Origin of the sequence: Hyphomicrobium sp. CS1BSMeth3 (genome assembly GCF_900117415.1) — a bacterium.
Classification (GTDB): domain Bacteria; phylum Pseudomonadota; class Alphaproteobacteria; order Rhizobiales; family Hyphomicrobiaceae.
On sequence record NZ_FPEI01000006.1, the window covers coordinates 56,788 to 114,458 of the forward strand.

Here is a 57,671-nt window from a genome sequence, read left to right on the forward strand (position 1 = left end):
GGTTTACGGTCGGATTGAGCGGGCGCGGCAGAGTTGAGCTCAATCTCAACAGCATGCGGCACGCGCTCAAGTTCTTCCGCCTGTTTTTGATACGCAGGAAGGCGCTGACGCTGCGTCTCGGGCGATCTTACGCTTATAGTCCCGATGCAAACTTGACCTGGCGCCCGGACGAGATCTCGCCTTTCGAGCGCACGCGCGTATTCGATCCGCAACCCGATCCGAAACTTGTCGAAGAGGGGATGTTGCAATTGCGCCGGCAATTCCCGGAGCTGCGCCACGTGAAGGCGGCGGAGATTTGGGGAGGTTTCATCGATTCCTCGCCCGACACGCTGCCTGTGATCTCGCCAGTCGAGAAGCTTCCTGGGTTCTTCATCGCGGCGTGTTTCAGCGGCCATGGCTTCGGTACAGGACCAGCGGCGGGGCATCTCGCGGCCGATCTCGTGACGGGGACATCTACGATCGTGGATCCCCATCCATTTCGCTATTCGCGCATGACGGATGGAACCAAGCTTGACCCGAATTCCTGGGGCTAAGGTTCCGTTACTTGGCTGAACCGATCGCGCAGTGTGGCGATTGAGGGCGAGCGCCCTCGATCGCAGCTACTCAACAATAACGTAGATCTTCCGCACTGTCTTGATAGTGCGCCATGTTCCTATAAAGCCAGGCTTCATGATGAAGCTATCTCCGGCGCGGTACTGGATCGGCTCTTTGCCATCCTCGGTGATCTCGACCACGCCTTCGAGGATGTGGCAGAACTCGAAGGTTTCGCCTTTGATCGACCGCGTCAGGCCAGGCGTCGCTTCCCAAATGCCTGTACGAACTTGGTCGCTCCGAGAATCGTCGATCGCGTAGGTTCGGAAGGTCGGATCACCGGAGATCAATCGATCCGGGGTCGCCTTGCTCACCTCGGCTTCGTCGAAGTTGGTAGCTTTGATCGTTTTCAGAAAGCTCATGCGTGGTACTCCAGTGCGTTTGGACTAGTAGCCGCGGTCAGGCTTGACCTCACCAATCATGGGACGACCCGCTTGATGGCGGCGGATGTTCTCTATGAGCATCATGGCGGCGGTGTCCGCGCGTGTTGTCGAAGCTATGTGCGGTGTGAGGATGATCCTTGGATCCTTCCAGATGGGATCATCAGGGGGAAGCGGTTCGGGATGCACGACGTCCAGGAAGGCACTCTGCAGGTGACCTGAATCGAGCAACTTGATGAGAGCCGACGGATCGAGATGCTGACCGCGACCAACATGGATGAGGCTCGCGCCTGGCCGCAATTTGCCGAGTAGATTCTCAGAGAGGATGCCGTGTGTCTCGTTGGTTAGCGGCAGAAGGCAGACGAGAATGTCGGTTTGCGCGAGAAAGCGATCGAGCTCATCGCGTCCATAGAAGCAGTTCACGCCCGCGATGGTTCGCGCGGACCGGCTCCATCCGGCGAGGCGGAAGCCGAACGGTGCGAGGGCTCGAAGCGAGGCTTGCCCTAGCTCTCCAAGCCCCATGATGCCGACGCAAATCTCGGACGTCGGGCGGATTGGATACGTGATCCATTTGGCATGGGATTTGTGAGCCACGTATCGTGGCAGATCGCGATGCACTGCCAGAGTGGCCATTGTCACGTATTCTTGCATCGTTGCGGTGATACCCGGCTCGATCATGCGCACGAGCTTTGCGCCGGCCGGTATGTCGTCGAAGGAGAACTGCTCGACACCTGCTCCGAGCGAGAAAAGAACCTCAAGTCGAGGATAGGCTGCTCGTAGATGTGGAATGGCCTTCCAGGTGAAGAGATATCGAACCTCTTTGGCATCGCAGGCTTCGCCGACTGCAATGAAGGGTAGGCCCGGAATAGCCTTCATGAATGCGGATCGAATGATCTCGCTGCGAGCCTTGTCGGTATTGTAGTAGAAGGTCATTGCGATTGGGATGGCGGCCGATCGACAGTCCAACTCAAGATCGTGCTACCGCGACGAGCGGCACTCACACGGCCTACGCGGGGGATGGCGTTGCACGGCATTTTATCGGCATCTCGGGGCGAGGAACATTTTGAATTCACGGCGCCATGCAGCATAAAATTTTGCAACGTCGAGCCTACTGCGCCCTCTCCAGCAGCGATGCCAAGGGGTAGTGCCTTTTGATAAAGGGCGACTTTATGACGACGTAGCTGAAGTACTTTTCGATGCCGATATTGCGCTGGAGAAGGGCCTCCATCGTCTCTTGGTAGTGCGCAATGCCGCGTGTGATGAACTTCAATAGGTAGTCGTAGCCGCCGCTGACCAAGTGGCATTCAATGACTTCATCGATATCGCGAACGGCTGCCTCGAAACGCGAGAAGTCGCCATGTCCATGGTCTGCCAGCGTGACCTCGGCAAAGACCGAGATCACTTCTCCAAGTTTGGATATGTCAATTTCAGCTCCATAGCCGGAGATGTACATGGCCTCCTCAAGTCGCCTCACGCGCATCAAGCACGGACTGGGCGACAGACCGACCTTTTCAGCGAGATCGACATTGGTGATCCGCCCGTTCTTCTGAAGCTCGGAGAGGATCTTGAGATCGATGCGATCGAGTTTTGGAAGACTCATGGGTTACCCTTCCCGGAGCACAATCCTCCGGCGAGGTCGGAGATGCAAAGCGATCCGCGTCAGGCAGATCGAGCGTGATATGAGCCAGAAGTTTCTGCTGGCTTGGCTCTGCAGTGGCGTGCCGCCTATCCTACGTTTCCGATCAAGCTTCGTCGCTTGGTGCGGGGCCGCTTAGTGGGTGCTGGAAATTCTACGCTCACGCAGATGGATCGAGGCCTCCGATGTGAAGGGTCTTGAGTTCCAGATACTCTTCCAATCCGTACTTCGATCCCTCGCGACCAATGCCCGATTGCTTGATGCCGCCAAATGGCGCGACTTCGATCGATACGGATCCCGTGTTAAGGCCGATCATTCCGAACTCGAGGCGCTCGGCCACGCGCCAGGAGCGCTTAAGATCGCGCGTGTAAAAATAGGACGCGAGGCCGTAAGGCGTGTCGTTCGCGATCGCGATCGCATCCTTCTCGTCCGAGAACTTGAAGATCGGAGCTACAGGCCCGAATGTCTCCTCGGACGCGAGGAGCATATCTGTCTTTGCCGATGTCAGAATGGTCGGCGCAAAGAACTGTGTGCCGGGCTCGACGCCGCCACCAAGCAGGAGCGTTGCGCCCTTGGCGCGCGCATCGTCGATATGGCGGGCGACCTTGTTCACCGCGGGCTGGTTGATGAGTGGCCCGATCGTTATGCCTGGATCGGCTCCATTGCCGACCTTGAGATTGGAAACCGCCGTCGACAGGCGCTCCACGAAGCGCTCATAGATGCCGTCCTGCACGAGAATGCGATTGGCGCAAACACATGTTTGTCCGGCATTGCGGAACTTGCTCGCCATGACGCCGGAGACGGCCAGATCGAGATCGGCATCATCGAATACGATGAATGGCGCATTGCCGCCGAGCTCGAAGCTCACGCGCTTCACTGTTTCCGCGCACTCCCGCATGAGAAGGCGACCGACGCGCGTAGAGCCGGTGAAAGAAAGCTTGCGCACTTTCTCACTCGATGTCAGCACCTGACCGATCTGCTCCGGGTAACCCGTGAGCACACTGAATACGCCCTTGGGAATGCCCGCGCGCTCCGCAAGAACCGCAAGCGCCAACGCTGAGAAGGGCGTGAGTTCGGAGGGCTTTGCGACGATCGGGCATCCGGCGGCGAGAGCGGGCGCGCACTTGCGCGTGATCATCGCGCTCGGGAAGTTCCAGGGAGTAATAGCTGCGGAAACGCCGATCGGCTCTCGAAACGCAAGAATGCGCCGATCGCTTGTGGGTGCTGGTATCGTGTCGCCGTAGACCCGCCGCGCTTCCTCGGCAAACCATTGTACGAAGCCCGCACTGTAGGTGATCTCGCCACGCGCTTCGGTGAGTGGCTTGCCCTGTTCGGCAGTCATGATCAGCGCCAGATCGCTCTGGTTTTCGATCATCAGTCGATGCCACGCCATCAAAATTGCAGAGCGATCTGCGGCCGGAAGTGCGCGCCAGGCAGCCGATGCATTCTCAGCAGCCATGATGGCTTCCTGCGTCTCGGATGCACCGAGGGCGGGCACATTGCCGATTGTGTCGCCTGTCGCCGGGTTGACCACGGCGAGCGTCCGCCCATCTTGAGCGCCGCGCCACTCGCCTCCCACGAATGCGCGTTCGATGAATAGAGAGGGGTCGCGAAGGCGAGACTTGAGGTCCATGTCAGTCAGTATCCATCACTCAGGCGAGCCTGGGGCGCACGACCATGCAGGGTTTGGGTGTTTTGGTTTTGTTGCTTTCACCGTCGATCGGCGGGCGCGATGCTCGATACACCGGGTTTCAGGGATCGGGCCTGCCGACTAGGGCGGCGATTTCAACTACTTGGCATCGGCTGGCGTTACGGCATCTGCCAGCGTGTAGAAGTTCGAGTACACCTCGATCTTCAGATCCTTCCGCGAAGCCAGAACGACAGGCTGTGTGTGCAAGGGGATAACGGCGGCATCTTCCATCGCCATGGTGACCGCGCGCGCTTGCATGGCGTGGCGCTTGGGTGCGTCGACGATGTTCAGGGCTTCCTGGATGATGCGATCGACTTCCGGGTTCGAATAGTGAGCGAGGTTCCACGTACCCAGCCGCTTCTCTCGATCGTACGTGTGGATCACCTGCTGGAGAACGTTGGCTTCGCCGGCGCTCGATGCGCCCCAACCGAAGAGGATGAAGCTGCCGCGTGGTCCCGTCCGATCTGTCATTCGAGAGAAGAAGACACTCCGCGGTATCATCTCAACGGTGGTTTTGATGCGCAGTCGTGCAAGCAGCTGTGCCGCCGTCTGGCAGATTTGCGCGGCATTGGGATAGCGTCCCTCAGGGCAATGCATAGTCATCACAAAGCCATCGCCCCATCCTGCCTCCTGCATCAGCTTTCGCGCCTGATCAACGTCGGGGACGATATCTGGCAGATTGTGAGCGTGGCCACCCAGCTTCTTGGGGACGATCTGGCTGTTCGGATATGACAAGCCTTCCATCACGCGATCACGAAACAGGTTGCGGTCGATCGCGAGGGACAGGGCTCGCCGAACGCGGACGTCCTTGAATGGATTGCTCTTGAGCGGATTGCCAGCGTTGTCGGTCAGGAAAGGAGTGACGTCGCGACCCAGATCCATGGAAAAGAAATTCACAGCATCCGACTCGCCGACGAAGACCGACGCTTTGCCGCTCTTCTTCAGCGTCGCAACCTCGCTCGGCGGAACGTCGTCGATCACGTCGACATCTCCAGCGAGGAGAGCAGCAACGCGCGCCGCACCGTTCGGCAGGAATCGGAAGGTGACCTTATCCCACTTCGCCTTGGGACCAGCGTAGGCTTCGTTGCGCTCGAGAACCAGCCGATTACCGGGCAGGAACTCGACAAACTTATAGGCCGCACTGCTGACGTTCGCCTTTGTCGTCCCGAAATCGGCGGGCGTTGCAGTCTTGGCAATTTCGGCGGGCACGATCACGAGCTGGGTGAGCGTGGTCGGCATGATCGGATAGGGATGCGACGTGATAATATGAAGAGTCAGATCGTCGATGATCTTGAACTCTTTCATGCCGGCGAAGATGCCCGCATACGTGCTCTTGGGAAGGTTGCGCACCCGCTCGTAGGTCGCCACGACGTCTGTCGTCGTTATGGGCTGGCCGTTGGCGAACTTCTGACCTGGCTTGAGCTTTATTTCCCAGATATTGTCGGAGAGCGCGGTGACCGACTCCGCGAGATTGGGTACGGCCTTGCCATCCTTGTCCAGAGACAGAGCCGGGGCAAGGTAGTGCACATAGAAGAAGAGTAGAGACGCCGACCACTGGGCGTGAGGATCTGCAACGAACTCACTGCGGGTGCCTATGCGAAGCTCTTTTGTATCTGCGTGTGCAATGGTGCTTGCGAGCGGAGCGACGGCCGACAGGACCGCGACGAGGCTACGCAACATTAATGCTCGGATGCTCATCAACTTGTCCCTCTAGCAACTCGTACGGTTTACATTTCTCTCGCATCGCCCAGAGCTAAGACGTTGCGAACCTGCTTCCGTTGGCGGGCGCAAGCAAACCCAGGTTCTCGCGCAGCGTCGTGCCCTCGTACTCCTTGCGGAACAGACCTCGCCGCTGCAGTTCGGGAATGAGCAGGCGCACGATGTCGTCGAGCGTCTCCGGGAGGAGGGCGGGCATCATGTTGAAACCGTCGGCGGCGCCATTGCGGAACCAGGCTTCGAGCTCGTCGGCGATATCTTCTGATGTCCCGATGAGCTGCCAGTGTCCTCGAGCGCCCGCGATTCTCATCGCAAGTTGCCGGACGGTGAGGCCCTCCTGCCGCGCCATGCGCACGAGCATCTCCGAACGGCTCTTCAGGCCTTCGACCGAGGGAATCTCGGGTACGATCGCGTCCGGATCGAACTGCGCGAAATCGTAGCTTGTCATGCGCGACAGCAGAGCAATGCTGACGTCCGAGTGAATGAGCTCCTGCAACTGTGTATATTTATCTTGCGCTTCCTGCCGCGTCCTGCCGACAATTGGCGAGACGCCGGGCATGATCTTCATGCCCTCTGGATTGCGGTTCCGCTGGGCGGCGCGGCTCTTCACGTCGGCGTAGAAAGCCTGCGCGCTTTCGATCTTTTGATGGGCCGTGAAAACCACTTCAGCGGTATCGGCCGCCAGACTCTTGCCGTCGTCCGACGAGCCTGCCTGTACCAGAACCGGTGCGCCTTGCGGGGAGCGCGGCACATTGAGTGGCCCGCGAACGCTGAAATGCTTGCCTGAGTGATTGAGCGTCCGCATCTTGCCGGGATCGAAGAACAGGCCGCCTTCCTTGTCACGGAGAAAGGCGTCGTCATCCCAGCTATCCCAGAGACCGAGAACAATCTCAGCAAACTCACGCGCTCGTTCGTAACGCTCGGCATGTTGATGATAGGGCTCGAGCCCGAAGTTGTAGGCTTCGTCCGCATTGGAGGAGGTCACGAGATTCCAGCCCGAGCGACCGCCGCTGATGTGATCGAGCGAAGCGAACTTCCGGGCGACATGATAGGGCTCGTTGTAGGACGTCGTGACAGTGGCGACGAGGCCGATATTGCTCGTCACCGCTGCGAGCCCGGAGAGCAGCGTCAGCGGCTCGAAGTTGCCGACGTAGTGTGCAATGCGTGAGGCGCTCGCCATCGACTCGCCCGTGCGCGGGATCGTTGCGAGCACATCAGCGAGAAAGAAGATGTCGAAGCGGCCGTGTTCGAGCGTGCGTACCAGCTCGACGTAGTGCTTGAAGTTCACGCCAGCATCGGCCTGAGCAGTGGGGTGCCGCCATGCGGCGAGGTGCTGTCCCGTCGGATTGATGAATGCTCCAAGCTTCATCTGGCGCGCCGGTCTGCCCATCGTTTTCCTCAGATGCGCGTTGCGGGGTGCCTCAGGCCGTGCGGTTCGGCGAGAAGCATGGACGTGAAGTTGCCCCGCAGGGAGCCGTTTTGATACCCGTAAACAGGGATGAGCATTAAGCCCAACCAAAATGAAAAAAGTCAACGTAAAATTTCAATATGAATGGAGTTCGGCGCCGCCTTGTTAGGCAGCGCCGAAGAGTTATGAGCCAAATCGGGGGGGCGTCGCGATGGTGTCAGCGGGCGCGCTTGAGGGCGTCTGCGAGCACCGAAACCATGGTGTCGATATGCTTGCGCTCGACGATCAGCGGCGGCGAGAGCGCAATGATGTCGCCGGTGATGCGAATGAGAAGCCCACGCTCAAAGCAATCCACGAAGACGTCGTAGGCGCGAGCGCCGGGCGCGTCAGGCCGTGGCGCCAACTCGATACCCGCGATGATGCCGATCGTCCGAATGTCGATGACGTGAGGCTGGCCGCTTAGCATGTGCATGGCGTCCTGCCAGTAGTCCGCAAGGGCTGCGCCTGCTGTCAGGAGGCCTTCTTCCTCATAGATCTCAAGCGTTGCAATACCTGCGGCGCAGGCTGCAGGATGGCCGGAGTAGGTATAGCCGTGGAAGAGTTCGATCTGGTTTTCCGGCCCCTGCATGAGTGCGTCATGGACTTTCCTGCTCGCGAAGACGGCTCCCATGGGCAGTGAGCCGTTCGTCAGCCCTTTGGCCGTGGTCATCAGGTCGGGCTTCACACCGAAATAGGAGCTCGCAAAGGGCGTGCCGAGGCGGCCGAAACCGGTGATGACCTCGTCGAAGATGAGAAGGATGCCATAGCGGTCGCAGATGGCGCGCAGCCTCTCCAGATAGCCCTTCGGCGGGATGAGGACGCCGGTCGATCCAGCAACGGGCTCTACGATAACGGCGGCGATGGTCTCGGCGCCGTGCAGTGCAACCAGGCGCTCGAGATCATCCGCAAGGTCGGCACCGTGCTGTGGCTGGCCACGTGTGAACGCGTTGCGCGCGAGATCGTGCGTGTGACGTAGATGATCCACTCCAGGAAGCTGGGGGAAGACGCGGCGATTGCTGACAATGCCGCCAACCGAGATCCCGCCGAATCCGACGCCGTGGTAGCCGCGCTCGCGGCCGATGAGGCGCGTGCGCGTGCCCTGGCCAATGGCGCGCTGATAGGCGAGCGCGATCTTGAGTGCGGTATCGACTGACTCAGATCCCGAATTGGTGAAGAAGACGCGGTCCAGATCTTTCGGGGCGAGGGCAGCCAGACGCTCCGCAAGGTCGAACGCCAAGGGATGTCCGAGCTGGAACGACGGCGCATAGTCGAGTGTGGAGAGCTGCTTGCCAACGGCATCAGAAATACGCTGGCGGCCGTGTCCGGCATTCACGCACCACAGGCCAGCCGTGCCATCGAGAACCGGACGTCCATCCTGGCTCGTGTAGTGCATTCCTTCGGCTGCAACGAGGAGACGGGGCGCCGCCTTGAACTGCCGGTTGGCCGTGAAGGGCATCCAGAAGCTGTCGAGCCTCGGAGCATTGATCTGGTGTCGCGCGGTCATGTATCACCTCCGTTTGCGCCAGAGGGACATGATCGGGAAAGGGCAACAAGTCCTTTTCTTCCTGCACATAAGCCATTGATATTTTGAGATTCCATGCTCCTGTTTTGCGATATAGGAAACATGCGAAACGGCCCTCGGGTTGGCGGAAAGGACCAGTGGCATGAGCTTGGATATCGGGGGGCGTCTTCGCTATGTGCGGCTGCTGCGCAACCTTTCGCAGCGCGAACTTGCAAAGCGCGCAGGGGTGACCAACTCGACGATCTCTCTGATCGAGGCCAATCGCGCAAACCCATCGATCGGCGCGTTGAAGCGCATCCTCGATGGCCTGCCGATCGGACTTGCGGAGTTCTTCGCGCTCGAACCGGAGCGGCCAAAAAAGGCCTTCTATAGCGCTGACGAGTTGGTGGAGATCGGCAAGGGACGCATTTCGTATCTACAGGTTGGCGACCGGCTGTTTGGTCGTGCTTTGCAGATTCTCAAGGAGCGCTACGAACCGGGCGCCGATACCGGACGCGTGCCCCTCGTGCACGACGGTGAGGAAGGCGGCATCATTCTGAGTGGACGCCTCGAGGTGACCGTCGACGACGAACGGCGTGTGCTCGGCCCCGGTGATGCGTACTATTTCGAAAGTCGCCGCCCGCATCGCTTCCGCTGCGTGGGGCCGGCGCCCTGCGAATTGGTCAGCGCGTGCACGCCGCCAACATTCTGACGGCTTGCGCTGGTGGATCGCTCACCAGGGCAGCTCAGTGCCGTCATAATTGAAGAAGCGACCACTCTCCGCCATCGTGAGGCCGGCAATTTGCTTGCGGAGGCCGGCGACGCTCTCTTCCGGAGAGATCTCGCCATTCGGGCCGCCCATATCGGTACGCACCCAACCTGGATGGAAAACAGTGCAGATCAAGCCATCGCCGCGCGTGTCGATCGACAGGGTTCGCCAGACGGCATTCAGCGCAGCCTTCGAAGAGCGATAGATATAGGTGCTGCCTGTTTCGTTGCACGCGATGCTGCCGAGGCGGCTCGACAGAGCAACGAGCTTGCGCTGCGAGCCGAGAAGCAAGTTCGGCCGAATGGCGCCAGCAACGGCGAGCGGTGCCATCGTGTTGATGGCGAGCACGTCTGCCCATGCCGTCCGGTCGATGGCCTCGGGAACCATGGTGCGCGGCCCCATTACGCCCGCACACAGCACGGCGACATCGATCGATTGGCCTTTGAGCGCGGCCGCAAGGGCATCGATGGAGGCCTGCTCGCGTACCTCGAGCGGATGCCATGTGATATTGCCGGCGGGCTGTTGATCGGATTTGCCTGCCCTGTTCGTGGCATGGACCGTCCAGCCTTCAGCGGCATACTGGCGGACAAATTCGAGGCCGATGCCTCTGCTTGCGCCCACAATCAAAACCGTTGGCATGTCGTTTCTTCCTTCATGAAGTGGTTCCGGTCGTGCCGGACGTTCGTTGGCGGAGCGCGTTGCGTGAGAGGGTAATCTGCGGCGTGTTTCAGTAGAGAGGTGGCGTGATGACCCACAGTGCGACGCACGGCACTGTGCCCGGATTTTCGAAGCGATGAGGCAGCGTGCTCGCAAAGCGGAAGGCATCGCCCGGCTGAAGCAAGGCGGACTCGCCTGCGACTTCGAGCTTCAGCGTGCCCTCGAGAATGGTGCCGGCGTCCTCTCCAGCGTGCGTGTAAGGCGCCTGGCCTGTCGAGCCGCCGGGCTGGATGGTGATGATGAGAAGCTCCAGTGCCCCCTCGCCGGGAGGGGACAGGAGTTCCTTGGTGATGCCTTGTCCCGCAAGCGAAAGAACGCGGCGGCTTGCCGGGCGAAGCAGCCATGAAGGCGTATTCGGCGGCGGCGTCGGCGAGTCGCTGAAGAACCAGCCGATAGGCACGGCGAACGTATCGGCGAGCCGCTGCAAGGTGCGAATGGAGGGCGACGAGAGGCCTCGCTCGATCTGGCTAAGCATGCCAACCGATGTGTTGGTCCGCTCGGAAAGGTCCGAGAGCGTCCATTTGCGCCTTTGCCTCATGAGGCGCAGCCGCTGCCCAACCTCCGGGACCGCCGCAGCGCGGACGGTTGGCTTGGCGTCTTGGGGCATCTCCTGCTTGATCATCTCATCGGACATCGGCGCTCTCCCCTCGAATCACGCTCATCTGTAGTGAATATTATAGACGTAATTTTTCAAAATGGTTGCATCAAGTCTGGTTCATGTTACTGTGCAGCATAGGTTGATTGTCCAGCGGAAGGTTTGATGATGGCGGATCGGAGCGGTCCTGCGGCAGATGCGCCCAAAGCCGGTTCGGCCTCTATTGCTACACCTCAATCCGCGGAGTTTCAGCACACTAACGAGGGCACGCTGGCGTCTGCGACGGTGCCCGCGAGTGGGGCCTACCCTGGCGAGGCGCCCCGAGCAAGTGCCGTGACTCGCGCGCAGGCCGCCAGTGAAGAGGAAACACCGCTTCAGCTCTTCTGGATCAACTTTTCGCAATCGTGGCTGGCCGTGTTCGGCTTGGCAGTCTTCTGCCTGATCATCCTCGCGGCTATTTTTGCGCCATGGCTATCGCCTCAGAATCCTTACGATCTAGCCCAGCTCAACATCCTCGATAGCCGCCTCCCGCCCGGTTCGCTGTCCAGCGAGGGGCATGTGCATTGGCTTGGGACCGATGACCAGGGGCGGGATCTCTACTCGGCCATTCTCTACGGACTGCGGATCAGTCTGGGCGTCGGCGTTGGCTCGGCGTTCATCGCTCTCATCATCGGCTGTACGCTCGGTCTCATTGCCGCCTATGCAGGTGGTCGAACGGACAGCGCCGTTATGCGCATCGTCGACCTGCAGCTCTCGTTCCCCTCGATTCTTGTCGCGCTGATGATCCTCGCCTTTCTCGGCAAAGGCGTCATGAACGTGTTGCTCGCTCTCGTGATCGTGGAGTGGGCGTACTATGCCCGCGTCGTGCGGGCGACGGCGCTCGTCGAGCGCGATCGTGAATACATGGAGGCTGCTGCCTCGCTGGCACTGCCGCGCTGGCGCATCATCTTCCGACATCTGCTGCCGAATTGCGTGCCACCCATGATTGTCATCGCGACGCAGCAGGTCGCGCGAGCCATCGCGCTCGAGGCGACGCTGAGCTATCTCGGTCTTGGCGTGCCCATCACCGAACCCTCGCTCGGCCTGCTCATCGCAAATGGCTACCAATACATGCTCTCGGGCCGATATTGGGTGAGCGTCTATCCTGGCGTTGCATTGCTGGTCACGATTATCGCGCTCAATCTCGTTGGTGATCAGCTCCGCGATGTCCTCAATCCGCGGCACCTCAAATGAAGCAACCTGTTCTCGAGGTCCGGGATCTCAAAACTCATTTCTTCAGCAGAGCCGGCGTGGTGCCGGCCGTCGATGGCGTATCGTTCAGCGTCAACGCCGGCGAGGTGTTGGGTCTCGTCGGCGAATCTGGTTCAGGTAAATCGGTCACGGGCTATTCCATCATGGGGCTCGTCGATCCGCCGGGCCGCATTCTCGGCGGAAGCGTGCTCTTCGAAGGCAAGGACATCACGAAGCTGCCCGAGGCGGATTGGCGTCAGCTTCGCGGTAATCGGATCGCCATGGTTTTTCAGGATCCGATGATGACGCTCAACCCGGTGTTACGCGTCGGCACGCAGATGGTCGAGACGATTGTGGCGCACAAGAAAATGCCGGGTCGCCAAGCACAGCAGCGCGCGCGGGATGTGCTCGGCATGGTTGGGATTCCGAGTCCGGAGGAGCGCTTATCTGCCTATCCTCATCAGTTTTCCGGCGGCATGCGCCAGCGCGTAGCGATCGCGATTGCTTTGCTGCTCGAGCCCGCGCTGATCATCGCCGACGAGCCGACGACCGCGCTCGACGTCACCATTCAGGCGCAGATTCTCTCTGAGATCCAGAAGCTGATCGGTGAGCATGGCACATCGCTCATTTGGATCACGCATGATCTGTCCGTGATCGCGGGGCTCGCGCACAGACTCGCTGTCATGTACGCAGGCCGGATCGTTGAGACGGGCGATGTGGACGATGTGCTGCGTGCGCCGCTGCACCCTTATACGCGTGGCCTCATTGGATGTGTTCCGAGCTCAAACCGGCGTGGACAGTTGCTCCAGCAGATTCCGGGCATGACGCCTAACCTGCTCAATCTTCCGAGCGGTTGCGCCTTCCAGGCCCGGTGCTCACGCGCCGACGGTGCTTGTACGGCGCCGCCGCCACTGTTTACGCGTGCGTCAGCTGGAGGCGCTTACTGTTTCCATCCGCACACGGGCGACGGCGCATGAAGTCAAACAATCCTTCTGCGATCAGCCTGCGCGGCGTCTCACGGCGCTTCGGTCAGCCCGCCAATATTTTCAAGCGGGCGCAGCGGAGCTTGAAACGCTTGCGCGGCGTGCCGGTCAGAAATGACGTCGTCTTCGCCGTCAACAACGTCGACTTCGACGTAATGCAGGGTGAAGTGGTAGGGCTCGTCGGGGAGTCTGGTTGCGGCAAGTCTACGCTCGCACGCCTCGCCGCAGGCATCCTGCCGCCGTCCGAGGGAAAAGTTTTGTTTCGCGGTACCGATCTGCGGACGCTCGATCGTGCCGAGATGAAGGACGTGAAGCTTAAGATCCAGCTGATCTTCCAGAACCCTCACGCTTCGCTCAATCCGCGCCTGCGTGCTGCCGACATCGTCGGCGAGGCTCCGCTCTGCCATGGGCTGGTATCGCGCGCTGACTACGAAAGCTACGTCGATACCCAGTTCCTGCGGGCTGGTCTCGATCCCAAGCTCAAGCGCCGGTATCCGCATCAGTTCAGTGGCGGCCAACGTCAGCGTCTCGGCATTGCGCGTGCGCTCGCCGTCCAGCCCGAGGTGCTCGTGTGCGATGAGGCCGTCGCTGCGCTCGACGTCTCCATTCAAGCGCAGATCCTCAATCTGTTCATGGAGCTCAGGTCACAGTTCAGCCTGACCTATCTTTTCATCAGCCATGACTTGGGCGTGGTCGAGCATCTCGCCGATCGCGTGGCGGTGATGTACCTCGGGCGCATCATCGAGGAGGCGCCGGTCGAGGAGCTGTTCAGTCGTGCGCAGCATCCCTACACACAGGCCCTGTTGGCCGAACGTCCGAGCATCGAAGGACGGGGCCGCCGCTTTGTCGCTATCAAGGGCGAGCTGCCGAGCCCGCTCAACCCGCCGACCGGGTGCCACTTTCATCCGCGCTGCCCACTGGCCATGCCGCGCTGCGCGCAAGAAGCGCCGCAGCTTCGCGAGATCGCGCCGAACCACCGCTCGGCCTGCCACCTGAACGACACCGCCTGATCCTCGTGGGCCAGGGTAGAGTAATGCGCTGGTGAAATTATTCGGTGAATATTTTCAATTCTGTTGCATTCTGCTTAGGGGACGAGTAGCGTGATGATGAAAGAAGCTCAGGAGGACGACAGATGAGGGTCGGGATCGAGGTGGGGGGGACGTTCACCGATCTCGTTGCTGTCGACGGCGGGAAGCTGCGTGTGTTCAAGGTGCCGAGCACGCCACGCGCACCAGACGTCGGGGCTTTCAACGCGCTCTCGGCTGCGGGGATCGATCCAGCGCAGGTGACTGATCTCGTGCATGGCTCGACCGTCGCTACAAACGCCATTCTGGAGCGCCGGGGCTCGAGAATCGCGTTCGTCACGACCCGCGGGTTTCGTGACATCCTCTTCCTTCAGCGCCATGACCGGCGCAGCATTTATGATCTGCGCTATGCGAAACCCGAGCCGCCGGTGAAGCGGCGCGACTGTTTCGAAGTGCTCGAGCGCATCGACGAGAACGGCAACATCGTCGTGCCTCTCGACGAGGAGGCCGTGCGGAACGAGTTGCTCCCGGCCTTGACCAACGGAGATTACGAAGCGGTCGCGATCTGTCTGCTGTCATCTTACGCATCGTCGGCGCACGAAGCGCGATTGCGCGACTTGATCGTGCAGGCGATGCCCGGTCTGAGAGTGGCGTGTAGCCACGAGGTCGCCGGCGAGTTCCGCGAGTTCGAACGGGGGACGACCACTTCACTCTCCGCCTACGTGCAGCCGGTCATCGACGGCTATCTCGATCGCTTCGAGAAGAAGCTTGCGGAGGCGGGCTTTCGCGGTGATTTCAGCATTATGCAGTCGAACGGCGGCCGCATTCCGGCAATTGCCATGCGGCGCAACTCCATCGCGGCTCTGTTCAGTGGTCCTGCGGCGGGAGTGGTCGGTGCGATTCGTCAGGCGCAACGCTCCAACTGCCGCGATCTCATCACGTTCGATATGGGTGGAACTTCCACCGACGTCAGCCTCGTACAGGATGGTGAAGCGGCGCTCGCCCCTGAGACGGAGGTGGATGGCCTGCCTGTGCGCACGCCGGTGCTCGATATCGTTTCCGTCGGTGCGGGCGGCGGCAGTCTCGTCTGGGTTGATGATGGCGGCATGCTGCGCGTCGGACCGAAGAGCGCAGGGGCTCAGCCTGGCCCGGCCTGCTATGGGCGGGGCGGCACCGAACCGACCATCACAGATGCTCACGTCGTTCGCGGGACCATACGCGCCGAAGGCTTTCTTGGCGGCACGATGAAGCTCGACAAGGGCGCGGCGCATCGCGCGTTCGAAGGCATCGCGGCTCGCTTTGGCATGAGCGTGCCCGAGGCGGCAGCGGCGGCGATCCGGCTGGCGGTTGCGAATATTGTTCGAGCCATCCAGATCGTATCGACGGAGCGCGGGCGCGATCCGCGGGCCTACGCGCTCGTCCCATTTGGCGGTGCCGGTCCGCTGCTTGCTGCTGAGATCGCTGCGGAGCTCAGCATCCGGGAGGTTCTGGTGCCGCCTAATCCCGGCGTCATCTCGGCGCTCGGCCTGTTGTCGGCGGACTACGTCAAGGTCTACACCACGACGCGGCGCATGCGTCTCGGCGAGGATGTGCCCGACAAGCTGCGCGAGGAGCACGATCGCTTCCAGCGGCTCGCTGCCGAAGAGTATCGATCACACAATCTGGCCGGGACGCTCGATTGTTCGCTCGAGGCTGACATGCGCTATGTCGGTCAGGCGTTCGAGATCGCTGTGCCGATCGATCTGCGATCGATCGACCGCTTGAGCGTTGCCGAGCTCACCGCGAGCTTCAACGAGGTTCACCGCCGCGTCTATATGCACGGCGGCGAGCCCGGACGGACGATTGAAGTGGTGGGGTTGCGCTTCAGTGCCCGTCAGCGGCTGGAAGAGATGCCGGTCGCACAGGAGCGCGAGGTTGCCGAGCAGAGCGTGCGCGAAGTCGCCATCCGTGGTTCCGGCGGCGAGGATCTGAATGCGCGTATCGTTCCGGCATCGCGTCTGAAAGTTGGCGCGCAGATTGAGGGCCCAGCCCTGATCGAAGGCTACTCGTCAACCACTTGGGTTCCGCCGGGCTGGATCGCTGAGCGCGACGCCAGCAACAACACCTGGCTGAGGAAGAAGAGCTGATGTCGCTCGATCCCGTAGAATACGCCATCGTCAGCCAGTCGCTGCTCGCTGCGGCGCGCGAGATGGGCGTAAAGCTCATTCGCTCGGCCTATTCGACCATTCTGCGTGAAGCGCGAGACGGATCTGCAGCGATCCTTGACATCAACGGGCACACGGTCGCGCAGGCAGAGCTCATTCCGATGCAGCTTGGCACGATCGGGCAGATCTTCGCCCCGTGCGCCGCCCTGCATCCGCCGGAGACGCTCGAGGAAGACGACTTCCTGATCATCAACGATCCCTACTCGGGCGGACAGCATCTCCAGGATGTCTTCCTGTTTCACCCGATCTTCTTCAAAGGGCGCATTCTCGGCTTCGCGGCATCGGTTGCGCACCATCTGGACCTTGGGGGAGGCAGCGCCGGGCTCAACCCCAATGCGGGGGACGTCTATTCCGAAGGCCTGATCATTCCGCCGATGAAGCTCAACGCGAAGCGCGATTGGCACGGCGGCGGTTTCGAGCGACTGCTGCGCGCCAACGTGCGTGTGCCGCAGCAGACAATGGGTGATTTTGATGCCCAGATCGCAGCCAACCATGTCGGCGCGCTGCGCGTGCAGGAATTGGCCGAGCGGTACGGCGTTGAAACCTTGCTTGAGACCATGGGTGCGCTTCAAGACTATTCGGAAGCGCGCATGCGGGCTGCCATCCGCAACATTCCCGATGGCATCTATCTCGGCGAGGATGCCGTCGACGACGATGGCATCAGTGACACACCACTCGCGGTCCGTGCGACGGTCACGGTAAAGGGCGATTCGCTCGCCGTGGATTTCACAGGCACGGCGGCGCAGGTGCGGACCAATCTCAACGCCCCTTTCGCCTCGACGGTATCGGCAACTGTCTCGTGCGTGAAGGCGGCGCTCAGCGATCCCGACATTCCGTTCAATCACGGCGCGATGCGCCCCATCACCGTGACGGCGCCGAAAGGTTCCATTCTCAATCCGCATCATCCGGCGGCCGTGCGCGCGCGCATGGAAGCGTGCTCACGCGCGTGGGACGCGACCATGAAAGCGTTGTCCAAGGTCGCGCCGGAGCGCGTGGTGGCGACCGGCTATGACACCACCACGGCATTCTGCCTGTCGCACCTTGGCCCCGGTGGCTGGTCGGTTTCCCTCGAGATCTTCGGTGGTGGACTCGGTGCTGCGTCCGACAAGGATGGCTGCGACGCTGTCGACAATCCGCTGTCCAACTGCGCCAATACGCCGACCGAAGCGCTGGATCAGGATTTTAGCTTCTTCCGTTTGCTCGAGTATTCCCTGCGGCCGGATAGCTGCGGCATCGGGCGCCATCGCGGTGGCGTCGGCTTCACGCGTCGTTACGAGATCCTTGAGGATGGCGTGAAGCTCGCGCTCTACTCCGATCGCTTCACGCGTCCGGCTGATGGCCTGTTTGGTGGCCATGCCGCTGCGACGGGCTACTGCGAGATCATTCGCGGCATCGAGCACGTTCCGGTCAAATCCAAGTTTGCTGGCGAGCTTTGCAAGGGCGACATCGTCGCCATCTCACTCGGTGGTGGTGGTGGCTATGGCGATCCCGCGTCGCGCCCGGTCGAAGAGATCGAGGAGGATGTCAAGGATGGCATCATCTCGCGCGCCTGCGCCGATCGTTGGCACGCGCCGGTAAAGGAGTAGATGCCATGGGCGCGTCGTCCGCAGCGAGCTTTAAGCAGTCGCTTTGGTACGAGACCGCCCAGGAGCCTGCGATCCTTGGGACGTCGTTCCCAGGCTCGATGGACGTCGATGTTGCCATCGTTGGTGGCGGCTTTGCTGGTTGTTCGGCTGCTCTGACGCTGGCTGAAAGCGGCGCCTCCGTCGCGCTCTTCGAATCCCAGGAGATCGGCTTTGGCGCCTCCGGTAGGAACGGCGGCCAAGTCATTCCGGGCGCGAAGTATGACCCGAGCGAACTCATCGCGAAGTTCGGCCAGGAGCGCGGTGATGCGATCGCTAACGCTGTCGGTGGCGCACCAGATCTCGTCTTCGATCTGATCACGCGGCACGACATCTGTTGCTCGCCGAAGCGCGCCGGCTGGATACAAGCTGCACACGCGCCTATGGCGTTGAAGCGCGTACTTCAGCGCGCCGAGGAATGGCGCCAGCGGGGTGTCGATGTTGAGGTTCTGGACGCTGCGACACTAGCGAAGCGCACAGGCGTGCACGGCTACTGCGGTGGATGGCGTGATCCGCGGGCTGGAACCATTCAACCGCTCAGCTTCGTGCGCGGTCTAGCGCGCGCGGCCATTGCCGCCGGTGCTCAGATATTTCCTCAGAGCCCTGTGCGATCCATGAAGCAGGAGGAGGGGCGCTGGCTGCTGACCCTGCCGCAGGGTGAAGTTCGCGCACGAGCGGTCGTGGTCGGGACGGATGCCTACTCCGACGACCGGCTTGTGCCAGGTCTCAGCCGCTCGCTGCTGCTCGTGCAGAGCATTCAGCTCGCGACCGAAGTGCTCCCGGACGAGCTCGCGAAGCGCATTCTGCCCGGCGGCGAATGCATCTCCGAGACGCGGCGCCTTGCCTTCTATTTCCGGCGCTCTCCCGATGGCCGTCTGGTCTTCGGCGGTCGCGGCGCAGTGGGGGATGCGCTCCGGCCGAACCTCTTCGACAGCTTGCTCGGCGCCATGAAGCGCATGATCCCCGAGCTCGCCGACATCAAGATCACGCATCGCTGGTCGGGGCAGGTCGGTCTGACACTCGATGGCTTGCCCCACATTCACGAACCGGCACCGGGCTTGTTCGTAGGTGGGGGCTATAACGGCCGAGGGATCGCATTGGCCACGCTCATGGGGCAGTGGCTTGCATATCGGGCGCACGCTGGCACGCCGCCGCCGCTCGAGCGCACGAAGTTGGCACCCATACCCTGGCACGCGGCGCGCAAGCCCATTATCGCCGCCGGCATTGCCTGGGCGTGGACGCAGGATCGCATGGGTTTCGGTTCATAGTGGCAGCGCCGAGATCGCTCCACGGCGCACCGGCATTGGGAGGATCGGATGAACAACTCGCCCCGCCAGATGAAGCTCGGCGCTTTCATTTATCCGACGGGGCACCACGTCGCCGCCTGGCGCCATCCGGACTCGCAAGCTGACGGCGGGGTGAATTTCAAGCACTACATTGAGCTCGCGCAGACCGCGGAGCGCGGCCTCTTCGATATGATGTTTCTTGCCGATGTCCTGTCGGGCGTGACGCGGCAAGGCGAGCCCGTCACCACCGCAGCGCGCGGCTCCCACTTCGGTCACTTCGAGCCTCTGACGTTGCTCTCCGCACTTGCCGCTGTGACAGAGCACCTGGGTCTCGTCGCCACGATGACGACGACGTACAACGAGCCGTATCACGTCGCGCGGAAGTTCGCGTCGCTCGATCTCATCAGTGGCGGACGCTCGGGTTGGAACCTCGTCACTTCCGCCAACACCGACGAAGCGCTCAATTTCAGCAGTCCTGCGCATGCTCTCCACGCTGACCGCTATGAGCGCGCCAGAGAGTTCGCACACGTCATCCAGGGCCTGTGGGACAGCTGGGATGAGGACGCCTTCACCCGCGACAAGGCGTCGGGTCTTTTCTTCGATCCGACCAAGATGCGCACGCTCAATCACTCGGGGAAGCACTTCAGCGTGCGTGGACCACTCAATGTCCCGCGCTCGCCGCAGGGCGCGCCTGTGCTCGTTCAAGCGGGCTCGTCGGATGACGGCAAGGACCTCGCGGCGGAGACGGCGGAAGTCGTCTTCACCGCACAGCAGAAATTGGAAACTGCTCAGGCCTTCTATGCCGACGTCAAGGAGCGGGCAGCGCGCTACGGCCGGGCGCCCGATGACATCAAGATCATGCCCGGAGTGCTTCTCATCGTTGGGCGCACGGAAGAGGAAGCACGCGCGAAGTATCATTCGTACCAGGAGCTCATACATCCTGACGTCGGCCTGATGCAGTTGTCGAGGTCGGCGGGTGTCGATCTCAGCGGCTACGATCTCGACGGTCCGATGCCGCTCACTATCGACGTGCAGGGTCCCAAGAGCCGCTTCGCCCTCATATCGAAACTTGCCACCGATGAAGGGCTGACCATTCGGCAGCTCTACATGCGTCTTGCCGGAACGCGCGGCCACTGGCTGCTGGTCGGCTCTCCGGCACAGATCGCCGACGAGTTCGAAGAGTGGTTCGTCAAGCGCGGCGCGGACGGCTTCAACATACTGCCGGCGCTCGTTCCGACGGGCCTCAACGACATCGTCGATCTGCTCATCCCCGAGCTGCAGCGGCGCGGCCTGTTCCGTCGTGCGTATGAGGGGCGCACGCTGCGCGAGAACCTCGGGCTGAGAAAGCCGTCCAATGGCTGGCGGTTCGCCGCCGGCACTCAGGCGCAACGGACAGCATAGAAATTATACGGGCAAGTTGCTGCATTCGCGAGCAGCGCGATTGATAGGAAAGCGAGGCGGAAATGGCATTTGATCTGGTATCTCGTGTTGCCCGGCGTTTCACCTGTGAGGTGACTGCCGCTGTCATTGGCCTTGCCGCGTGCCTGCTTCCCGCACAGGCGCAGGAGCTCAAGATCGGCGCTCGCAGCGACATCGTCATCGATCCCCACTCCTCGTGGGCGATGTCGAACACGCAGTATTTCTACCACTACCTCGGCTTCATGAACTGGCTCGACGAGAACGATAAAGTCGTTCCCCGAATGGCGAAATCCGCCACGGCCGTCTCTCCAAATTTGTGGGAGGTCAAGCTCAACGAGGGACTGAAGTTCTCGAACGGCGCGCCAGTGACAGTGAATGACGTAGTCGCTTCCTACGAACGAGCTCGAACGCTGCCGAATGCGATCGGAACTTTTGCCGGCTTGTTCGCCGGCGTGAAGGAGATGAAGGCGATCGATGATCTCACCATGCACGTGGTGACGTCGAGGCCATATCCGACGTGGCCGGCGACCATGACGCAGATTTCCGTACTTCCGGCAGAGGTGGCGAAGACAGCAACCCAGGCAGATTTCTCTTCCGGCAGAGCCAATATTTCGAGTTCGGCTTACAAGTTCGTGGAGTATGTGCCGGCTAACCGCCTGGTCGTCGAGCGCAACGGCGCCTATGTCGGCCCCAAAGCCCGCTGGGACAAAGTCACCTTCCGCATTCTCACCAACAACGCGACGCGCGTGGCGGCATTGCTTTCCGGTGATGTGGACATGATCGACGGCGTGCCGCCGGAAGATGCCGCGACGATCGCGAAAGACCCGAGATTTACGCTCTACACGGGCCCATCCGATCGCATCATCATGCTGGCGATGGATAGCAGCCGGGATGTCTCGCCCTTCATCACGGATCTTCAGGGCAACAAGCTGACGACAAATCCGCTCAAGGATGTGCGCGTCCGCCGTGCCATGTCGCTCGCCATTGACCGCGAGCTGATCCGTGACCGCGTCATGGATGGGCACTCCATTCCCAACAACCAGCTCATCCCGAAGGGGCTTGGGGGCTACGCGGCCAACATTCCTGAGGCAAAAGTCGACCTGCCGAAGGCGCGCGCGCTGATGAAGGAAGCTGGCTGGGCCGATGGCTTCGGGATCGCACTCGCGTGCCCTGAAGGGCGCTATGTGAATGCGTCCAAGATCTGTCAGGCCGCGGCTCAGATGCTCGGTCGCATCAACATCAAGGTCACAGTCGAGGTGATGCCATACGGCGTTTTTGCTTCGCGCGTCACGAACAAGACCGGTGATCGCGCCAGCCTTATGCTGTTCGGTTGGGGCGCATCAAGCTCTGGTGAGGCCAACGTGCTTCAGAATGCCATCCACACCTGGGACAAGGAACAGCGTCTCGGGGCCTGGAACATCGGCATGTACTCCAACCCCGAAGTGGACAAGCTGATCGTGAAGGGGTTGTCCACGCTGGACGCCAAGGAGCGCCACGCCATCCAGGCGGAGGTTATGACGAAGGCGATGGAGGACGTTGCTGCGATTCCGCTGCACACGCAGGTGGTTATCGTCGCGACGCGCAAGGGCCTGAAGTACACGGTCCAGGCCAACGAATGCACGCTGGCCGATTTCGTCGAGCCAACCTCTAACTGAGCAGGCGATATCGCGGAGGCCGCCTATGATCTTCTGGCTGATACAGAGATTGTTTCAGGCAGCCTTCGTCGTGCTTGCCATGACGGTCATCGTGTTCATCGGCGTGAGCGTGATTGGCGATCCCGTGGCCATCCTGATATCGCCGGAAGCGGGACCGGATGAGCGCGAGCGCCTTATCGCGGCGCTCTATCTCGACCGCCCGATCTGGGAGCAGTACTTCATCTTCCTCAAGGGCGTGCTGCGCGGGGATCTCGGCATCAGCTTCGTCTACAACGAGCCTGCGCTCGGGCTCATTCTTATGCGGATGCCGGCGACGCTGGAGTTGGCTTTCGCGGCCTTGCTTCTTTCGGTGACGATTGGTGTGCCGCTTGGCCTCTATTGCGGACTGTATCCGGACTCCGTCGTCTCGAAGGCCATCATGACGATCAGCATCGTCGGTTTCAGCTTGCCGACCTTCTGGTTGGGACTGATGCTGGTGTTGGTCTTCTCGGTTCACCTTGGGTGGTTGCCGAGCAACGGGCGCGGCGATACCGCCGAGCTGTTCGGCATTCAATGGTCATTCCTCACCTTGAATGGCTTGAAGCATCTGATCTTGCCGGCGATCACGCTCTCGCTCTTCAAGATCGCGCTGGTCCTGCGGCTCGTCCGCGCCGGTGTGCGTGAGACATTGCCGTTGGAGTACGTGCGGTTTGCGCGAGCGAAGGGCCTGGCGCCCAAGCGCATCATCTCGGTTCACGTGCTCAAGAACCTGATGATCCCGGTGGTCACGGTCGTCGGCATCGAGCTTGGCACGACCATTGCGTTCTCCGTTGTTACAGAGACCATCTTTGGTTGGCCCGGGATGGGCAAGCTGATCATCGACAGCATCAACTCGCTCGATCGACCGGTCATGGTCGCCTACCTCGTGATCATCGTTCTGCTTTTTACGACCATCAACGTGATCGTCGACATCCTCTATTTCCTGCTCGATCCGCGCGTGCGCATTCAGGCCGATTGACGCCGCGCGACTGATTGCTGATCTGGTTAGCATCTCGCTCATATGAAATTTTATGGCTTGTTTTTTTTCAACCAGACTGCGCCTATCCTTCATTGTCTGTATCTTTATTGAAATAACGGGCCCTCGCGCGAATGCAGGGAGCGTGGATTGGCGCAACCTCCGCCTCGACGCGGTCCAAGGAGGATTATGGGAATGAATCGGCTTTTTGGATTGGTGGCGGTCGGCCTTAGCGTGGCGATCGGGATTGTGACGCCCGCCGGCAGCGACGAGCTCAAAGTTGGCGCGCGGACAGAGCCCGCCTCGATGGACCCGCATACGATTTGGTCCGGCGCAAGCACGCAGTTCTATGTCCACTACCTCGGCTTCCTCGTTCGCACGACGCCGGACAACAAGCTCATTCCGGCCCTTGCCGAGACCTTCAAGCCCCTATCGGACAACGAGTGGGAATTCGTTCTTCGACCGAACGTCAAGTTCGGCAATGGCGAGCCCGTGACCGTTGCCGATGTCATCGCCTCGCTCAATCGCGCGCGTAACAACCCGCGCGGTAGCTACGCGAGCCTCTTCGCTGGCGTGACTGAATTCGTCGAGGTGGATGCGCGGACGCTGCGCGTCAAGACATCGCGACCCTATCCGACGCTTGCCAACAGCTTCAGCCAGATTGCCATTCTGCCAGCCTCTGTGATCGCCAAGGTGGCGACGGCCGAATTCGGTACAGCGGCTGCCAATGTCGGCGCGGGGCCATACAAATTCGTTTCCTTCACACCGGGCGACCGTCTCGTTCTCGAGCGCAACGATGATTATTTCGGCGAGAAGGCGCGCTGGTCGAAGGTCACCTTCCGGTTTCTGACGAACAACGCTGCGCGCGTTGCGGCGCTCCTGGCGGGGGATGTGGATGCGATTGACGGCGTACCGCCTGAAGAGATTGCCACGCTGAAGGCCAGGCCGGAGTTCAACGTACTGTCCGGGCCGAGTGACCGCGCAGTTTATATGTCGCTCGACACCGAGCGGTCGCCCACGCCCTTCATCAAGGGACCGAACGGCGAAGCCATCGACAAGAATCCTCTGGCCGATGTCCGTGTCCGCCGCGCCTTGTCGATGGCCGTCGACCGCGAGGCGATCCGCGACCGCGTGATGGATGGGCTTTCCTATCCGATCAACCAGGTCGGCGCTCCGAGCCTCGGTGGATTCAACAAAGAGCTCTTGCCCGTGAAGAGCGATCCAGCCGGCGCGCGCAAGCTCCTGGCCGAGGCAGGCTGGCCCAATGGTTTCAGCCTCAAACTCCAGTGCCCGAGTGGGCGGCTCGTCAATGATGCGCGGATTTGCCAGGTACTTGGGCAGATGCTCCAGCGGGTCGGCATCAAGACCGAAGTCGAGGTCACGCCTTACAACGTGTACATCTCGCGTATGACCAATCACGCTGGAGAGCGGGGTAGCATCTTCATGTCGACATGGGCCTCGTCGTATGCCGGCGAGGTCGGCGGCGCACTCGAGAACGTCCTCCACACGTACGACAAATCGCGTCGGCTCGGGGCGTGGAATCTCGGACACTACTCGAATCCCAAGGTCGACAAGCTGATCGTCGACAGTGCCGTCATCCTCGACTCGACGAAGCGGCACGCCGATCAGGCGGAAGCCATGAGGATCGCCATGGAGGACGTTGGCGTGCTGCCACTCCACCTCCAGGCCGTCGTTGTCGCCGTCCGCAAGGGGTTGGACGCCACCATCTACTCCAACGAATACACGATCGCTGACGCCATACGGCCCTTGGCCGAGTCCAAGAAGTAAGCGGCCGCGCAAACGTCCGCAGGCTCGAACAGTTCTGGTCACCAGATCCCGAGGTTGAAGGGTCATGAAGGAAATCCGGCTGAACGCCTTTGTCATGAATTCAGTGACGCACTCCCATCAGGGTCTGTGGCGACATCCCCGTGACCATTCGCTCGACTACACGAACCTCGAGTACTGGATAGAGTTCGCCAAGCTGCTCGAGCGCGGGAAGTTCGATGGGATCTTCATGGCAGACGGCCTTGGGGTCTACGATGTCTATGGTGGCTCCCCCGAGGCCGCGATCCGCAGCGGCGTGATGATCCCTAAAAACGACCCTTCGCTGCTCGTGTCGGCGATGGCGGCAGCGACGAAGCATCTCGGCTTCGGCATCACCTTCAGCGTGACCGACGAGGTCCCCTACTCTTTTGCGCGCAAGATCTCGACGCTCGATCACATCACGAATGGGCGGATCGGCTGGAATATCGTCACCGGCTTCCTTGAGAGTGCGGCGAAGGCCAAAGGTGACGAACGGATGATCGGCCATGACGAGCGCTATGTCATCGCCGAGGAGTTCATGGATGTCGTCTACCGGCTCTGGGAGCAGAGCTGGGAGGATGATGCCGTTCTCCGTGATGTCGAGAACGGCATCTATGCCGATCCTTCGAAGGTTCATCGCATTCAGCACGACGGCAAGTACTTCAAGCTTGATGCGGTGCATATGTCGGAGCCGTCGCCGCAACGCACCCCTGTGCTCTACCAGGCCGGCACATCCAGCAAGGGAGTTGAGTTTGCCGGCCGCCATGCGGAGTGTGTCTTCATCAACGGACCGCGCCCCTCGGTTGTCGGCGGGCGCGTGAAAAAGATCCGCGAGGCAGCCGTCGAACAGGGGCGCTCCCCCCACGATATTCAGACGCTGATGTCGATCAACGTGATCGCGGCACCGACGGACAGCGAGGCCGAAGCAAAGCACGCGGAGTACAGCCGTTACATCGATCCGGAAGGAAGCCTCGTGCGGCTCTCGGGCTTCATCGGTACTGATCTCTCCAAGCTGGATCTCAATGGTCCCATCAAGAGCATTTCGACCAACAGCATCCAGTCCATTCTCGAGAACTTGACGAAGGGAAATCCAGAACGGCCGTGGACTGTAGCTGATGTCGCCAACAGCCTGGATCGCGATGGCGTGCAGCCCATAGTGGTCGGATCGCCCAAGACCGTGGCTGACGAGCTGGAGCGCTGGGTGGTCGAAGCCGACGTCGATGGCTTCAACCTCATCGTGCCGATCAAGCCCGAGTCCATGTCCGATTTTGTCGAGCTTGTCGTGCCGGAGCTTCAGCGGCGCGGCATGTTCAAGAAGGAGTACGGCACCGGCACCTTGCGCGACAAACTATACGGCAAAGGGGCTAAGACGCCGGCCAATCATCCGAGCGCCAAGGTGCGCATCCGCTGAGGTCGGCAGGCTCGAGACGCGGGTCTTGCAACATCTTCGGGGATCTCTGGATTGGGCGACCTCGCCCGCCCGGCCGACGCCGAAAGCCACTTCCGCATGGTGGTGTTTGATCAGCGCCCGCCGATGTTCGAGGCACTCGCGAAAGCCTGTGGCGTGTCGCCCAAGCCCGATCTGCGGCGGACGCGACGAGACTAGGACTTCTTCAGGTTGCAGTGGTTGGCGCCGCCGAAGCGAGCGGTTTCCTGGTAGCAGCCTGACTTGCGACACGCCGCGAGCTTAGGACGGCATATTCGTGCAATGCAGGTCTCGGGGTCCGCCGCATTGGCCCTGCAGCGTGATTGGCATTGGCTGAAGAAGCCACTGCACGATGACTGGGCAGACGCTTCCGAGGCCAGCGAGAAGAAGAGCAAGGCGAAAGCACAAGAGATAGCGATCTTCACAGGTTGTCCTCCGTGGTGGTTTTCGATGAGTGGTCACACTGCTGGCAGCCATGACCAGCCGTGGTGGGGTGCCTAGTTCTCAGGACGTACATCTTTGCCATCGGAGATCCCCGCGCAGCAGCTCAAGCTGCCGTCGCCGTTTCGACGCTCGTCCGCACGTCGAAACGGCTAAATGTGGTGGCGGGGGACGGCAACGGCGAAGCGCTGAACGTTGCTGAACGCGTTCTGAAAATGCTAATTTCCCATAAGGTTGCGAGCGGAGGGATGAACGCGGCCATGGAGGCAGTGCGCTTTGATCGTTTCACCCTGGACCTGTCGGACGAGCCCGTCCTGCAGCAGCGCGGTAGGACGATTGCGCTTCGGCCACAGTCTCTCAAAGTGCTCGCCTATCTCGTGCAGCACTCCGATCAGGTGGTCACCAACGCGGACCTGATCGACAACTGCTGGGAGAACCCGAAGCAGACGAACGTCAACTCGGTGGCTCAGTGCATTGCGGACATCCGCGAGGCTCTGGCGGAGGCGAAACAGCCGATCATCCGCACGGTTCCCCGCCAGGGCTATAGGTTTGCCGCGCCGGTGTCGGTGGTCGACCCTGACGGCGCGGCAGCGACAACCGCAAAGCCGAACACGTTGACGCAAACGGCGGCGATGATGTGGGGCCGCATTGCTGAATGGTGCCCCATCCTATCCGCCCGGCTGCGCTGGCGGGCACTGGCTTTAGCCATCGCACTCCTTGTTTTGTGTGCTGGTTGGGCGGGCTGGGTATGGTTCATGCGCCCGGCCGAGCTGACGATGATGGCGAAGCCATCCCTTGTCGTCCTGCCTGTAAAGCCGTTGGGCGACGCCGCCGATACAGCTCTTGCCGTCCTCGCCGATGAGATCGCCGCAGGTATCGTGCGCGCGCCGCGCGGATTCCAGCCCGAGATCCGACCTACAAACGCCATCAAGGATGCTCTGGCCGATCCGATGACGATCGGCCGACAGCTTGGTGTTCGCTACATCGTGCGCAACCTTGTGCGCCGCGACGGCGAGGAAATGCGGGTCAATGTCGAATTGATCGAGGCGGAGACCGCGCGCCAGCTCTGGGTCGGCGAGTTCGGCTATCCGCTCGGCAAACACGGTGCCCAGGGCCGGACGGCAGCCGCCATTGGCCGGACGCTCGTCGCGGAGCTGCAGCGCGCCGAGGTGCGGCGTCCCTTACCGACCAGGCCGGGTGCGGGCCAATACACGATGCTGGGCCGCGCATTGATGACCGAAGAGAGCAACGCACAGCGGAATGGCGAAGCGATCGCCTATTTCGAGAAGGCCCTCAGCATTGAGGCCGATCACTTCTTTGCCCTCACGCACTATGCCAGGGCGGTGGCCATTCACAGCCTCAACGGGTGGCTTCCGGACACAGAGCACGACGCGAAGCTTGCGGAGGCGGATGCTGCCATCAAGCTGGCGCGGCAAACGGAACCAAAGAGCCCTGGTGTGCATGTCGTTCATGGCAGCGTGCTGCGCGCGAAAGGGGAGCACGAGCAGGCGATCAACGCTTTCAAGCTTGCACTGGCGCTTGATCCGAGATTTCTGCCTGCCCGTGCGGAGCTGGCACGAACGCTGATCGACGTGGGCAGGCCCGAGGAAGCGATCACCGAGCTTGAACAGGTCATTCAAGCAAGTCCGACCGATCTGTCCCTGTACTGGTGGCGCTACTTCGAGGGGCTCGCGGCGCTGCATATTCCCGATCCCGAACGGGCGCTCGCGTTTCTTCAAGCATCGTATCAGGCAAACAGCAGCTACGAGAATACGCTGCGACTGATGGCGGTTGCGCTCGCGGATCTGGGCCGGGAGGAGAAGGCGCTCGAGAAGATCAAAGAGTTCCTGAAGCTGAGGCCGCAGGCCACGCTCGACGATTGGAAGCGCCCCAATTCGAGAAGCCATCCGCACGTAGCCGAGCGTCGTGAACACATGCGGGCAACCCTCAAACGGCTTGGTGTCCCGGAGAGTGGGCAGCACGCGTCGGCCAAACCCTGAGGGTTGCAGGACTGACGGCCCACCAACGATGATCCTCGTTATTATGTGTGTCAGGTTTATCTTGACGCAGTCGCTGTGTCAGGTCATCCTTGACTTGACGCTAATGAGGTGCCCCGATGACACGCACGCTCAAATGCTCGTTCTGCGGGAAGTCCGCCGCGCAGGTCGGCCGTTTGCTCGCAGGCCCCAAGGTTCACATCTGCGGCACCTGCGTAGAGGTCTGCGTTAAGATCCTCGACGCGGTGCCGTCCGAGTTCGGCGATGGCTGGGAATCCATGAGCGACGAGCAGCTTCTCGCTGCGTTGGCGCCAACGGCTGCAACCGTCGACGGTACTCGGGCGGTTTTGCAGGCCCAGATAGAGGAGTTGCGCAAGCGCACCGTCAGTTGGGATGCCATTGGCAGGGCACTCGGGATCTCGCGGCAGGCGGCCTGGGAACGCTTCTCTTGAGAGCTGCCGTCACGCGGGCGACGCACAATTGGCGATAGTGGGGCGCGATGATCAGACGCTCGCTCATATTCGTAGCCATTGCAGGTGCAGTCTATGTCGGTCTGGCACTTGCTCTCGTGGCGTGGCCGCCGCCTGCCGAGAAGGAAGCGACGACGCAGGCGACGGGAGAGCTCACCGACTTGGTGCGGACCGGAGATCTCGGCCAACCTGCCGCGCCGGAATTCTTCGTTGCACGCGATGGCACCAAGCGCCTCTATCGACGCTACTTGGGTAGCGGCCCTGATGTGTTGGTCTTTCTCCACGGTTCTGGAAGCGACGCCCGATATCTGGCCCGGTTTGCTCGCTCGATCGCGGAGTTGACGGGAGTGACTGTTGTCACCCCGGATATGCGCGGTCACGGAGCGGCGCCGGGAAGGCGCGGTGATGTCGACACGGTCGTCCGGCAGGAAGACGACATCGCCGACCTCGCCTCGGCGCTGAGGGCAAGCAAGCCCTTCAAGCGCTTTATGATTGGCGGCCATTCGATCGGGGGCGGATTGGCCATCCGCTACGCTTCCGGAGATCGACAGCCAAGACCGGACGCGCTTCTTCTTCTGGCTCCCTACATCCATCGCAGCTCGCCGGCTGCTCGGACGGACTCAGGGGGCTGGGCAACCCCGTTCGTGCTCCGCTTTGCCGGGATCGACATGGTGCAGCGGCTCGGCATTCACGCCTTTGATGGCCTTCCCGTCTTGCGCTTCGAGATTCCGCGGTCCGCCAGAGATGGAACCGAGACGCCGCTGTATAGCTGGCGGCTCTTTGCGTCGGTAACGCCCCGACCCGACTGGAAAGCGGATATCCAGCGTATTGTCTGCCCTGTCCTGGTGCTGGGGGCTGAGCAGGATGCGATATTTCGCTCGGAGGGATACACTGAGATCTTCGCAAGCCTTCAGCAGGCGCGTGTCGAGATCATACCGTCGATCAACCATTTCCGGCTGGTCACAAGCCCCGAGAGCCCACAACGCATCCAGGCCTGGTTGGCGCGTCAAATTTGACAGCCTACATTGTCGGCGCGGAACCTCAGTCCGGAAAGCTAATTGTCAGACTTGCCATAGCGCCGTCGAGGCTCCTGCACTAGGTTGGCGAGACGAGACCGCAAGCTCGAAGCCGAGGAGAGCTGCATGAAAGTCCTCTCGCACGCCCTTCTGATTTGTTTCCTGACGCTTGTGTCGATCGGTGCCAGAGCCGAGTTGAACGTCGGATCGCCCGCGCCAGCGTTCTCAATCCCTGCCGCGCTCGGGGGCAAGGACATTGTATTCGATCTAGCGGCATCCCTGACCAAGGGTCCGGTTGTCGTGTACTTCTATCCCAAGAGCTTCACATCCGTCTGCACGGAGGAAGCGCGCCTTTTTGCGGAGGCCATGGAGGAATTCGAGACGCTGGGCGCCTCGGTGATCGGTATCTCGACAGATACGTTGGACACTCAGCGCGAATTCTCGAGATTAGAATGTCGCGACAAGTTCCCGGTCGGTGCCGATACGGACGGGAGCGTCGTGCGTGCCTATGATGCAGCGCGAGGGACAACTTCTCGCATTATGGCGAGCCGTACATCATACGTGATCGCGCCGGACAGTAGGATCCACTCTGTCCTGACGGCCTCAGACGCCGAAAGTCACATCCAGTTTGCCCTCAAGTCGATCCGCGCGTGGAAGGCCAAGAATTGAGGGCGGGACCGGAAGAGGGACCATAACATTCGGCATTCCTACGCCCGGTGATGCCGGCGTCACGGGCTTTTCAGTTATCACGGCGGCGTCCCCGATGATCCGCTCGAGGGTTAGATGATCGCGGCGCTGACGCCTCCTTGTCGCCTGCACGCTTGGTCGGATGGCCGTCGTGTCAGCCTTCCAGGTCGACGTCTTTGGTCTCCGGCGTCGCGAGAATGGCCAGGATCGCAAGCACCGCGTAGATCATGACAAGTCCACCGATATAGAGGTAAGCCTCGCGGACGCCGTAAGCGTTGAGCAAAAGTCCGGCGAGGATCGGGATGAGACCCCCGCCATAGACTTGCGCGATCTGATATGCAGCGCTTGCTCCCGAGGCGCGATAGCGCGTGGGGAAATTTTCAGTGTAGAAGCTCGGGATCGCACCGTAGCCAAAACCGAAGACCAAGCCGAATCCGATGATCTCCCCGAGGGTCGCGAGGACGACATTGCCCGTGTTGACGAGGTAGAAATAGGGGATCGAGAAAACCAGAAACACGACAGCGGCGACGAGCAGGACCGTCCGGCGGTTGATGAGGTCGGCGAGCAAGGCGCCGATGATCATGAAGACCAGCATGAAAGCTGCGGCGATCAGACCGATGGTTTCAGGCGTCGATCCGGTAAAACCAACTGCCTTCATATAGCTCGTGCCGAACACGAAGTAGAGGAAGAAGGCGCCGCCAAACATGGCGTTGACGAGCGACGTGCGGAGGATCGTCAACGGCATGTCGCGCCACACCTGCCATGCGGGGTGCTCGAGGACCGAGCGCTGCGCCCTGTGCCGCTCGAAGACAAAGCTGTCCTCGGTTCGCGTGCGAATGATGATGCCGACGATCGTTACGAGGAAGCCAGCAACGAACAGAAGGCGCCAGCCCCATTCGGAAAACTCCTCTGGCGTCATGAGCGATTTGACGAGGATCACGGAGCCGAAGCCGAGGAGTAGTCCGATCGGGATCGCGAACCCGACCCAGGCGCCCCAGAACGCACGGTACTTGGAATGCGCCGCCTGTTCGACGACCCACGTTGCGGCCGTGCCGAACTCGGCGCCGAAACTGATCCCCTGAGCCAGACGGAAGACGATCAACAGAATCGGCGCAGCGATGCCGATGCTGTCGAAACTTGGCGTCAGGCCGATCAGCAACGTGCTGATGCCCATCAGGACGAGCGCGTAGACAAGCGCGTCCCTGCGCCCATATCGGTCCGCGATATGGCCGAAAATGTAGGCGCCGATCGGTCGGATGATGATGCCAATGCCATAGACGCTGATCGCCGCGGAAGCGGCGGCAAGCGTGGACAGCTTGAAGAAAAGTCCACCCCAGACGGTGGCCGCGATCACACCCGTAACCAGGAAATCGTACTGCTCGATTACGGAGCCGATGATACTCGCCAGCGCGACCTTGTAGATCTGGTCTTGGCTTGGCGTGGTTGCTTCAACGGTGGCTTCCGACATGGGAATCTTCCTCGAATCTTTGTCTGAGCCCGCCTAGTCAGGTTGGCCGAAGCACGCGCCGTGCCAGGCGTGGCCCATTGCTGTTGCCGAGATCCGGGGCGTCGTGCTGAGTGGATCGGTGGATTTCCACCGCCGTAGTGGGTGATAGTGACCGGTGCACCGGCCAGCCCCCGCGGCGTTCCATTCAGAGCAGGCGCTCGTCGTCTCTCCAGGCCGGCACGTTGCTGGCGAGGTGCTCAGCCTGCCAGCCAGCTTTGAAGCTGGAGGGGGCAGTCAAGTGAGACGCGCGGCCGAGGCCCCTGATCGCCGGGGGGAGGATGAAGAGCTTGGCCTTCCAAGAGTGACGCGGGCGGCGTTGTGCTGCGGACCGTCATTCAGCCTTCAGGCCGAGCTCGAATGCGGAGGCCCGGATTCTGCTCGCTGCTGACGTGTCGTCCTTGAAGATACTGAGTGCTTTGCGGAATGCCGCTGCTGCAATCTCGCTCTCACCAAGCACGACGCGAGAGCGCATGAGGCGCATCCAGCCCTCGACATCCCGAGGAGAATTTTCTAAGCGCGCGGCAAGACCATCCACCATCGATCGAATGGCGACTTCTCGCTCATGCGGCGGCATCGCCTGATATGCGCTGATCTGCTCGGCGGTCGGTCCCTCAGCACCCTTGCCGGCGGCCTCGCCTTGCGCAGGTGCGGCCGCTGTTTTCGAGCCCCCACCTTCGGAGGTCTTCTCCTTGGCCTCTTCGTATTCGAGCTTCAGATCAGCAGAAGTCGGATCGAGCTCCACGGCTCTCGCATAGGCCGTCACAGCCTCTTTATAGCGCTCGGTGTAGAAGTAGGACCAGCCGAGCATCCGCCAGCCTTTGGCGTCGTCGGGCGATGTCTTCAGCCGAGCCGCCAGCCGCTCGATCATCGTGCCAACATCAGGCAGCATCTTCTCGGCAGTTGCCGCAGGGGGCGACTTTTCGCTTCCGATAGAACGCGCGTAGTTCTCGAGGCGCGCAAGAGTATCGTCACGAGAGCCAGGACTCGCCGAAGAGGTCGCTTCGGGCTGATCCCTCAAATATGAGGTTGCGGCGCCGAGGCATGCGACGAGCAGAAAGGCTGCGGCAGTCACACCGAGTATCCCGGTGCGGCCGCGAATTCTTCGGTCGAGTGCGACGCTCGACGAGCGCACTCGAGACAGAATGGACGGCTCAGCCGGTATGTCGGATCTGCTCATGATATTACCTCGCGTTCTCTTCTCCGGGCCTGAGCCGTCGTCCGCTATCGGTTAGAATTTCCTTCGGAGCTCGGCGCGGACGCCGAAGTTGTCTTCTTTGCCTTCGATGAAGTGGTAGGTCGCGTCGGTACGGAAGATCCAGGAGTGGTTGAGTGCGATCTGATAGCGGACACCGAGGCCGTATTGCGCCTCCTGGACACCCGTGCCGTTGTTGCTGAACGGCTGAACCATCGCGGCTTCGAAGACGAGCTGCTGATCGAAGTTGAAGAGATACTGCAGGCCGATCGCGCCGCCCCAGGCATTGGAGGCTGTATCGTTGAGCTTCGGGTAGCCGGTCAGCGCGTCGGTCTCGAAGTTGATGCCGACATTCTTCAGGATGCCGGCGTTGAAGCCGTCGACGAGGGGCTGAGGATTGCCGAAGCCGACGAAGAAGTTGGCGTAAGGGACCAGCGTGCTCGGCAAGCCGCTGATCAGACTGTTCTCCGAGATGATGGCAACGCCATCGTCGTTCGGCCCATTCCCGAAGTTCGCGAAGACACGCGTCGAATTCGAAATGGTGTGCGCGTAGCGTCGCGTGTAAGCAGCGGTCAGGAAGTTCGTGTATTGACCGGCGCGCTCTCTGACGCCCTCCAGAAGCCCGTAGCCTGCTTCGACATAGCCGCCGAAGGCATCGATGAAGGTGGTGATGCCATAGATGTTGGCGTTGCGCTTGTTCGCGCCGAGGATGCCGGGATTGTCGACATTGTCGAAGCCGGCGAAGAGCGTGATGTCGAAGTTGGGCAGTCCCAGCTTTGCCGAGTTCTTGGCCGGAATGCTCACTGCGCCGCCGAGGATTGCGTCGTTTGCCCAGATCCCGTTCTGCAGGAACAGCGGGAAGAGACCGAACGTGAAGGGCAGGTCGAACCCGGCTTGCTTGCCGGAGAAGCCCGAGTAGAGCGAGCCGAGGTCACCCTCGAAGAAGAGCGTCTGCGGCCTGAGGTCGAACTCACCGTTGAACCTGCCATTGCCGTCGGCGCCGCCGAATTCAAAGCGCGTGAACTGCGTGCCTCTCTGGAGCGGCGTGAAGAAGGCGTGGATGCGCTCGGTGGCGGTGATCTTGAAGTCGACGTCGACGTTCACGCGGGTCGCGATCTGCGCAACATCCTTGCCGGCATTCCTGTTGTAGGCGACCGCGGTCCTGACGTCGCCGTAGACGGACAGGCCCGGCAGCAGCGGATTCAATTGACCGAGGAGCGTGCTGCTCTGGTCGTACATGCCGGAGGTGTATTGCTGGCGACCGATCTCGACGAGCGGACGCGGAGGATCGACTTCGACCTTGGCACCGTAGATGTCGACGTTGGCCTTGTGATCGTACTTGGCCTCGTACAGTGGATCAGGTCGAAAAAGATCGTCCTTGCTGTCCTTGTCGCTGCGTTTGCCGTCTGCCGCTTCCGTCTTCTTCTTGGAGGCCGCGCCGACGTACATCGGTTCGGATTTGGGCTCGGATGAGAAGACCAGCGACGAGCCGGGCCACAGCTTGCTGAACCAGCTCTCGCCGCTGCTTTGAGCAAACGCGGCGCCCGCCGTCGCGCCCGACATCGCGAGGTAGCCACCGACGACCAGCGCAACAGTGCTGGTCGCTGTTCCGGCACGGCAAAGAATGCTGCTAATACAAGTCATACAATAATCCCATGTCGTGTTCTGATCTGCGGGAAGGGGTGGGATCCGCTTCTGCTGTCCCTCGCGGTTCCCGATCCAGCTCCCTCGGCATCTCGGCGCTAGCGCTTCACTTCGAGCGGCACCGTGGAGGTCTTGAAGCTCAGCATCCGCTCGTTCATGCGCCGCTCCATCTCCTTGGTGGCACCGACAAAGCGCATGAAGTAGATCGGCTCAGCACGGCTTCTCAGGCGGAAGGCGAGGCGGTATTTGCCTGCCTTCGTGATGAGGTTCCCTGGCACCCGGTATTTCGCGAGCCTCTCACCGAGCGGCGGCAGCGAGTGATTTTCCAGGCGCACCAGCGGCGGATGATTGAGAACCTTGGTCGGGATCTGTGGCGGGCGCAGATGCGGCAGCGGGTCGACGTCGAAGTTGACCGGCAAGTACATCTCCCGATCCGTGCCCTTGACGTTGGTGGTCAGGAACTTGGTCTGGAAATTCACGAGCTGCTGGTCGGCCTTGATGCGGCCGGCGGCGACATCGAGGCTGTGCAGATCGGCAACGTCGCCATTGCTGTCCACGTAGCCCGACTCCCAGACGTTCCTGCCGTCTGGATCGACGAGGGCGACGTTCACCCAGATCTGCGGCTGTGCGCCGAGCGAGCCGGATGGCAAGTTGTGGCCCGAGTTGAGGTTCTTGATCCTGTACGAGAACGCCATGTCTCTACCGACCCTCGGCTCGCCATCGATGTAAGGGCCGCCGACTTCGGTACCATTCTCCATGAGCTGCCGCCGGACCTCGTCGCGCTTGTCGAGGCTTCGGATATTCTCCTCAATGATCTGGCGGGCATCTTCGCGGTCGAGCGCGTCGCTCCAACGTTTGGGGAAGGCGATCTTGATCTTGCCGGAGGCGATCTTGTCCTCGAACTCGGTCGTGCCCCAGCCTGCGCGCCAGTCGAACTGCAGCCACTCCTCCATGGAGAAGGTCTTCGCCTTCACGTTGTGTGGGAATATGCCGGGGTGGGCGATCGAATAGCCCGGGCCGATGAAACGGTGGTTGGAGTGCTTGCGTCCCGGGTTGATCTGCTTGCCGCCGATCACCGCGGAGGGAGCGGTCGCATAGCCCTCAGGCTTTCCGGGCACCTTGCCCATGTGGCAGTCCTGGCAAGTGACGCCGTCCCTTTTTGCCGGGCTGTCGCGATACTGATCCCAAACGATCTCGAGCTTGATGCCGAGGTTGACCGCGACCTGATGGCAACTGACGCAGAACTCCGACTTGGAAAGCTGCGGGTTCGTCATCATGCCGTTGTGAATGCTCGTGCCGCGCCCGTCCTTGCCGGTTTTGACGGAGTAGGTTTCCTTGTCGGCGAGGATGTCCTTGATGACGCTCTTTTCGCCAGTGCCGTAGATCGGGTCGAAGATCTTGCCCGGCTCGACGCGTCGCTCGCCATCGACCTTGCCGTACTGCTCGGCGACCCGGTGGCAGGTAATGCAGCTCACGCCCTCGCGTGAGATCGCGGCGCGCTCCCAAAGCGGTGCCTCGCGCTTCTCGCCGAGCTGCGTGCCGACCTGCGCGTGACAGCGCACACAGAAGGTGCCGACCGTGCCCTGAGTCAGTTTTTGAAACTTCTGCTCGAAGGCATGGAACATCGGCGAGATTGAAGAATAGGCGTGCTGCGACGACGCCCACTCCTCGTAGATCTCCTTGTGACACTCGCCGCATTGCGCAGCCGTCGGGTAGAGAGAGAGGGTCTCCTCGTCGACCGCTGGAATGGGGGCGTCCTTGCTCTTCGAGCCCTTTGCGATGGCTCCGAAGATGGACATCTGCCCTTTGCCGTGCGACCCCGCGGCGGCGGAAACCTTCTGATCGCCGCCGGATGCATCGGGCTTGGCGCTCGCCGCGCTGGCTTTTCCGGTGGCGCCTTTGGCCTTGGCTCTCTTCTCCTCGTCCGCCTTGATCAGAGCTTCGAGCACCGCGTTCGGGTTGGCCTGCGCGGCCTGAGCCAGCCTGATGCTCTGCTCTTTGTGTGAGGTAGAGGTCGGCTCACCCGCGCCAGACTCTGCGGCAGCCCCTTGGCTGATGAATGCCGTGCTGCCGAGGATGAGACCCGCAAAAGCGCAGTAAAGTATCGAAACGCCGAGGGGCGTTATCGCGTTACGCATTACACTATTCCCCGTCGACCTAACCCTCTTTCCCCCACAGAAATCAGGCAACATCCCAATTTTCAGAACTCCGCACAAAACGGCGCTCGGCCGCGCTGTGCGATTGCTGAACCGATGATTAAAAAAGGCTAGAGTTGGAAATTGGCGATAGGGGGTCGGACAAGAAGCAAAATCATGGCGAAGCGAGGCAATAACTCGCGAATTAATGCTCGCCGCGGGCCTTTGTGAAGCGCGCGTGTAATAATCCTGAAATAGTCATTTGAAGGCAAAAATGCATTTCCACGATGCCCTGCGCGCGCTCATGATTGAGCACGGAGGCCATCTGCTTTCGCCCGAAAAGCGTCAATTGCTTGCCTGGCCGCAATCACCAAATGGTCATGTTCTGACCAAGATGGGAGGGTGGTTATTATATGCAATCGATGTGCGATCGAGCCTACGGCAAATATCAGCGCTCGGGAAATGCCGCGCTTTGTCATTGGGATTATTGCATTGCGCCCGCACGCAGCGGCCAATCTCAACAAAGTGCGGTGAGGCGCCAGCCGCGCCAAATATCGGTGTTTCCATTGTGAAACGATGAGGTTGCGTGTTTAAGATCCAGCACACCAGGCTTGCGGAGCATCCAGGGGGGCGCAGCGATAGCGCGTCGCCTTCGATAGACATAAACCACGAACTCGACGGCTTGCGGGATCGTGCAGCCGCGACAAGCCACGAGATCACGATCGACGGCGAGAGCTTTAAGGCCAGCCGCGGCGAGTTGCTCCTGGATGCAGCTCTCGGCAATGGCATCGAGCTGCCCTATGACTGCCGCGCCGGTCACTGCGGCGCCTGCTGCGTGCTGCTTGTCTCAGGCAAGGTGCAAGGCGGCGAAGGTGCCGAGCCGGGTATCGTCCATGCCTGCCAGTGCCGGATCGTTGGCGACGCGGTCATAGAGAAGACTGAGCCGTCGGGCGTTCGCAGCGTCGACGGCGTGCTGACTTCTTTGCGCCCCTTGTCTCGCGAGGTCGTGGAAGTCGGCATCCGAACAGAGCGCGCGCTTCCCTATCATGCGGGGCAGTATGCGCAGGTGCACTTCAATGGCTATCCGAGCCGGCCCTTCAGCATCACCCATCCCTTGCACGGCGATCCCGACGGCCACTCGATTTGGTTTCATGTCCGGCGCATGAAGGGCGGGCGTGTCACGCCATCGCTCGGCAGGCGTATCAAGCCGGGCCATCGGGTGAAGTTGACCGGCCCTTATGGCTCGGCGCATTTCCGGCCCAATCTGGATAGCCGGCTCGTTCTGGTCGCGACCAGCACCGGCTTTGCGCCGATCTGGTCGATCGCTGCCGCAGCACTGCGTGAGAGCCCGGACCGCATGATGATGATCATCGTTGGCGGCCGCGCCATCGAGTCTCTCTATATGATGCCGGCTCTCGCGCGACTGGCGCGCTTTCCCAACGTCCTTGTCGTCCCGGTTTGCAGCACACCGCAGCAGAGTATGCCTGAGGTGAATTTGGGCCGGCCGACCGACTATCTGCCACGCCTGCTGCCGACAGATGTGCTCTATGCCTGCGGTGCGCCGGGAATGGTCGATGCGATCAAATCGATCGCGACCCGTAGCGGCGCCGTTTGCTACGCGGACCCCTTCCTCCCGACGACCGACGACACCGTCGAGGAAAGTGCTCTGATCCGCGCCATCGACTGGCTCGCTCAGTCGAGCATCCGGCAAGTGGGGCTGCTTGCGCGCAATCGCACCCGCAGCCGGCGGGAACCATCAATGCAGATGTATGGGATGGCTGAAGCAAGGGTGAGAAGTCATTTTCGTTCTTAGGGTATTTTGTCTTCGGCTGATCGGGTTCGGGCACAATGCCCTTCTCCGCTCCTCCGTGCTTTGCATCATCGCTTTGCTCGCGACGCTCGGCTTTGCCGCGGGCGGTACAGGTGCGTCCGATGCGAGCAAGATTGTCGGCCCGAACGCCTGCGCCGAATGTCACAAGCAGGAGTCGGAGGCCTGGCAGGGCTCGCACCACTTCAAGACCTTTCGCGACATGCCGCGCAAGAAGGAGGCGAACGAGATCGCGGAAAGGATGGGTGTGTCGCGTATCAGGTCCGAAGGCATATGCCTCGGCTGCCACTACACGGTGCAGCAGAAGGACAACAAGAAGCAGCCGATCGCCGGCATCTCCTGCGAGTCCTGCCACAGCGCCGGCGATGATTGGATCAGAGTTCACAGCCAGTTCAGCGGCAAGACCGAGAAGACCGAAACCAAGGCCGAGAAGGAGGCGCGCTTAAAGCTTGCCGACTCCAAAGGAATGATCAGGCCTTCCTCGATCTATCGGCTGACGAAGAACTGCTACGGCTGCCATGTCGTGCCGCAGGAGGATCTGGTGAACAAGGGCGGTCATTCAGCCGGCAGCGCGTTCGAGATGGTGTCCTGGTCTCAGGGTGAGGTGCGGCACAACACCTGGCATTCCAAGGGCAAACAAAATGTGCCGGCCAATGCGGCACGCAAGCGAATGCTCTATCTCATCGGCCTCGGCGTCGAGCTCGAGACGGCCCTGCGCGCAGTCGGAAAGTCGACTGTCAGAAGGACATACGCGTTCGCGATGGCGAGACGCGCCGACAGAGCGCGCAAGCAGCTTGCCGTTGCGGCAAAAGCAGTGCCGAACGTTCCCGAAATCGCAAAGCTGATCGAGTACGGGCACGCGGCCGGGCTGAAGCTCAACAATGAACGCTTGCTGGCGGCTGCGGCCGACGGCGTCTCCAAGACGCTTGCGAGCATCAGCGAGAAGTACGACGGCAGCACAATGGCCGGGCTCGACGGTCTGATCCCCGGAACGGACAAGTTCAAGGGCAAGGTCAGAGAAGGCGGCGCATCCAATTGATTGCGGCTGGCCGGGAATAGCAGCGTCCTAAGCAGCTTGATGGGGAAAGAACCATCGCGATGGGTCTCTTGGTATGAGATTGGCGGTGCGGCGCGCGTCTGACGGCTTGGTCGCCATACGGGCGCTCCAGGTCTTCCTGCTCGCGACAATTTCGGGCGCCCTGTTTTGGCTCGTCTGGATCTATGGCCACGCGCTGCGCGATCCGCGCTATCTCGACGGCTGGTTGCTGGCCGTCGGCATGGGCCTGCAGATCTACTTCCACATCGCCATAAAGAGGAACAGTCTGTCGCCGAAATCCGCCAGACGCTGGCGGAGGTTTCATATCTTTCTCGGCTACGTGCTGATCGCCGTATTCGTCTCGCACTCGGATTTCTCTCTGCCCGACACAGCATTCGAGTGGGCGCTTTGGACGGGCTTCGTGCTGGTGACGCTGAGCGGAATTCTCGGCACCTATCTCTCCTGGTCGCTGCGGACCAGGCACGGGGTCGACGAGCGCCTCAGCTATGATCGGATCCCCACGCGCCGCGCCGAGATGGCGCAAGAGGTCCACGCTCTCGTCGTCGATGGTGATCCGGCGCCCACTCTGTTTGCCTTGCCGGAGCTGCCTCACGACGCCTGGATCGTGGATCTCTACACCACCCAGCTCCGAGACTTCTTCAAGGGCCCGCGAGGCACGGCAGCCCATCTCATCGCCTCGAAGCGCCCGCTCAAGCGTTTGACCGATGAGATCGACAACCTGTCACGCTATGTGGACGAGCAGGGGCAGGAGAAGCTTGCGGCCATTAGGAAGCTCGTTGCGGAGAAGGACCGGCTTGATTTCGCGCGGGTCCATCTCGGGCTCTCGAAGGCTTGGCTGTTCGTGCACGTGCCCCTCACCTATGCGCTGGTCGTGATGACGGTGCTGCATGTTCTCGTCGTCTACGCCTTCTCATCGGGGTTCTGGTGATGTGGCGTCGACTATGGAGCCGATCGGTCCGGCCACCGAGAGCCGAGAGACAGATGGTCGCGAACGCCTTGCGCGACCGTCTGGCGGTGTTTCTGGCGCTCGCCACCATCGTCGGCCTGGGCGCCGCCTTTATTCTTGCGAAGGATACGAAGTTCCTGATGCCGGGCCCGCTGGCGAGTGCTCACGGCGCAATCAAGAACTGCAGTAGCTGCCACACCAAGAGCGGCAGCGGCAATCTGACCTGGATGCACGGCCTCGCTCCTGGTGATCGCCTTGCAGACAGCAAAGCCTGCCTCACGTGCCACCAGATGCCCAATACGGCCTTCAACGCGCATGGTGTCTCGGGAGACATCCTGAAACAGAGCACCGAGAGACTAGCCAAGATCGCCGCAACGACGCCCGCGCCGCTGTCGGCCCGTGTACAGGGCGCCGCCTTCCCGACGCATGGCGCAGGAGAACGTGGTCTGAGCTGCGCGACCTGTCATCAGGAGCACAAGGGCGCAAACTTCAACCTGAGCGAAGTCTCCAATGAACGATGCCGTTCCTGCCACGTCGTGAAGTTCGACAGCTTCGACGGCGATCATCCGAAGTTCGAGCGCTATCCATTCAAGAAGCGCACTCAGATCGTCTATGATCACGAGGGGCACGTCGGGAAGCATTTCCCGGAAATATCCAAGAAGGATGCGACGAAGCGCATTCCCGACACTTGCTCGACGTGTCACAACAGCCGCGCCGACAAGCGCATCATGACCGTAGCGCCGTTCGAGCAGACATGTAGCGGCTGCCATCTCGACCAGATCACCGGCAAGGACCGGGCCAGTGGCCCGAAGGGCGTCGCATTCTTGTCCCTGCCGGGACTCGACCTGCAGACGTTGAAGAAGAAGAACGCCTCGATCGGCGAGTGGCCCGAGGCGTCCGAAGCCGACCTCACGCCGTTCATGAAGGTGATGATCAGCCGGACCGAACGCGGGCGCGCGCTGATCAAGACCGTGGACAGTCTAAATCTGATGGAGCTAGCCAAGGCAAGCGACAGCCAGATCAGAGCCGTGACAAACCTGGTCTGGGAGATCAAGGGTGTGTTCTATGCGCTGATCACGGGAAGGGCTTCCGACGTCCTCGGCGATCTCGGCATCGGTGGCGGAGCGAAGCTGAGCGCGAGCCTTATCGCTGATCTGACAGCACACCTGCCGCGCGATGTGGTTGTCAGTGCCCAGCAGCAGTGGCTGCCCAATCTCGGCACGGAAATGGCCAATCACAAAGAAGCGAAGGCGCCGAAGCAAGGCGGCTGGATCACAACGACCAAGGAATCGACAGCGACTGTCGACAGCGACACGGCCACCATACCCGAGCCCGCGCGGTTCGCTCAGGCAGAGCGGCAGGCGCGATCCAGGAGTGCGGCGGGCCCAGCCGTCGCCAAACCCGATGGCGGCAACGAAACACCTTCCGCCAGCGAACCGCCCCATCCAAAGGCGGGAGACCAGACCGACGATCTGCTCCATCCGACGGAGGAAGAGCTTCGCGCCATGGCAGCGCCTGTGAGAGATGCTCTGAAAGCCGGCCAGCCCAAGGGAGCCCCTGCGAATGCTCCCTCCAAGGCGGTCTCCGATCCGCCGGCCGGCGCGTCGGCGGTCTCGGATGCCACGCAGGCCACGCCTGCAACGAAGGTCGCGCCCGTGATCGGCATCGAAAGCAAGGTGGACCCGGAGAGCTGGGCCGAGTATGGCGGCTGGTACAGGCAGGACTACGCGATCTTTTATCGTCCGGCGGGGCACAAGGACAAATTCATCTATTCCTGGCTCTTTCTGACCGGTCCCCAAGCACCGAAGGGGGCAAAGAGTCCCGCAGCGGCGGTTTTCAATGCCCTATCGGGCAAGGAGGCCCAGGGCTCATGCACGAAATGCCACAGCGTCGACGATATCCGGTCCAAGGGGCGGCTCGTCAATTTCTCCCGACCTTCTGTCGAGAACAAGAAGGCACGCTTCACGCGGTTCATTCACGAGCCGCATTTCGGCGTCGTGGGAGAGCAGGGTTGTCTGACCTGCCATAGCCTCGAGAAGGGCCGCTCCTATCTGAAGAGCTATGAGCAGGGTAATCCGCACAGCTTCGCGTCCAATTTCGGTGCGGTGAAGAAGGAGACCTGCCAGACCTGTCACGCCAGCGGCGCGGCGCGCCAAGACTGCGTGACGTGCCACAAATATCATGTGAATGGCGTCACCACGCCGACCACGAACACGAAGCTGCCAACGGAATAGCGCTTCGTCCAAAGCGCGCAATCATCCAAAGCAGCTCGAAACGTTCGCGCGCTCGTCGACAAAACGGCAGCGCGCATTTCGTCCGGCAGCGAGGGCGCGTGAACCTGGCGGGTGCATGGATAAGGGTTTCCGAGTGGAGGCCTTTAGGGATAGTCTTCCCAAAAAGACTGCTCACAGGAGGAACGCATGAGGCATCATCGGACGGCAAAATCGCGCTGGCTCGCTGCCGTACTCGGCGGGTTAATGGCTATGGGTGCGGGCACCGCAGCAGCGCAGAAACAAGGCGGCACGCTGCGGATCTACAATACCACTCAGCCGCCAAGTGCCTCGATCCACGAGGAATCGACCATCGCCACGAATATGCCGTTCATGGCGGTCTTCAACAACCTCGTGCGCTTCGATCCCATGAAGCCGCTGAACAGCTTCGACACGATCGTACCCGAGCTGGCAACGAGCTGGGCATGGGACGAGACGGGGACGAAGCTCACTTTCAAGCTCCGCAGCGGCGTCACTTTCCACGACGGAAAGCCGTTTACGGCGAACGACGTGCGCTGCACCTACCATCGGGCAAGCGGACTCGATCCCGAGAGCGCCTTTCGGCGCAGCCCGCGCAAAATCTGGTACGAGAACTTGAAAGAGGTCGTGGTCGAGGACGACCTGACGGCGACCTTTCAGTTGACGAAGAAGCAGCCCTCGTTTGTGGCCCTGCTCGCATCGGGTCTGGCGCCAGTCTATCCATGTCACGTCTCGGCGCGCGACATGCGCACAAAGCCGGTCGGCACCGGGCCGTTCAAATTCGTCGAGTTCAAGAGCAACGAGTCGATCAAGCTCGCGAAAAATCCAACTTACTGGGACCAGGGCAAGCCGTACCTCGACGGGATCGAATGGAAGATCGTCAATAGCCGGTCGACGCGAATTCTGGCCTTTGTCGCCGGCGAATTCGATATGACGTTCGTTGCCGATGTCACGGTGCCGCTGATGAGGGACGTTACCACGCAGAAGCCGGATGCCGTGTGCAAGCTGGCGCCGACGAATGTGCCGATCAACCTTCTGGTCAATGTCGAGCAGCCGCCGTTCGACAAGCCGGAAATCCGGCGCGCGATGGCGCTTGCGCTCGATCGTCAAGCGTACATCGATATCATTTCCGGCGGTAAGTCCTCCATTGCGACCAATATGATGCCTGGCCCCGAGGGGCAGTGGGGCATGCCGGTGGAGATGCGCTCGAAATTGCTGGGCTATGGCGACGTCGCTCAGCAACAAGCCGAGGCGCGCAAGATCATGGAGAGCCTGGGCTACGGTCCGAACAACCGTCTGCCGGTGAAGGTAGCGACGCGCGATTTCGCCACCTACAAGGATCCCGCCGTCATCCTCGTCGACCAGCTCAACAAGATTTACTTCGATGCCTCGATGGAGCTGGTCGAGTCCTCCATCTGGCACAGCCGCCTGACCAAGAAGAACTATGCTGTCGGCATGAACACGTCCGGTGTTGGCATCGACGATCCGGACGCCGTGCTGAAGGGCGCGTACTCCTGCAAGTCCGAGGCGAACTACACGGGCTATTGCACGCCTCACGTCGAGAAGCTGCTCGACGAGCAGTCGCAGGAAGCCGACGTCGAGAAGCGCAAGAAGATCGTCTGGGAGATTGAGCGCATTCTGACGGAAGAAGTGGCGCGGCCGATCCTCTATCACAACCGCTCCGGGACCTGCTGGCAGCCTCACGTCAAAGGCTTCGTGCTGGGTGAGAACAGCATTTACAACAACTGGCGCTTCGATCAGGTTTGGTTCGAAAAGTGAGCGTGGCCGAAGGGGCGCGAGTAGTGGCGCCCCTCGGCCGGCCGGCGATGCAAATTCTAGGCAAGAGCCGAGGCGCGCTTGACATCGCCTAACTCTGGTCGTGAGATCGGTCGTCGATAGCGCGGAGCGGTAGCTGGAGCGCTCGCGGCTGGAAGGGCGCAGGGACCAAGAGCTGTGCTCGGGTCTCGTACGTGCGCATGTGTTGCGTCATGCCCTGAAAGAGCCCGTCTGTGGGCTCGCCATGATCGAAGAGCAACGTCCGCATCGCTGCGAGCTTAGTGTCGGCACATCGCGCCCGATCCTGCGTGCTCTCGAACAGAAGGGCCTCGTGTCGCCAGCGCAAGAGAACGTCGACGGCAAAATACGTCGTGTCGATCGCGAAAGAGCTCCGGGTCGGCCGCGCTTACTGCGGCCAAGACCAAAGTGCGGGAGCTCTTCAGCGAGCTCTTCGAAGAGGAGTAGCGATAATGGATCGGCGAACTCTGTTGAAGGCAATGGGCGCCAGCGCTTGCGTCGGAATGATGCCGCCGAGGCTTTCTGCTGCTGGGTCTCGTGTTGTCGCGGATCTTACGCTGAAGATCGGCACCGGGTTGGTCGAGCTGGCACCGGACCATATCGTGTCGACAATCCTCTACAACGGACAGTTTCCAGGACCGCTCCTGCGCATGAAGGAGGGGGAGCGCGTAACCGTCGACATCCACAACGACACCGACACCCCTGAACTCGTGCATTGGCACGGGTTGATGATCCCGAGCGATGTCGATGGCGTCGCCGAAGAAGGAACACCCTATGTCGCGCCGCATAGCGTGCGCCGCGTCTCGTTCGTGCCAAAGCCGTCAGGCTTCCGCTTCTATCACACCCACGTCGCAGCCGGCGACGATCTCGATCGAGGCACATATTCAGGACAAGTCGGCCCACTCTACGTCGAGCCCTCGAGCAATCCCGGCGCCTATGACCGCGAGGTTGTTCTGGTCCTGAAGGAGTTCCAGCCATCTTTCAGTCGTGGTGGCGATATGGCCATGGACGCACTCGCGAGGGAGGCGCTGAATGATCTCAGGGAGATCGCCGAAAAGGATGAGAAGCAGTTCAGTGGGCCTAAAGGTTACGAGGTTGGCTACGAGCTTTTCGGTATCAACGGCAAGATGCTGGGGCACGGCGATCCGATCCGCGTGAAGCAGGCGAGCGTGTCCTCTTCCATGTGCTTAATGCGAGCGCCGGTGAAATCCGCAGTCTTGCTCTCCCGGGCCATGCATTCAAGATCATCGCGCTCGACGGCAATCCCGTGCCGACGCAGGCTGAAGTGCCTTTGCTCTGGCTCGGCACAGCCGAACGCATCTCGGCAATTGTCGAGATGAACTATCCGGGCGTCTGGGTGATGGGTGATCTGGCGGATGATGATCGCAAGCGCGGTATGGGGATCGTAGTAGAATACGCGGGCGCGACCGGTGAGCCACGGTGGATCAAGCCTGAGGCTTATCAGTGGGACTACGTCATTTTTGGAAAAGATGACGGACAGATCGGCGAGCCGGATGAGGTTCTGGAGTTCACGATCCAAAAGCAAAACGGCGCGATCAACGGCTTCAACCGCTGGCTTTTGAACGGCCAGGCGTTCTCAATGAAGACGATGGAGCCCAGCTTCATGTTGAGTGAGGGGCGGCGCTATCGGCTCAAATTCCGCAATGCCAGCGACGACATCCACCCCCTCCATTTGCACCGGCACAGCTTTGAATTAGTGCGCGTCGGTGGGAAGCGGACGTCCGGCGTCATGAAGGACGTCGTGATGGTTGGCGGCTTCCAGGAAGTCGAATTCGACGTCGTTGCCGACAATCCTGGGCCGACGCTCTTCCATTGCCATCAGCAACTGCACATGGACTTCGGCTTCATGGCGATGTTCCACTATGCGTGAACGATCCGCGTGACGCCCACCTTGGCTCGGCTCCACACCCGCCCTGCACTGGGCATCTCCGGCAGTCGGCCATCGAACGACTCGCTAGGAGCCACCTATATTCGATTTGTCTTTCGAATGCCCTTGATCATCGCAGACATACCCGCCTCGACGATCTTCCTCAGCTCGAGATCAAACCGGACGGTTCGGCCAGTTGCTGCAGCTTGAGCGGCGCCCTCCCAAAGGGCCCACAACGCGACTGCTGTCGCCCAGGGATTCAGGGAACGGAGTTCGCCGGCCGCAGTGCCGCGGGCAATCGTCGCCTCGATGGAGCGCAACGCGACCACGATAAGCCGCTCGATCTCGCGTGCGACGTCCTCGGCGAGCCGCTCGGCGCGGCCGGGGTAATAGTAGAAGGACAGGCGCGAGAAGTACTCGGTGTGGCTCTGAAAGAAATCAGCGTACTTCCACGCTTTCGCCATCAGCACCTGCGGCGCGGAAAGCGCCTCATCCTCAGCGCCGACGATGTCGTCTATGAGCAACTGCAGGTCCGACACGAGCAGGTCGTGGTAGATGTCCGATTTTGTCTTGAAATAGAGATAGAGCGTGGCCTTCGAAATGTCGGCAGCACGCGCAAGGCGCTCCATCGTGACGTCTTTGTACTCTTCCGTCAGGAACACGCTCTTGGCCGCGCTGACGATCTCGGCCTTCCGCTTCCTGATCCTGCGAGCTTTCCTTTCTTCCTTGAGAAGACTTGTTGTTGTCTTCGGCGCGACCATCGCTCGTTCATATTCCCATATAGGCTCGCCGCAGATCGGCATCTGCGAGCAGCAAAGTGCCGGTATTTTGCATGACGATGCGCCCCCGCTCCAAGACATAGCCGCGGTCCGCTAGCTTTAGAGCCTTCCCCACCTGTTGCTCAACAAGAATGAGCGTAGTCCCGCGCCGCCGAATTTGATCAGCAATTTGAAGCACTTCAGAGGCAAGCATCGGGGCGAGGCCGAGGGTTGGCTCGTCGAGCATGAGGAGATTCGGCTTACTCATCAATCCACGCCCAATGGCGCACATCTGCTGCTCACCGCCGGAGAGCGTATTCGCGAGCTGGGTCCTGCGCTCCGCCAGGCGCGGCAGCATCCCATAGATTTCCTCGATGAGCTGGAGCCGCGCCGATCTTGCGTGCTCCGGGTAGGCGCCCATCCAGAGGTTTTCTTCGACGGTCAGAAAGGGAAACAGTCGTCGCCCTTCAGGGACGTGAACGATGCCTCGCCCGACGATTTCATAGGCCTCTTTGCCCAGAAGCTCCTCGCCTTGAAAGGAGATGCTTCCGGTCGCGTTGCGCAGGAGCCCGGATATGGCCGCGAGGAGCGTGCTCTTTCCTGCTCCGTTGGCGCCGACAACCGCGACGATCTCGCCGGGGTGCACCTCGATGGAGACATCCTCGAGAGCCAGTACGCCATCGTAGCGGACGGAGAGGTCAGTGATCTTGAGCACTGTCGTAGTCCTCGCCGAGATAGGCTGAAATAACTGCGGAATCCTTGCTAACCTGCTCGGCGGTGCCTTCGGCGATCTTCGCCCCGTGATTGAGCACGACGACGCGATCGGACACCGTCATGACCGCGTGCATGTTGTGCTCGATGAGCACGACGGCCGCACCGTCGGTTCTGAGCTGCCGCAGGAGCCCCATCATCTCGTTGACCTCAGTCGGGATCAGTCCGCCCATGATCTCATCGAGCAGCATGACCTTCGGACGCGTGGCCAGCGCCTTGGCAACCTCCAGGCGCTTCCGGATGCCGATCGGCAGGCCGCGGGCAATCTCCTGTGCGCGGTCGGCAAGCCCTACGCGTTCCAGTACTTCGGCGGCGTCTCGCCGCGCCTGCGCACGGGACGTCGTGCGCAGCATGGCGCCGATGGCCACGTTCTCGAGGACAGTGATGTTGCCGAAGGGGCGGACGATCTGAAATGTCCGAACCAGCCCGGCTTCGCACCGTGCCTCGGGAGACCAGCTATCGATCGGTTCGCCGCCGAGCCGGACTTTGCCCGCATCGTGGCGAATGAAACCGCTGAGCAAACCAAATACCGTCGTCTTGCCCGCGCCATTGGGTCCAATAAGGCCGAGGATCTCTCCTGCGGAAACGGAGAACGAGACATCGCGGACAGCGTGCAGTCCGCCGAACTTCTTGTTCAGCCCCTCGGTAGACAGCATCGTCATCTGGCGTGCGTCCATTCACATGAATTCAGCGGTGGAAAGGGCGCACAATCAGCTCTCATGGTCGACGTCCTTGGGCCCGTAGAAGGGCGGCATATCGCTTACGCTCGCAGCGCCACGCCAACGTCCAGGCACGAAGGGCGGTAATTTACGGGGACCGTCCTTAGTCTGAAGCTGTTCCCAGCCGACGCGCGGCAGTCGATAGAAGCCAGTGCCTTCGGCGTAGCGGTTACCGGAGTAGCGCCCGACCGGGCGGAGCAGATCGGGCTCGACGCGGCCATTGCGCATGACGGCCGGATCCACGCTCACGGACACGATGTCGCCGAGCACCATCGTATCCTCGCCGATCTCGACAAGCTGGCGCAGGCGACATTCGATGCGCGCGCGCGCCTCGGCAATGTGCGGTGCGCGCACCTTTTGCGCAGGGGCCATCGTGAGCCCCGCCCACTCAAACTCATTTTCCTCGGGCGGAAAGGGAATTGCCGTGAAGTTCATGGCCTGCACGTGATCGTATGAGACGACATGGCATACGAACTCGCCCGTAGCGCGGATATTCCGCAGCGTATCGGAATGGGAGCCGGTGTCGGTGATGTGCAGAACCGGCGGCTTGTGTGAGCACACGCTGAAATAACCAAAGGGCGCAATGTTCGGCACGCCGCTCGCATCGATGGTTGCGACCCAGCCAATGGGGCGCGGCGCCACGAGCGACGTCATGAGGTGATACGTATCCTCCGGAGCCATGGAGGGAATGTCGAAGACCTGCATGGCTATTTGCCTCGTGCCGCGCGAACGCGTCGCATGAGCGATGGGCCTATTCCTTCGGGCAGCGCCAGGAGGACCATGATCACCATCACCGCGTAGACGACGAGATGAAGGCCCGAGCCCGACGAGGAGAGCGCGCCGCGCAGCAGGCTCGCCAGCGGAATGATCAAGGCGGCGCCGAGAATAGGCCCTGATAGCGTTCCGACACCGCCGACAATGCAGATGAGGGCAACCTGCAGCGAGAAGGAAAGGCCAGTGACGCTATCGGGATCGATGTAGAGCGTATATTGCGCGTGAAGGGTGCCGCATATGGCGGTGAATAGCGCCGAGATCATAATGGCAATCAGGCGTGCCCGCAGTGTTCTGACGCCGAGTGCCCGGGCTGCTGCATCGTCCTCGCGATAGGCGACGAGTGACGCCCCGAGCTTGCTCCGCTCGATGAGCAGGACGGTGCCCACGACGATCAACAGAAGCGCCAACGCCAGGATCGCGAAGGACTGCTTATCCGCGAAAACCATCCGCGCGAAGCTCGGCTCGAATGGAATGGAGAGGCCGTTCGAGCCTCCCGTTACGCTGCGCCAGATCGCGGCGACGATGTGAGCGATGGCGCCAAAAGCGAGCGTGGCCATGACGAAGAACGAGCCACGAAGCCGTACGGTCAAGGCACCGATGCCTAGTGCCGTGAGAGCCGCGAGGGCCGCACCGATGAGCATCCCGATCCAGGGCGACAAGCCGTAGATCAGCAGCAGATAGGTTGATGTGTACGCGCCAATCCCGAAGTAGGCGGCGTGCCCGATCGAAAGCTGCCCGGCATATCCGCCCGAGAGATTCCAGGCCGACGCGGCGGCTGCCCAAAGGAGTGTCGTGACGAGGATGTCGAGAGCGAATGGATCACGCACCGTCGCGATGAAGGCGAGACAGGCAACAGTGCCTGGCACGATCCAGTAAAGATCGGCCCACTCGCGGGCGGTGGCGGAGGCGCTCGTTGATATCGTCATGTAACGTCCATCACTTCAGCGCCGCGTTTGCCGAACAAGCCGGCAGGCATCACGAGGAGCACGACCACAAAGAACAGGAAGTACACGAGCTGTTTGACCTCGCTCCCGAGATAGAAGGCTGCGAAGGCCTCGATCACGCCGATCGCCAGCCCCGCAACCACCGCGCCCAGGAGGCTCCCCATGCCGCCGAGAACGACGACCACGAAGGCAACCAGGATGAACTCTCCGCCCGAGAATGGGTTGACGGGGAAGAGGGGCATGACGAGCACACCCGCGAGCGCCACGAGGGCCGATCCGAGTGCAAAGGTCATGCTGTAGATGCGGTCGACGTTCACGCCCATGAGGCGCGCCGAGCGACGGTCCTGTGCGGTCGCGCGAATGGCCATGCCGGTGTAGGTGTATTTGAGCATGGCGCCGACGGCCGCAGCCGTGACGATCGCGATGATGAAATTGATGAGGCGCGACCATGTGACGAGCACAGGTCCGATCTCGACGACGCTCGATGCGTACGGCACGAAGATCGAGCGGAAGTCCGCCGTCCAGAAGAGAAGAGCGAGATTTTGCAGGAGGACGGACAGGGCGAGTGTAACGAACACCTGCGCGATGTGAGGCGCATCTAGTGTGCGCCGGATCAAGAGCCATTCCGTCGCGATGCCGAACAGCCAGGCTGCCGGCAGCACGATGAGGATGGCTACATAGGGGTCGACCGAGAGCTGGGTGAACAGCCAGAAGGTGAAGTACATGGCGAGCATCATGTACTCACCATGGGCAAAATTGACGACGCGAAGCACACCGAAGACGAGGGTCAAGCCGACGCTCATGAGCGCGTAGATGCCACCGGCCAGTATCCCCGACACAAAGAGCTGAAGGAGGGTTTCGAGCACTAGCCAGCTCCCCCATCCCGCCTGCGTGCTTCGCGCATACGCCTTCCCCCCGTCGCCGGATAGCTATTTGGAGCCAGGAGCAGGAAGCATGATCGGCTTGGCTGTTGCCAGCTCAAGCGGATAGACGACCGTCATCTTCTTGTCCTGCCACTGAACGACCGTCGCGAAGCTACGCACGTTCTGGCCTTTTGCGTCGAACTTCGCGCCCCAGCCATTGATGTAGGAGCCGATCGGCACGTCGAGCTTCATGACGGCCTCGCGCAGCTTGTCGGGCTCGGCACTCTCCGCCGTTCCGATCACATCGCGGAAAAGCGACCAGCCCGCGACGAAGCCGACGACTTCCTGAACGCTTGGTACGACCTTGTACTTCTCCTGATAGCGACGCTTGAACTCGGTGAGGTCCGCGCGCGCCTGCTCGGTCAGGCCGCCCGGATTGACGTCGGGCGGATAGGACGAGCTGAAAGTGCCATTGACCGCGTCGCCGAGGGCATCAGCGAGCGTCAGGGTCGAATGTCCGGCGCTCGTGCCGATATAAGCCTTCGGGACGAAGCGCAGCTCCTTCATCTGGCGGCCGAGAAGTACCGCGTCGTTGAAGAAGGCCGTCGCGATGAGCACATCGGGATTGGCGGCACGTAGCTTCAGAATAAGCGGCGAGAGATCCGTGTTCTTGGAGCCGGCGGGGTAGGTCTCGCGCAGCACCACCTGCACACCCGCTTCCTTCGCCGCGGCGACGTTCACGTCGGCCATCGAAATGCCGAAGCTCGATTCCTCGCCGACAATCGCGACGCGAATATCCTTTGGATCGCGCTTCAGCGTCGGCGCCACGACTTTCACTGTGTAGTCCATGGCCGGCGTACCGAGGCCGGCCGCGGGAAGAGCCACGCGGAAGGTGTATTTGAAGCCGCGTTCCGTGATCTGCTCGGCAATGGCGGCGCCTTCCCAGTAGAACACGCCGGCGCGCTCGGCCTCCTGCGTCGCGGGCATAGCGACTGCGGTCGTGGTGCTGCCGACGAGTATTTTGACGCCTGCCTGCGTGATGAGGCGATTGACCTCGGCGATGGCCGCCTGCGGGCTCGCTGCGTCGGCCTTTACGAGCTCGATCTTCTTGCCCTTCACGCCGCCGCGATCGTTGATCATCTCCGCGGCGACCACGACGCCTTGGAAGTTCTGCGTCCCGAATACGGCGGTTGGTCCCGTGAGCGGGAAGACTGTACCGACCTTGATCGTTTCCTGCGCCGTCGCGGGTGCCGCTGCGAGAACGGCAATGCCGAGTAAGCTACTCGTCAGCATCGGCTTCAAACTCATAACCTTCTCCTCAGCCAAGTCAGCGGTTCAAGACATGTGCATTGCGCAGTGTGAAGTCCTGCGCCGGTCGCGGTCATGAGCCGATGCTTTGAGAGCTATCGCGATCCCCCTCGCGGGAGGCGTATCACCGCGCCGCCCCGCAACTTCGAAATCCCGATCAGCCCCGTCTCGCATCTTGGCGCAAGAGCATTGGAAACGACGCGCGGCGTACGACTCCAATTGCGGCAAATGATGACCGAATAGGCGGCAGAGAGGTCAAAAATAAGACATATGATCCTCTAATGACCAAATTTAGTCGAATATTTGATCTATGTCAAAAAAGATTCGGAGCATGGGTGATAGGCGGTCGAGTTTGTGCCGAAGCTCCGGGTGCTCGTGCCGCGCTAAATGCCTGCGTAATGGTCCTCACGGCTTTTCCGTTGCCGACGACGCAAGGCGGGGCGGGCCCCCGCTTACGAGGCGGATCGCGGCTGGCGTGCCCCGGATTCGTTCCCGTGTGTTGTTCTCATTGAAGATATCGACTTAAAAATAGACGATTGACAGAAAATCGTCCGTTTAATATGGATGGGGATGGTCGTACTCGCGAAGTCGGCCGTCCGAGTGCCTCCACATCATCGATCTGGCTGATGTGGCGCCCCTAGCGCGGTGGCTGCGCGTGGTGACGGGCAGGAGGCTAGCGCCCATCGAAGACGCGCGAGCTGCCGGCGACCACGCAGGATCAGTATCCGGGAGACATCGATGGACATCGAAGTGCATCGCCTGAAAGGAAACGGGCGCGTTCCCAATTCCCGCTTTCCCTTGGTCATTTATCGCGGTGGCATCACCGAGCCGCCTCTCGAGATGGAGGCGAAGCTTCGCCGGAACGAGTGGCCGCCCGACTGGCACACGTCATTCGGCATGTACCCCAAGCACCATTTTCACAGCGATGCCCACGAGCTTATCGCCGTGACGCGGGGCACGCTCAACGGTCGCTTCGGCGGCCACGACGGTATCGACGTCATGCTGAGCATGGGCGATCTGGTCGTCATCCCGGCAGGCGTGGGCCACTTTGGCGTGTCCATTACGGATGACCTGCGCCTGACTGGAGCCTTCCCGCTTGGCTTTGGTATCCACGATTTCCGCCTCGGCTATCCCGACGAGTACACGCGCATGGTGGCGCGCTCGCGTCGCGTGCCCCTCCCGAGCATGGATCCTCTCCACGGGGCCGGCGGGCCTCTCGTTGAACTGTGGGCCGAAGCAGAGCAGGGAGTGGAATAGTGCCTTCTGCAGAGATCGTCGGCGGCGGCATCGCCGGGCTAGTTGCAGCCGTCGTGCTGGCGCGGAGGGGGTGGTCCGTTCGCGTCCATGAGAGGAGCCCCACTCTACGGGCAAGCGGGAACGGCATCACCATATTCGAGAACGGCCTGCGCATTCTCGAGGCGATCGAGCCCGACGAGGATGCCAGTGCGTACGGCTATGTGCTCGACCGCTGGATCATCTATCACAACACCGGCGAGATTGCTGTCGAGCACGATCCGTACGAATCCACTGGCGGCCGCATTACGATGTTCGCCCGGCAAGCCATCATCGATTTCCTGGCGAAGTCCGCAAGGGCAGCCGGCGTCGAGATCGTGCTTGGATCGAAGGTCGTCGGCGCCGAGCGCGAGGGCGCTGTCCTCCTCGAGGACGGTACGCGCTTGACCGCGGATCTGGTCATCGGCGCTGACGGGATTCACTCGGTTGTGCGGCGCTCCGTTGCGGGCAATCTGCCTCTCGGTGAGCACCGCAAGGTCGCGATCCGGATGCTCATTCCGACCGAGGACAAGGATTTCCCCGGCGGCAACAATCGCATTGGCCGCGAATACAATCACCCGAACGGTCGCCGCGTGGGTATCCTGCCGGTCTCGCCGACCGTGTCTTACATGATTGTCGCGGCTCTCAAGGAAGACACGGCGGCGCACGCCGTGCCGATCGATCCCAAGGCGTGGACGGAGTCCTTCCCGACAATCGGGACTTTCTTCGAGCGCGCGGGAGATATGGGGCACTGCGATGTCTACTACTCCATATCGCCGCCCAGTTGGCACTTTGGACGCTGCGCGCTCATCGGCGATGCCGCTCATGGGATGACGCCTGCGCTAGGCCAGGGGGCGTGCTCGTCCATGATGACGGCCTACGCGCTCGCATCCAGTGATTTCGAGAGCGGTCCCTTGGAGGCGGTGCTCGGCCAATGGGAGAAGCGCATTCGTCCTCTGATCGACTTCACGCAGGACTACGCGGCAGGCATAACGGCCGGTCGTCTGGATCCGAAGAACGAGATCTTCTTCAGCGCGCCGGAATTGAGGTCTCTCCTCAACACGGACGTTCCCGGCTGGTTCAAGAAGTCCGCCTGATACGCCCTCGACAGACACAGAGAGCCAAACAATGAGCAGCGAGACCAAGTTCAAAGCGCCGCCGCGTCCGGAGGACTATGACACACTCTCCGACGCCTCGGGGTATGCACGTCCCACCGATGATTTCGGCGAGACGGCAGCGGCGATCGATCCTATCGGCAACCTTCTCAAGCTGCGAAAGATGCTGATCGACAAGCGCCGATATCTGGCCCAGGACGCGATCACCTATCCGGTGGCCTTTGTCGGTCGCGCGCAGGACATTGCCGAGCTTCAGAAGCTCATCGACCAGCTAGATGTCGCGATCGATCACGAGCGCAGCATTCAGGACGCAGCGCTGAGCTCTTAGGCGTGCACGGCGAGGCGTAGCCACAGGCACCTGTTGCGAAGCAGGGCAAGCTTAAGATTTGCATTTTTCACCAACGGGCGCGCCAACGATAGCCTGGAGGTCCTTCCAGACGAGATGGACGTCGGCATTCGGCAGGCGCGCCAGAACCTCAAACGGCCCCGTCAGGTCGAGTTGGGTCAAGCGCGGAAAGAGTGCCGGTCCAATCTGGTGGCGAACGGCGATGCTCATTGCGGCCTACCTCTCTCCATGGGGCGCTCGGAGCGCAGGTCCTCTGCATCGGCGGGCTGAGCGATAGCCGAATCGAGGTATCGCGCTGGCTCGCGGGCTGACCTGTCGACCTTCAGATCGAAGATGTCGAAGCGATTGTAATAACCGACGACATCATGAAACTGCTTCGGCTCGACCGACAATGCCGTGTCGATCTCACCATAGACGATGCCCTCCTCGCCACTGATCACTTCGCTCATCACGGAGCCTGTCGGATCGAGGATCATCGACACGCTCTTGGGGGAGCGCTCGATGATCTCGCGAATGCTCTTGTCCTCACGCGCGACTGCGGCGATGAGCTTTTCGTCAGCGAGTGCGGATGAAACGATGTTGAAGACCTTCGCCTCGAATGCGTGCGCACCTGCACGGATCTCGATGGCCTTGCGCAGATCGTAGCCGGTGTTGTCGCTCGGCGGGCGCGTCGGCCAGATGGGCGGATAAGTCGAGATGTGCACCTGCTCGCCTTCGGCCATGAGAGCGTAGCGCGACAGCGGGTTGGTGTTCTCGCCGCAGATCAGCATGCCAACACGGCCGACCTCGGTTGGCGCGACGCGCAAGCCGCGCGCATCGCCATTCGCCCAGATCAGCTTCTCGTAGAAGGTCGGGACAAGCTTGCGATGATGATTGAGGATGCTGCCATCCGGACCGATCAGCAGATTGGAGTTCCAGAGACAGCCGACACTCGCATCCGTGCCTTCGCTGATACCGGTTGAAACATAGACTCCATATTCACGGGCGGCGGCGCAAAGGCGCGCTACCTCCTGGCCGTCTTTTCGGACGGACTGCATCGCGAGCGCTCGGAAGAAGTCATGGTTCTCGATCGGTGGCCGCAGCGCCGCCCAAATCGGGAAGCCGGGAATAAAACTTTCGGGAAATGCCACCAGCGCGGCGCCCTTCTTCGCAGCCTCGCGAATAAAGGCGATGGCCTTGTCGACCGTTGCGTCGGCATCCAGGAAGACCGACGCGATGTGGCAGGCGGCGGCCTTGAAGCGTGGATAATTCTGCGGCATGC

Annotated in this window: 49 protein-coding genes and 1 pseudogene (1 of these 50 running past the window's edge); 28 read left to right on the forward strand and 22 right to left on the reverse strand. The window is 61.2% G+C overall.

Annotated elements, in window-relative coordinates:
* Positions 1 to 533, forward strand: partial view of an NAD(P)/FAD-dependent oxidoreductase gene (locus tag CS1BSM3_RS15405; RefSeq protein ID WP_280174779.1) — the 3' portion only. Its footprint begins 280 nt before the window's first position; 533 of the gene's 813 nt are visible here — the last part of the coding sequence; its start codon lies beyond the left edge, outside the window; its stop codon occupies positions 531 to 533.
* A gap of 66 nt (positions 534 to 599) precedes the next feature.
* Here the strand turns inward: CS1BSM3_RS15405 and CS1BSM3_RS15410 are convergent, their stop codons facing one another.
* From CS1BSM3_RS15410 to CS1BSM3_RS15440, 7 genes are all read right to left on the reverse strand, one after another.
* Positions 600 to 953, reverse strand: coding sequence for a cupin domain-containing protein (locus tag CS1BSM3_RS15410; RefSeq protein ID WP_072388366.1), 354 nt, complete (start codon positions 951 to 953; stop codon positions 600 to 602).
* Between the two features lie 24 nt (positions 954 to 977).
* On the reverse strand, positions 978 to 1,904 hold the full coding sequence (locus tag CS1BSM3_RS15415; RefSeq protein WP_072388368.1) for a 2-hydroxyacid dehydrogenase: 927 nt from the start codon (positions 1,902 to 1,904) through the stop codon (positions 978 to 980).
* A gap of 175 nt (positions 1,905 to 2,079) precedes the next feature.
* Positions 2,080 to 2,571 (reverse strand): Lrp/AsnC family transcriptional regulator, encoded by a 492-nt coding sequence (locus tag CS1BSM3_RS15420; RefSeq protein WP_072388370.1) that lies wholly within the window; start codon positions 2,569 to 2,571, stop codon positions 2,080 to 2,082.
* Positions 2,572 to 2,767: 196 nt separating this feature from the next.
* The gene (locus CS1BSM3_RS15425) at positions 2,768 to 4,240 is read right to left on the reverse strand and encodes an NAD-dependent succinate-semialdehyde dehydrogenase (RefSeq protein ID WP_072388372.1); all 1,473 of its coding nucleotides are present in this window, start codon (positions 4,238 to 4,240) and stop codon (positions 2,768 to 2,770) included.
* Positions 4,241 to 4,396: 156 nt separating this feature from the next.
* Positions 4,397 to 5,977 (reverse strand): ABC transporter substrate-binding protein, encoded by a 1,581-nt coding sequence (locus CS1BSM3_RS15430; protein ID WP_072388374.1) that lies wholly within the window; start codon positions 5,975 to 5,977, stop codon positions 4,397 to 4,399.
* Positions 5,978 to 6,050: 73 nt separating this feature from the next.
* Positions 6,051 to 7,403 (reverse strand): LLM class flavin-dependent oxidoreductase, encoded by a 1,353-nt coding sequence (locus CS1BSM3_RS15435; protein WP_072388376.1) that lies wholly within the window; start codon positions 7,401 to 7,403, stop codon positions 6,051 to 6,053.
* Between the two features lie 235 nt (positions 7,404 to 7,638).
* The gene (locus CS1BSM3_RS15440; RefSeq protein WP_072388378.1) at positions 7,639 to 8,964 is read right to left on the reverse strand and encodes an omega-aminotransferase AptA; all 1,326 of its coding nucleotides are present in this window, start codon (positions 8,962 to 8,964) and stop codon (positions 7,639 to 7,641) included.
* Positions 8,965 to 9,124: 160 nt separating this feature from the next.
* Between CS1BSM3_RS15440 and CS1BSM3_RS15445 the strand changes: the two genes are divergently transcribed.
* Positions 9,125 to 9,673, forward strand: a complete 549-nt coding sequence (locus CS1BSM3_RS15445) for a cupin domain-containing protein (RefSeq protein ID WP_072388380.1) — start codon at positions 9,125 to 9,127, stop codon at positions 9,671 to 9,673.
* 21 nt (positions 9,674 to 9,694) lie between these two features.
* On the opposite strand, the gene CS1BSM3_RS15450 is transcribed toward CS1BSM3_RS15445, so the two are convergent.
* Together CS1BSM3_RS15450 and CS1BSM3_RS15455 are read right to left on the reverse strand one after the other, a co-directional pair.
* A complete protein-coding gene (locus tag CS1BSM3_RS15450) occupies positions 9,695 to 10,369 on the reverse strand; it encodes an SDR family oxidoreductase (RefSeq protein ID WP_072388382.1) in 675 nt (224 codons plus the stop codon).
* Between the two features lie 88 nt (positions 10,370 to 10,457).
* Positions 10,458 to 11,081 carry a helix-turn-helix domain-containing protein gene (locus CS1BSM3_RS15455; protein WP_083528633.1) on the reverse strand — a complete coding sequence of 208 codons (624 nt, stop codon included), beginning with the start codon at positions 11,079 to 11,081 and terminating at the stop codon, positions 10,458 to 10,460.
* Between the two features lie 294 nt (positions 11,082 to 11,375).
* Between CS1BSM3_RS15455 and CS1BSM3_RS15460 the strand changes: the two genes are divergently transcribed.
* The 16 genes from CS1BSM3_RS15460 to CS1BSM3_RS15535 all read left to right on the forward strand — a co-directional run bounded on the left by CS1BSM3_RS15460 (position 11,376) and on the right by CS1BSM3_RS15535 (position 31,282).
* Positions 11,376 to 12,275: an ABC transporter permease gene (locus CS1BSM3_RS15460; protein ID WP_072388384.1), complete on the forward strand. Its 900-nt coding sequence runs from the start codon at positions 11,376 to 11,378 to the stop codon at positions 12,273 to 12,275.
* Complete coding sequence (locus tag CS1BSM3_RS15465) at positions 12,272 to 13,249, forward strand: ABC transporter ATP-binding protein (RefSeq protein ID WP_072388386.1); 978 nt, start codon at positions 12,272 to 12,274, stop codon at positions 13,247 to 13,249. The genes CS1BSM3_RS15460 and CS1BSM3_RS15465 overlap by 4 nt, the downstream gene beginning before the upstream one ends.
* A complete protein-coding gene (locus tag CS1BSM3_RS15470) occupies positions 13,246 to 14,265 on the forward strand; it encodes an ABC transporter ATP-binding protein (protein ID WP_072388388.1) in 1,020 nt (339 codons plus the stop codon). The genes CS1BSM3_RS15465 and CS1BSM3_RS15470 overlap by 4 nt, the downstream gene beginning before the upstream one ends.
* Positions 14,266 to 14,387: 122 nt before the next feature.
* Positions 14,388 to 16,406 (forward strand): hydantoinase/oxoprolinase family protein, encoded by a 2,019-nt coding sequence (locus tag CS1BSM3_RS15475; RefSeq protein WP_072388390.1) that lies wholly within the window; start codon positions 14,388 to 14,390, stop codon positions 16,404 to 16,406.
* Positions 16,406 to 18,070, forward strand: a complete 1,665-nt coding sequence (locus CS1BSM3_RS15480) for a hydantoinase B/oxoprolinase family protein (protein ID WP_072388392.1) — start codon at positions 16,406 to 16,408, stop codon at positions 18,068 to 18,070. The genes CS1BSM3_RS15475 and CS1BSM3_RS15480 overlap by 1 nt, the downstream gene beginning before the upstream one ends.
* A gap of 5 nt (positions 18,071 to 18,075) precedes the next feature.
* On the forward strand, positions 18,076 to 19,374 hold the full coding sequence (locus CS1BSM3_RS15485) for an NAD(P)/FAD-dependent oxidoreductase (RefSeq protein WP_072388394.1): 1,299 nt from the start codon (positions 18,076 to 18,078) through the stop codon (positions 19,372 to 19,374).
* A gap of 48 nt (positions 19,375 to 19,422) precedes the next feature.
* Positions 19,423 to 20,793: an LLM class flavin-dependent oxidoreductase gene (locus CS1BSM3_RS15490; RefSeq protein WP_072388396.1), complete on the forward strand. Its 1,371-nt coding sequence runs from the start codon at positions 19,423 to 19,425 to the stop codon at positions 20,791 to 20,793.
* Positions 20,794 to 20,855: 62 nt separating this feature from the next.
* Positions 20,856 to 22,466, forward strand: coding sequence for an ABC transporter substrate-binding protein (locus CS1BSM3_RS15495; RefSeq protein ID WP_072388398.1), 1,611 nt, complete (start codon positions 20,856 to 20,858; stop codon positions 22,464 to 22,466).
* A gap of 25 nt (positions 22,467 to 22,491) precedes the next feature.
* On the forward strand, positions 22,492 to 23,463 hold the full coding sequence (locus CS1BSM3_RS15500) for an ABC transporter permease (RefSeq protein WP_072388401.1): 972 nt from the start codon (positions 22,492 to 22,494) through the stop codon (positions 23,461 to 23,463).
* Between the two features lie 192 nt (positions 23,464 to 23,655).
* Positions 23,656 to 25,248, forward strand: a complete 1,593-nt coding sequence (locus CS1BSM3_RS15505; protein WP_174263695.1) for an ABC transporter substrate-binding protein — start codon at positions 23,656 to 23,658, stop codon at positions 25,246 to 25,248.
* Positions 25,249 to 25,312: 64 nt separating this feature from the next.
* The gene (locus CS1BSM3_RS15510; RefSeq protein ID WP_072388405.1) at positions 25,313 to 26,674 is read left to right on the forward strand and encodes an LLM class flavin-dependent oxidoreductase; all 1,362 of its coding nucleotides are present in this window, start codon (positions 25,313 to 25,315) and stop codon (positions 26,672 to 26,674) included.
* Positions 26,675 to 26,725: 51 nt separating this feature from the next.
* Complete coding sequence (locus tag CS1BSM3_RS28300; RefSeq protein WP_174263696.1) at positions 26,726 to 26,869, forward strand: hypothetical protein; 144 nt, start codon at positions 26,726 to 26,728, stop codon at positions 26,867 to 26,869.
* A 509-nt stretch (positions 26,870 to 27,378) separates the two neighbouring features.
* Positions 27,379 to 29,130, forward strand: coding sequence for a winged helix-turn-helix domain-containing protein (locus tag CS1BSM3_RS15520; RefSeq protein WP_072388410.1), 1,752 nt, complete (start codon positions 27,379 to 27,381; stop codon positions 29,128 to 29,130).
* A 116-nt stretch (positions 29,131 to 29,246) separates the two neighbouring features.
* A complete protein-coding gene (locus tag CS1BSM3_RS15525) occupies positions 29,247 to 29,579 on the forward strand; it encodes a ClpX C4-type zinc finger protein (RefSeq protein ID WP_072388412.1) in 333 nt (110 codons plus the stop codon).
* A 47-nt stretch (positions 29,580 to 29,626) separates the two neighbouring features.
* Positions 29,627 to 30,613 carry an alpha/beta hydrolase gene (locus tag CS1BSM3_RS15530; RefSeq protein ID WP_083528635.1) on the forward strand — a complete coding sequence of 329 codons (987 nt, stop codon included), beginning with the start codon at positions 29,627 to 29,629 and terminating at the stop codon, positions 30,611 to 30,613.
* A 126-nt stretch (positions 30,614 to 30,739) separates the two neighbouring features.
* Positions 30,740 to 31,282, forward strand: coding sequence for a peroxiredoxin (locus CS1BSM3_RS15535; RefSeq protein ID WP_072388414.1), 543 nt, complete (start codon positions 30,740 to 30,742; stop codon positions 31,280 to 31,282).
* A 172-nt stretch (positions 31,283 to 31,454) separates the two neighbouring features.
* On the opposite strand, the gene CS1BSM3_RS15540 is transcribed toward CS1BSM3_RS15535, so the two are convergent.
* The 4 genes from CS1BSM3_RS15540 to CS1BSM3_RS15555 form a co-directional block, all read right to left on the reverse strand.
* On the reverse strand, positions 31,455 to 32,768 hold the full coding sequence (locus tag CS1BSM3_RS15540; RefSeq protein ID WP_072388416.1) for an MFS transporter: 1,314 nt from the start codon (positions 32,766 to 32,768) through the stop codon (positions 31,455 to 31,457).
* A 370-nt stretch (positions 32,769 to 33,138) separates the two neighbouring features.
* Entirely contained in the window at positions 33,139 to 33,696 is a 558-nt protein-coding gene (locus CS1BSM3_RS15545) for a tetratricopeptide repeat protein (protein WP_174263697.1), read from the reverse strand.
* A gap of 339 nt (positions 33,697 to 34,035) precedes the next feature.
* Positions 34,036 to 35,643 carry a hypothetical protein gene (locus CS1BSM3_RS15550; protein WP_072388420.1) on the reverse strand — a complete coding sequence of 536 codons (1,608 nt, stop codon included), beginning with the start codon at positions 35,641 to 35,643 and terminating at the stop codon, positions 34,036 to 34,038.
* Positions 35,644 to 35,741: 98 nt separating this feature from the next.
* Complete coding sequence (locus tag CS1BSM3_RS15555; protein WP_244540530.1) at positions 35,742 to 37,781, reverse strand: multiheme c-type cytochrome; 2,040 nt, start codon at positions 37,779 to 37,781, stop codon at positions 35,742 to 35,744.
* Between the two features lie 679 nt (positions 37,782 to 38,460).
* Here CS1BSM3_RS15555 and CS1BSM3_RS15560 point away from each other — a divergent pair.
* From CS1BSM3_RS15560 to CS1BSM3_RS28455, 7 genes and pseudogenes are all read left to right on the forward strand, one after another.
* Positions 38,461 to 39,591: a 2Fe-2S iron-sulfur cluster-binding protein gene (locus CS1BSM3_RS15560; RefSeq protein WP_072388422.1), complete on the forward strand. Its 1,131-nt coding sequence runs from the start codon at positions 38,461 to 38,463 to the stop codon at positions 39,589 to 39,591.
* Between the two features lie 55 nt (positions 39,592 to 39,646).
* The gene (locus CS1BSM3_RS15565; RefSeq protein WP_083528637.1) at positions 39,647 to 40,645 is read left to right on the forward strand and encodes a cytochrome c family protein; all 999 of its coding nucleotides are present in this window, start codon (positions 39,647 to 39,649) and stop codon (positions 40,643 to 40,645) included.
* A gap of 85 nt (positions 40,646 to 40,730) precedes the next feature.
* Positions 40,731 to 41,591, forward strand: coding sequence for a hypothetical protein (locus tag CS1BSM3_RS15570; protein WP_244540531.1), 861 nt, complete (start codon positions 40,731 to 40,733; stop codon positions 41,589 to 41,591).
* A gap of 53 nt (positions 41,592 to 41,644) precedes the next feature.
* Positions 41,645 to 43,843 (forward strand): cytochrome c3 family protein, encoded by a 2,199-nt coding sequence (locus CS1BSM3_RS15575; protein ID WP_072388426.1) that lies wholly within the window; start codon positions 41,645 to 41,647, stop codon positions 43,841 to 43,843.
* Between the two features lie 186 nt (positions 43,844 to 44,029).
* Positions 44,030 to 45,637 carry an ABC transporter substrate-binding protein gene (locus CS1BSM3_RS15580; RefSeq protein WP_072388428.1) on the forward strand — a complete coding sequence of 536 codons (1,608 nt, stop codon included), beginning with the start codon at positions 44,030 to 44,032 and terminating at the stop codon, positions 45,635 to 45,637.
* A 665-nt stretch (positions 45,638 to 46,302) separates the two neighbouring features.
* Positions 46,303 to 46,512: pseudogene (locus CS1BSM3_RS28635) on the forward strand (multicopper oxidase domain-containing protein); the annotation flags it as partial.
* Positions 46,513 to 46,835: 323 nt separating this feature from the next.
* Positions 46,836 to 47,543, forward strand: a complete 708-nt coding sequence (locus CS1BSM3_RS28455; protein WP_244540532.1) for a multicopper oxidase domain-containing protein — start codon at positions 46,836 to 46,838, stop codon at positions 47,541 to 47,543.
* A 95-nt stretch (positions 47,544 to 47,638) separates the two neighbouring features.
* Here CS1BSM3_RS28455 and CS1BSM3_RS15595 read toward each other — a convergent pair whose 3' ends face one another.
* From CS1BSM3_RS15595 to CS1BSM3_RS15625, 7 genes are all read right to left on the reverse strand, one after another.
* A complete protein-coding gene (locus CS1BSM3_RS15595) occupies positions 47,639 to 48,301 on the reverse strand; it encodes a TetR/AcrR family transcriptional regulator (protein WP_072388430.1) in 663 nt (220 codons plus the stop codon).
* 7 nt (positions 48,302 to 48,308) lie between these two features.
* Positions 48,309 to 49,013 (reverse strand): ABC transporter ATP-binding protein, encoded by a 705-nt coding sequence (locus tag CS1BSM3_RS15600; RefSeq protein WP_072388432.1) that lies wholly within the window; start codon positions 49,011 to 49,013, stop codon positions 48,309 to 48,311.
* On the reverse strand, positions 48,997 to 49,731 hold the full coding sequence (locus CS1BSM3_RS15605) for an ABC transporter ATP-binding protein (RefSeq protein WP_072393802.1): 735 nt from the start codon (positions 49,729 to 49,731) through the stop codon (positions 48,997 to 48,999). The genes CS1BSM3_RS15600 and CS1BSM3_RS15605 overlap by 17 nt, the downstream gene beginning before the upstream one ends.
* Positions 49,732 to 49,779: 48 nt before the next feature.
* The gene (locus CS1BSM3_RS15610; RefSeq protein WP_072388434.1) at positions 49,780 to 50,493 is read right to left on the reverse strand and encodes a flavin reductase family protein; all 714 of its coding nucleotides are present in this window, start codon (positions 50,491 to 50,493) and stop codon (positions 49,780 to 49,782) included.
* 2 nt (positions 50,494 to 50,495) lie between these two features.
* On the reverse strand, positions 50,496 to 51,488 hold the full coding sequence (locus CS1BSM3_RS15615; RefSeq protein WP_072388435.1) for a branched-chain amino acid ABC transporter permease: 993 nt from the start codon (positions 51,486 to 51,488) through the stop codon (positions 50,496 to 50,498).
* Complete coding sequence (locus CS1BSM3_RS15620) at positions 51,485 to 52,372, reverse strand: branched-chain amino acid ABC transporter permease (protein WP_072388437.1); 888 nt, start codon at positions 52,370 to 52,372, stop codon at positions 51,485 to 51,487. Before CS1BSM3_RS15620 ends, CS1BSM3_RS15615 begins: the two co-directional genes overlap by 4 nt.
* 63 nt (positions 52,373 to 52,435) lie before the next feature.
* Complete coding sequence (locus CS1BSM3_RS15625; protein WP_072388439.1) at positions 52,436 to 53,677, reverse strand: ABC transporter substrate-binding protein; 1,242 nt, start codon at positions 53,675 to 53,677, stop codon at positions 52,436 to 52,438.
* Between the two features lie 738 nt (positions 53,678 to 54,415).
* On the opposite strand from CS1BSM3_RS15625, the gene CS1BSM3_RS15630 reads away from it, so the two are divergent.
* The 3 genes from CS1BSM3_RS15630 to CS1BSM3_RS15640 are packed head-to-tail and all read left to right on the forward strand — an operon-like array spanning position 54,416 to position 56,392.
* A complete protein-coding gene (locus tag CS1BSM3_RS15630) occupies positions 54,416 to 54,934 on the forward strand; it encodes a cupin domain-containing protein (RefSeq protein WP_072388440.1) in 519 nt (172 codons plus the stop codon).
* On the forward strand, positions 54,934 to 56,046 hold the full coding sequence (locus tag CS1BSM3_RS15635) for an FAD-dependent oxidoreductase (protein WP_072388441.1): 1,113 nt from the start codon (positions 54,934 to 54,936) through the stop codon (positions 56,044 to 56,046). The genes CS1BSM3_RS15630 and CS1BSM3_RS15635 overlap by 1 nt, the downstream gene beginning before the upstream one ends.
* Before the next feature lie 31 nt (positions 56,047 to 56,077).
* Positions 56,078 to 56,392, forward strand: coding sequence for a hypothetical protein (locus tag CS1BSM3_RS15640; protein WP_072388442.1), 315 nt, complete (start codon positions 56,078 to 56,080; stop codon positions 56,390 to 56,392).
* A gap of 51 nt (positions 56,393 to 56,443) precedes the next feature.
* Here the strand turns inward: CS1BSM3_RS15640 and CS1BSM3_RS28020 are convergent, their stop codons facing one another.
* Positions 56,444 to 56,620, reverse strand: coding sequence for a type 1 glutamine amidotransferase family protein (locus CS1BSM3_RS28020; RefSeq protein ID WP_210188791.1), 177 nt, complete (start codon positions 56,618 to 56,620; stop codon positions 56,444 to 56,446).
* Positions 56,617 to 57,669 carry a carbon-nitrogen hydrolase family protein gene (locus CS1BSM3_RS15645; protein WP_072388443.1) on the reverse strand — a complete coding sequence of 351 codons (1,053 nt, stop codon included), beginning with the start codon at positions 57,667 to 57,669 and terminating at the stop codon, positions 56,617 to 56,619. The genes CS1BSM3_RS28020 and CS1BSM3_RS15645 overlap by 4 nt, the downstream gene beginning before the upstream one ends.
* Positions 57,670 to 57,671 lie beyond the last annotated feature (2 nt).

Bases quoted from the DNA above. Each gene is read 5' to 3' on its own strand.
- CS1BSM3_RS15645 (WP_072388443.1), bottom strand. From the start codon at position 57,669: ATGCCGCAGAATTATCCACGCTTCAAGGCCGCCGCCTGCCACATCGCG.
- CS1BSM3_RS15470 (WP_072388388.1), top strand. From the start codon at position 13,246: ATGAAGTCAAACAATCCTTCTGCGATCAGCCTGCGCGGCGTCTCACGG.
- CS1BSM3_RS15505 (WP_174263695.1), top strand. From the start codon at position 23,656: ATGAATCGGCTTTTTGGATTGGTGGCGGTCGGCCTTAGCGTGGCGATC.
- CS1BSM3_RS15625 (WP_072388439.1), bottom strand. From the start codon at position 53,677: ATGAGTTTGAAGCCGATGCTGACGAGTAGCTTACTCGGCATTGCCGTT.
- CS1BSM3_RS15455 (WP_083528633.1), bottom strand. From the start codon at position 11,081: ATGTCCGATGAGATGATCAAGCAGGAGATGCCCCAAGACGCCAAGCCA.
- CS1BSM3_RS15545 (WP_174263697.1), bottom strand. From the start codon at position 33,696: ATGCTGCCTGATGTTGGCACGATGATCGAGCGGCTGGCGGCTCGGCTG.
- CS1BSM3_RS15445 (WP_072388380.1), top strand. From the start codon at position 9,125: ATGAGCTTGGATATCGGGGGGCGTCTTCGCTATGTGCGGCTGCTGCGC.
- CS1BSM3_RS15450 (WP_072388382.1), bottom strand. From the start codon at position 10,369: ATGCCAACGGTTTTGATTGTGGGCGCAAGCAGAGGCATCGGCCTCGAA.
- CS1BSM3_RS15595 (WP_072388430.1), bottom strand. From the start codon at position 48,301: ATGGTCGCGCCGAAGACAACAACAAGTCTTCTCAAGGAAGAAAGGAAA.
- CS1BSM3_RS15580 (WP_072388428.1), top strand. From the start codon at position 44,030: ATGAGGCATCATCGGACGGCAAAATCGCGCTGGCTCGCTGCCGTACTC.
- CS1BSM3_RS15435 (WP_072388376.1), bottom strand. From the start codon at position 7,403: ATGGGCAGACCGGCGCGCCAGATGAAGCTTGGAGCATTCATCAATCCG.
- CS1BSM3_RS15475 (WP_072388390.1), top strand. From the start codon at position 14,388: ATGAGGGTCGGGATCGAGGTGGGGGGGACGTTCACCGATCTCGTTGCT.
- CS1BSM3_RS15615 (WP_072388435.1), bottom strand. From the start codon at position 51,488: ATGACGATATCAACGAGCGCCTCCGCCACCGCCCGCGAGTGGGCCGAT.
- CS1BSM3_RS28020 (WP_210188791.1), bottom strand. From the start codon at position 56,620: ATGAGCATCGCCGTTCGCCACCAGATTGGACCGGCACTCTTTCCGCGC.
- CS1BSM3_RS15500 (WP_072388401.1), top strand. From the start codon at position 22,492: ATGATCTTCTGGCTGATACAGAGATTGTTTCAGGCAGCCTTCGTCGTG.
- CS1BSM3_RS15540 (WP_072388416.1), bottom strand. From the start codon at position 32,768: ATGTCGGAAGCCACCGTTGAAGCAACCACGCCAAGCCAAGACCAGATC.
- CS1BSM3_RS15610 (WP_072388434.1), bottom strand. From the start codon at position 50,493: ATGCAGGTCTTCGACATTCCCTCCATGGCTCCGGAGGATACGTATCAC.
- CS1BSM3_RS15510 (WP_072388405.1), top strand. From the start codon at position 25,313: ATGAAGGAAATCCGGCTGAACGCCTTTGTCATGAATTCAGTGACGCAC.
- CS1BSM3_RS15440 (WP_072388378.1), bottom strand. From the start codon at position 8,964: ATGACCGCGCGACACCAGATCAATGCTCCGAGGCTCGACAGCTTCTGG.
- CS1BSM3_RS15535 (WP_072388414.1), top strand. From the start codon at position 30,740: ATGAAAGTCCTCTCGCACGCCCTTCTGATTTGTTTCCTGACGCTTGTG.
- CS1BSM3_RS15520 (WP_072388410.1), top strand. From the start codon at position 27,379: ATGAACGCGGCCATGGAGGCAGTGCGCTTTGATCGTTTCACCCTGGAC.
- CS1BSM3_RS15415 (WP_072388368.1), bottom strand. From the start codon at position 1,904: ATGACCTTCTACTACAATACCGACAAGGCTCGCAGCGAGATCATTCGA.
- CS1BSM3_RS15530 (WP_083528635.1), top strand. From the start codon at position 29,627: ATGATCAGACGCTCGCTCATATTCGTAGCCATTGCAGGTGCAGTCTAT.
- CS1BSM3_RS15425 (WP_072388372.1), bottom strand. From the start codon at position 4,240: ATGGACCTCAAGTCTCGCCTTCGCGACCCCTCTCTATTCATCGAACGC.
- CS1BSM3_RS15555 (WP_244540530.1), bottom strand. From the start codon at position 37,781: ATGCGTAACGCGATAACGCCCCTCGGCGTTTCGATACTTTACTGCGCT.
- CS1BSM3_RS15495 (WP_072388398.1), top strand. From the start codon at position 20,856: ATGGCATTTGATCTGGTATCTCGTGTTGCCCGGCGTTTCACCTGTGAG.
- CS1BSM3_RS15480 (WP_072388392.1), top strand. From the start codon at position 16,406: ATGTCGCTCGATCCCGTAGAATACGCCATCGTCAGCCAGTCGCTGCTC.
- CS1BSM3_RS15640 (WP_072388442.1), top strand. From the start codon at position 56,078: ATGAGCAGCGAGACCAAGTTCAAAGCGCCGCCGCGTCCGGAGGACTAT.
- CS1BSM3_RS15575 (WP_072388426.1), top strand. From the start codon at position 41,645: ATGGTCGCGAACGCCTTGCGCGACCGTCTGGCGGTGTTTCTGGCGCTC.
- CS1BSM3_RS15420 (WP_072388370.1), bottom strand. From the start codon at position 2,571: ATGAGTCTTCCAAAACTCGATCGCATCGATCTCAAGATCCTCTCCGAG.
- CS1BSM3_RS15630 (WP_072388440.1), top strand. From the start codon at position 54,416: ATGGACATCGAAGTGCATCGCCTGAAAGGAAACGGGCGCGTTCCCAAT.
- CS1BSM3_RS15525 (WP_072388412.1), top strand. From the start codon at position 29,247: ATGACACGCACGCTCAAATGCTCGTTCTGCGGGAAGTCCGCCGCGCAG.
- CS1BSM3_RS15550 (WP_072388420.1), bottom strand. From the start codon at position 35,643: ATGACTTGTATTAGCAGCATTCTTTGCCGTGCCGGAACAGCGACCAGC.
- CS1BSM3_RS15490 (WP_072388396.1), top strand. From the start codon at position 19,423: ATGAACAACTCGCCCCGCCAGATGAAGCTCGGCGCTTTCATTTATCCG.
- CS1BSM3_RS15410 (WP_072388366.1), bottom strand. From the start codon at position 953: ATGAGCTTTCTGAAAACGATCAAAGCTACCAACTTCGACGAAGCCGAG.
- CS1BSM3_RS15430 (WP_072388374.1), bottom strand. From the start codon at position 5,977: ATGTTGCGTAGCCTCGTCGCGGTCCTGTCGGCCGTCGCTCCGCTCGCA.
- CS1BSM3_RS15605 (WP_072393802.1), bottom strand. From the start codon at position 49,731: ATGACGATGCTGTCTACCGAGGGGCTGAACAAGAAGTTCGGCGGACTG.
- CS1BSM3_RS15485 (WP_072388394.1), top strand. From the start codon at position 18,076: ATGGGCGCGTCGTCCGCAGCGAGCTTTAAGCAGTCGCTTTGGTACGAG.
- CS1BSM3_RS15465 (WP_072388386.1), top strand. From the start codon at position 12,272: ATGAAGCAACCTGTTCTCGAGGTCCGGGATCTCAAAACTCATTTCTTC.